Raw genomic sequence first — 57671 nt, 5'->3', positions numbered from 1 at the left:
TTTTTGCTTGGATTGATATTGTCTGTTTATTTTGTTTCTGGTAGCTGCAGTCATTTGTTTAACCAATTCGTCTGTGTCCAGACCGGACATTAAACCGCCGAAGCCTTTGTTAATTGTAGTACCATATATACTGTTTGATATTGATGCCATAATTTTCTCCTTTCCCGAAAGCGACATATAGTTACTTTCATTTGTATATTTTACTTATATTCGTTAGTATTAAAACCTGAGATTCTTCGCTTACGCTCAGAATGACAGAGAACTTATGGTATGTAAACTTACAATCTATTTAAATGCTTTATCAATATATCAGCAATATTATCTATTGATGCCTGAACCTGCACAGCGCCTATATTGTAAGCTACCATGGGCATACCGTATACTACGCAGGATTTTTCATCCTGACCGATGGTGTAAGCCCCTGTTTTTTTCATATTCATGAGACCCTGAGCTCCGTCCTTGCCCATTCCTGTAAGTATAATTCCTACGGAATTATTTCCTGCGATTTCTGCCACTGAATTAAAAAGAACGTCTACCGATGGACAATGACCGCTTACCTTTTCTCCGTGACTGCAGGATACGTAATAACCCTTACTGTCCCTTTTTAATTTCATATGCTTGTCCCCGGGTGCAATTAACGCAAGCCCGCTTTTTACCCTGTCTCCGTCAACAGCCTCTCTTACTTCTATTTTGCAGATTTTATTTAATCTGTCAGCGTACATTTTTGTAAATCCGGGAGGCATGTGCTGGGTTACCAATATTCCCGGAATTTCCTCAGGCAGCTCCCTAAGAATTTTGAGGGTTGCTTCCGTCCCACCTGTTGAAGCACCGATTGCAATTATTTTTTGTTTTGCAGATTTTAGCGGCACTTGTGTTTCTTTTTGTACGGCTGCCTTCGAAGCTTCATTGTTTGATTCTTCTTGTTTTGCCTTAGCATATGTTACTAACTTTGCTATTGAGGCAATTTTTATTTTAGTTTTTAATTCCCTGAAAAACATCTGCAAATCATTGCCCGAAGACATGTCCGGTTTCTTAACAAAATCAACAGCCCCTGAATGAAGTGCATCGAAAACGCTTATATTCATTGAGCTTACCAGCACAACCTTTATGGGACGTTCAACCATCAGCTTTTTAATAAATGTCAGACCATCCATCTTAGGCATCTCTACATCTAAAGTAAGTATATCCGGGTTAAGCTCTTTAATTTTATCCATGGCATCAACCGGATCAACAGCCGTGCCAACCACATCTATATGTTTATCCTGATTCAACTCATTTTTCAGCACATTTCTAAATAACAAGGAATCATCAATAATTAATACTTTAATATTTTTTTCTATCATATGTTATTCCTTTTTATAAATTGCCGGGCTAACATAAAGATATTCTGATTTGTTTCTTTGAATTGTCTCAGCATGCCCAATCATTAAATATCCTCCTGTCTTAGTTGCTTCATAAAATTTGTTTACAATGTTAATTTTAGTATCTGCATTAAAGTAAATCATTACGTTTCTGCAAAGTATAACATCATATTTGTTTCTGGCAACAATAGGGTCCATTAAATTAAATACTTTAAAGTCAACATACTTTTTAATTTCAGGCGAAACCTGATACTTCCCGTCATTTGTCTTTGTAAAATATCTTTTTTTGTACGATTCAGGAAGATTCTTTATGCTTTCTTCTGAGTATATACCTTCGCGTGCTTTTGAAAGAACATTTTCGGATATATCAGTAGCATGAATTTGTATCCTCCATTGACCTGCAGAATATTTAAAATAATCATCTACAACCATGGCTAATGTATACGGCTCTTCTCCGGATGAGCATCCGGCACTCCAAATATTTAAGGTTTTTATCTTATTATTTTTCTCTTCATTAGGCAGAACTGTTTCCCTTAAAAATTTAAAATGATTTTCTTCCCTGTAAAAATATGTGTAATTTGTTGTCAGCTTATTAATAAGCATCGTTATTTCTTCTTTATTGTTTCTTTTAATGCTGTCCAGGTACTGGCTGAAGCTGCTCATACCCTTACGTTCTATCATATTTGACAGGCGTCCTTCAATCAAAATTCTTTTTTTTGAAAGGTCAATTCCATAATTTTTATGCATATATTGAACGAATTCTAAAAATTCACTATCTGTTAATTTTACCATAATTACATACTTTCTATTATATTTCCTATGTCAAGGATTAAATTTATACTTCCGTCTCCCAATATTGAGCAACCGGAAATTCCTGTTTCTTTAAGATTATTTTTATTTAATATCGTTGGAAGAGGTTTAACTACTACCTGCTGCTCTCCTATTATACTATCAACAAACAAACAGATGCTGCCGTCTCCTGATTCAACAAGTATCAGGATACCGTCTTCAACATTTGTACTCTCGGTCTTAATCCCGAAATATTCATTAACCCTTACTATAGGATAGCATTTTTCCCTGATTAATATCATTTCTCTTCCATCAGTGTTATGAATGATTTCCGTTTCAGAGGTCTTAAAGGATTGTTGAATGTTTTTTATAGGGATAATAAATTCCGAGTCTCCCACTACTACCTGCATACCTGATACAATTGTAAGTGTAAGAGGTATTTTAAATGTAACTATTGTACCAAATCCTTCCTTACTGTCTAATACAACATTTCCTCCTACCTTTTCTACATTTGATTTTACAACATCCATACCCACGCCCCTGCCTGAGTATTCAGTCACTGCTTCATTTGTAGAAAAGCCCGGCTGCATTATAAACTGGAATATTTCTTTAGGTGTATATTCACCTTCCGGTTTAGTTAACATATCCTTTGCTTTGGCTTTAGCAAGAATTTTTTTATAATCAAATCCTTTACCATCATCTTCTACGGTAATATGGATTTCTCCTCCGGTATTTGAAGCTGATAACCTGATCATTCCTTTTCTGCTCTTACCTAGTTTTATTCTTTCATCTTCTGATTCAATGCCATGATCCATAGCATTTCTTACAAGGTGCATAATCGGATCGGATATGCCGTCAACTATAGTTTTATCTATCTCAGTATCCTCCCCTATAAGTACCAGCTCAACCTCTTTATTGAGCTCCTTACCCATATCCCTTACAATTCTTTTCATTTTCTGGAAAATGCCTGATACCGGAACCATCCTTAATGACATAACTATGTCCTGCAGCTCATCTGTAAGCTTACGCATTTGTCTTGTGGACTTTGTAAAGCTGTCTAAATTCAATTTCTTTATTTCATTATCAGATGAAACCATGGATTCTGCGATAACAAGTTCTCCAACTATATTCACAAGCTTATCAAGCTTAGTAAGATTTACTGTTATTAAGCTTTGCTTGCTGTGTTTAGACGTATCAACCTTTGTATTTTTTATTTCTTTATTAATTTCTGCCACAAAGCCGGAGTCAGTCTTCAACTCAGTATTTTCTTCTTTTGCATGCTCATCGGTATACTCAATAACTGTATAATTTTTTACATTTAATGCCTCTCTCACTACATGAACTGCTGCATTCAGGCTTTCCTTATCATTTACATATACGAAAAACCCGTCTTTTATAATATCATGAGAAGTTTCGGATATCCTTTCCACGTTTTCAGGTTTGTATGTAAAATCAATTCCTGTTTCTCTGAGCTGGTTTATTATAAGATATGCTCTTATATTCTCCATTCCGATATCATCATCAAATATTATTTTAATTGCGTATCTATTAGATACTTGCACTTCTTCAGATATTAATTCTTCATCATTTTCTTCAATAATTTCATCAATTAATAATGCTGTTGATTGTGTTAAAGCCGCTTCATCCTTGGATAAATTATTCTCGGGCACTTGTCCCGAAATAACATTTAAAAAACCTATTATTTCTTTTTCAAATGGTTCTAAATTTTCTTCAAGTTCTTGTCCGTCTTCTATTTTAGAAATTTCATCTTTTATAAAATCTGTAAATTTAAATACTAAGTTAACAAGCTGTTCATTGTATTTACTGTTAATACCTTTTTCTCTGATGTAATAGAATAAATCCTCCACCTTATGAGATATTGTCATTATACTGTTAAATTGCATCATGGCAGATGAGCCCTTAATTGTATGCATTATCCTGAATATTTCATCTATACACTCTTTATCAAAAGCTTGCTCATGCTCTGCCCTTAATAAAATATCATCCAATTGTTCCAACAATGAGTTTGCTTCAAAAAGATACATATCAAGTACTGAATCAAAATTATTATCCATATTATACCATTCTCCTTATTCGGCTGCTATCTTGACTTTTATATCGGCATTTTTTAAAAATTATTAAGCAATCGTACAGTTTTTTTTATTTTTTACCCTTTGACAGCTTATTTAAATCAATAACCTACCGATATATTTACATATACAGTTTAATTTTTTTAATAAATATAGTATAATCAATACTAAAGAATATTACGGGAGTCCCATATGTTAGACAATAATATAAGCATTAAAACGAACAATCCAATAAGCGATAACCATCTTAATAAACCAAAGATAAAATTAGAGGAAGTTCAACCTTTTAATGTTGTTGATCCGACTAAGGTTGTAAAACCTCAAAAACAAGATGCTAGTAATCAAACCGGACAAAATCTATATAACTATAATCCGGATTCTGTCTTTGAAAAATTTATTAAATCATTGCAAAATTCTCCTGTTTTTGCCGAAAGCGCAAGAAAGCTTATTTTAAACAGGCAGTTTATAAACAACAATATAAAAAACGACCCGATCCTCAGTGCATTATTCAAATCCTTCCTTGAAAGTATTGAAATGAACGATACTGAAATATTGGAATTTATTAAATTTCAGCATGGAACGTACACAAAGTTTAACGGTGAATTTTTCGAAACTTTAAGAAATTTGTTGTCTAGGACAAATCCTAACAATGATGATTTTAAAACTGCCCTGAAAAATTTCTTAAGGAGCTATGATTGCTTTGTTTCTTTAGAGGAAACCAACAAATCAATCAACTCTGCGCTTAAGAATATTGAGGAAAATCTGCCTCAGATGCTTAAAGGTTCTTTCAATGAAATGACAAGCAAGCTGTTATTAGATAATGCGCCCAGTATGGATATGAATTTAAACATATTGAAAAATGAAATTTTACCTTTCATGGGAAGGTATATTTCTAAAATGAATGATTTTGGCACAGTTAAGGATTATGTATCTCTGCTTATTCACAATATGGTAAGATTGGAAACCGCATCTAAAGAAAACTTCGCTGAAAGCATGGAAACATTATTTGAATATATAAAGTACAACTTTGATTTTAATGAAAAGGATATTGAAACTTTAAGATTATCGTTGCTTAATACTTATGAAGCATCATCTAATATTAAAAACGATTCAATCGACGCATTCTTTAAGCTGATCAAATCCGGTATCAAAGAAACTGAAAACCTGGTAAGCAAGGGGGTTATGGAAGAAATGACTGAGTCGTTATTATTCAGTCAAAATGTTCATCTTCCGTTGATGCATATGTTCATACCTCTGAACTACAACGGTATGTTTATGTTTTCAGAGCTTTGGATCGGAAAGACGTACGAAGAAAGCTCCGATAAGAAGAAAAAACAGGAATATGTGCAGACATACAAAGTATTTATTACCTTTGATATACAAAGCTTAGGTTATTTTGAAACAACCTTGGTATTGAAAGAATCAAAATTATCCTTGGATATTTATGTACCAAACAGTCTGTCAGGCAGTATTGACAAGATAAGAGACGATTTGATCAATATTTTAGACAAAAATAGTTTAAGCGTTACTAATATAAGTGTGCAGGAGAGCGTAAAAAAACGAAGATTTAATGAGGTGTTCTCTAATTTTATTGAAAGGAAAATCGGTGTAGATGTCACAATATAAAGATAACTCTAAAAAAGCTGTTGCTCTGAAGTATGATTCCAATAAAAATAATGCTCCTGTGATAATTGCCTCCGGCTCCGGTTATGTTGCGGATAAGGTGGTTGAAGTTGCAGAGGAAAATGGAATTCCTGTGTATAAGGATGATTCTTTGTCTGTCTTGCTGTCGCAGCTTGATGTGGGAAGTGAAATACCCGAAGAGCTTTTCGGCTCAATAGTAGACATTTATATCTATTTTCTCAATTTCAAGCTTTCAAAGGATGATGTTTAATATGAATAATTTAATATTTGCCTTAGATATAGGTACTCGTTCCGTTGTAGGAGTGGTTTGTGAAAATGCAAATGGAATTTTGAGCATAAAGGATATAAAAATCTGTTTCCATAAACAAAGGGCTATGGTTGACGGTCAGATAGAAGATATTGAAGAAGTCAGCAAAATTGTTGGAACGGTAAAAAATCAGCTGGAAAACAGCTTGAATATAAAGCTGGAAAAGGTGAGCATTGCCGCTGCCGGACGAGCCTTAAAAACAGAACGCATTTCACTTGAGAAAGATACTGATTTAAGGATTCCTATTACCCATGATTTCATTAAAGCAATGGAAACAGAAGCACTTCAATTGGCACAGGATTTATTTTCTAAAAATTCATCCAATGATTTATTCTATTGTGTAGGTTACAGTGTTCTCAGCTACAAGTTAGACGGAAAAACTATGTCTAAATTGGAGGGGCACAGAGGTAATAAGGTTGCAACAGAAATTATAGCAGCATTTCTTCCTCATACTGTTATCGAAGGATTATACTCCTGTATGGACAAAAACAATCTTGAGGTCTGTAATTTAACATTGGAGCCGATTGCCGCAATGGATTTGATTATACCGCCCGAGCTGAGACTATTAAATTTAGTACTTGTTGATATCGGTGCCGGCACCTCGGATATTGCCATTTCTAAGGATGGCAGCATTGTTGGTTATGATATGGCTACAATTGCCGGGGATGAAATTACCGAATGCCTGATGAAAAATTATTTGGTGGATTTCAATACTGCAGAAGAAATAAAATCATCGCTTACGGTCGATACAGATTATATATCTATTAAAAATGTATTGGGTTTTACACAAGATGTCAGCAAACAAGAAATCTTTGAATCAATTAAGACAGCAGTCTATGATTTGGGCTCAGACATTTCTGCTAAAATACATAAAATGAATAACAGTTCGCCTGCAGCGGTGTTTTTAGCAGGTGGAGGAAGCAAGACACCTTTTTTAAGGGAAGTCTTGTCAGAATTTCTGAATATTCCTCAGTCAAGAATTGCTTTAACCGACAAAAGCGGACTTCGAAATGTCGATTTGACAACATTGGATTATTACGGACCTGAGCTTATTACACCTTTGGGTATCGCTTATTCTGTAGTTCTTAACAAAAATTATGATTTTTTCAGTGTTAAAGTTAACGATAAAAAGGTACGTCTGTACGGCATAAGACAAATGAAGGTTATGGATGCCATTTTGATGTCGGGATTCGATACGAAAAAGTTGATTGGCATGTCCGGAAAAAGCTTGAGATTTACATTGAACGGGAAGCAGCGTTATTATGCAGGTGAATTTTCCACTCCATCTCAAATATACGTTAATTCTGTTGCTGCTAACATAGAAACAACAATAAAGCCCGGGGATACAATTGAAATTATTCCGGCCAAAAATGGAGGATCTCCTGTAATAAGAATATCTGACGTAGCGGAAACAAAAAATACAGGTCATGTTTATTTTAATGGTATCAAAACCGAGCTATCTACTAAATTCTATGCCAACGACATTGAAGTTAACGGGGATTATATAATTGAAAATTCTGACTCAATAAAGGTTGTACAAGCTAAGCTTATCAAAGATTTGTACAAGCTGTATGATGTAGATGAATCCATGTATAAAAGCTATGTAAAAGGCAAGATTGTAGATTCAGATTATGAATTATATGATGGTCTGATTATTGACATAGTAAAACTTGAAAAAGAAATAAATGCAGATGCTAAATCAGTTAAAGTTTCCACTGAAACGGAAATATCAGCAAATGTAGAAACACCGGCGCCTGAAGAACCGTCAATGAAAGTAACTGTAAACAATAAGCAAATTAATCTGCCAAAACGCGAAGATAACATGCCATATATTTTTGCAGACATGCTGGCTTATACTGACATTGACCCTTCAAAGCCACAAGGTAACATTGTACTCCTGCATAACGGCAAGGATGCTTCTTATTTGAATTTAGTGGCTGAGAATGATGAAATAATAATTAAGTGGGAATCTGAATAATAATCGGAGGCAATATGCAAAATTCAGAAAAATTCGTTAAGGTATTCGACGAAAAAAACAAGTTGCTATGCAACGGTCACCTTTTAGGTATCAGCAACAGAATTATTATGATAAAGGGACATTTTTTACCTGAATTAAAGACCAAGAAAAAGATTGTAGTAGAGATTTACGATTTTAACGGAATTTCACCTTATTTGTGTGAAGTAAGGCTCTCTTCTACCAATCAGCTGAATGCCTTAATTATAAGAAAAGATCCTATTACGGAAAGAAGAAATTCATTAAAAATAAAGACAGATTTATCCTTTAATATAGACAAGCTTTACAGAAAAGGTGAGGATGTTACTGAAGATTTTAAGGGTCTTAAAATTACTATGTTAAATTTAAGTGTAGGCGGAATGTTAATATCATCCAATTATGATTTATTGATTGGCGACCTCATTATGTTCAACTTTGAATGTGACGAAAATAAAATTATAATAAAAGCTAAAATAATCAGAATTGATAAAAAACACGATAGCAGAACAAGAGAACTATCTGCCATAAATTACGGCTGTGTATTTGAAAAAATGTCAAGCTTTAATGAATCTGTAATTACAAAATATTTATTTGACAGACAGCTGCAATTATATAGGAAAGAATAGGAGATTTTATGAAAAAGATAACGATAATTACTATAACATTAATAATTATATTCAGTATTTTCAATATAGGCTACGGAGCAATAACCAGAAATATAAAGGCCAACTTCACCGTATCGGATATATCCGGAACAAATTTTAAAGAAATTACAATAACACCTTACGATAACTATGACGATGAAGATGGGGATGAAAAAGAGTACACCATATACCTACCCACCGGTTATTACATTCAAGGGAAAAGTGCTTCCTTTGTAGCCGATAGAAACGGAAGATATCCTTTTACAGTTTATTATGGAACTACTAAAAAAACTTTTACTTATACTGTTAAGGGTGTTGAAAATACTGGTGAAGACAATGATGAAGATAATGATGTAGATAAAAAAGATATAAGCATCGACTATAGCTTGATGTATGACTACGAGAAAAAACAGACATTGTTCAACATAAAATTAGACAAACTCAGATCTGTAACAACACCTGGCGGTACATCAGAAACTAATGAAATTAATTATTATATCAAGGATTTAAAAAATAACATTCCTTTTGATCTGACAGTTACTATTGACGGTCATTCTTATGACTTCAAAATTATCAAATCAGGAGAATTTTATCTACTTATCTACATTTCTCCGGTTAATTACAATGATTACAGCACTGTCGTAGAATACAAGGGATACAACTTCACTAACAATGAAGTATATACAACAAACCCGTCAAAGGATATCTACGATGATAACGGCAACTACCAGGTATCGGTAAAATCCGGCAGCTCACAACATATTTTTAATTTTAACATTACAGGAATAGACTACCGAAGGCCTTTTGTCGATGCCGGTCTTTTTAACAGAGATAAATTTTATTTAGAAGCAGAGGATGATTTCGGTCTGGATTATATGATTACTTTTGATGGTAAGTATGTTCCGATTAAAAACACACCTGCAAAAGAGACTTTTACATATGATCACGATACTGAAATAAGATACAACGGAGAATATATCTTTGTGGTCGTTGATAAAAAAGGTAACAGAACAGTAGAAACTGTTAAAGTCAACTCATTGAGAAAACCACTCAAGAACCGTCAAATAGATTATGATGTTCATGATAATAATTATGCTGAAAAATTGTTTGAAAATATAGGCTTACAATATAAATCATCCAAAGATGAAGAAGAAAAGCTGTTCGATAATATTCTTCCTGCTTACATGAACGGTAAAAGTCCCGATAAATTCGGACCCGATTTGCCTATATCAAGAGCTGAAATGGTTACAATATTCTGCAGATTGAATAACTTGCCCTATGACAACAGCGCATACTTAAAAGCCAAGTTTACGGATATACAAGATCATTGGGCAAGAGATTATATTGCTATGGGCAGCAGCAAAAAATATGTCTCGGGTTATAAGGATAAAACCTTCAAGCCCGACAATAATGTTACGAGAGCTGAATTTTGTCAGATGCTTACAAAGATAAGCGCATATAAATCATATTTAAATGCCATCCCCGCATCTAACAACACCAGTTATACCGATATAAAGGGGCATTGGGCAGAAAAGGAAATAATTAAAATTGCCGGCAGAAACTTAATTGAAAGTGACAGTAATTTTTATCCGGACAAACCCATAACGAGAGGGGAAGTAGTTCATGCAATAAACATGCTGTATGGTTTCAGTCCTTCTTATATAGAATTAGGGTATACAAACACTTTGTACAATAAAAATTTTAATTTTCAGGATATTTACGGACACAAATATTACAACGATATTATTATCTCTGTGGTAGGTATGTACAGAGAGAAAATAAATTAATTAATCTTAGGGGGATTAAAATGGTTGTAAATTATATGGAGGAAATTGTAAGAAATTTTGTAAATCAAACATTAAAGAACGATCCGACATATGCAAGTATTTGCACATGCGACCAATGTACTGATGACATGATGGCTAAAGCTTTGAATAACATTAAGCCATACTACATCACAACAAAAAAAGGAGAGGTGTACGCCGAATACTCTTCATTAGCTACTCAAAACCATGCAGAGGTTATCTCAGAGGTAATTAAAGCCATTGAGTTTGTGTCAAAAAATACGAATCACGAGTAGACCAACCCGATTTGTCATCCTGAGCGATAGCGAAAGATTTCAGAACTTCAAAACCTGAGATTCCTCGCTGCCGCTCGGAATGACAAAAGCGGATCATTTACGTTTATTCATAGCAATGACGTGAAGCATAAAGTTTCAGTGTATTCATATCCTTGAAAAAGATTGTCTATATTACCTTCAAATCTTTACCGAAGGATTTAATTGTCAGGTTACCTGTTACGCTGTCAAAAGTGATTGTTCGTCCATAGTTTAGTCCGACATCCTCCGCGAAAAGCTTAATTTTTAATTTTTGTAATGTTTCCTTTGTAGCAGCTACATTTCTTTCACCTATATTTCCTATAGTTGAGCTTCCTTTTATATCGAACATTTTAGCCCCGCCGGCGATTTTAGCAATCATTCTTGATCTTAATCCTCCTAAGCGTTCCATTTGTCTGATCATTTCATCTATACCCGTGTCCGCATACTTAAAAACATTACTTTTGTCCGAGTTGTTGTTGTATGGAAGCATTATATGAGCCATCCCTGCAATTTTCGCTGCCTTATCTATAATACAAATACCTACACAAGAACCAAGGGCGTATGAAATCAACCCGTTTGGGACATTAACTATCTTCATGTCTGAAATACCTACGTTTACTGCTTGACTCATATATCTATTCCAAACCTCTTCAGTAAGATTCCCAGGGATGTCATGCTTGGCAATAGAAGCATGTGGCTGTATACTGTTTCGTCTTGGCAAAAATATTTTTCTTTAATAAATATAACTCTGTCGGCTGCTTCAGAAAACTCAGCGGTTACAGCATCTAACAGTGCACCTGACATATCAATATTCAGAGATGGAACTGTTATCTCAATTTTCATATTTGTCAATGAAGAAATGGAATTTACGTAGGATGATACCATTATATTTCCTATTTCAGACAATGCCGACATTTCCATTTCGGATATTTCTTCAAAGCTTTTAAGCTCTGTTCCAAGAAGTGAATTCAATATCAGATGTACGAATTCCTTTTTTAACAAAAATAATATTACTCCGTCAATATCTCCTTCAAAGCTCACCAGAATTCCTACTATAATATTTTCTGCTCCTCCTATGGATTCAATTACATCATTATAGTTTAATAAGCTTACTTCAGGCACATTCATATCAATTCTTTTAGAAAGCATTGCCGAAAGAGATGTTGCCGCATTACCGGCACCTATATTTCCTATTTCTTTTAATACATCTATATGTAGATCGTTTAATTCCAAATTATTGCTCCTTTCTTTTTTGTTACTGCTTAAAGTTCTACAAACTGTCATCCTATATTGATAATGGAACGATATTATCGTTCCATATAAAAACAGTCAATTTACATTTCAATATCTCCGGGATTTAAAGCTATTATTGTGATGTCATTTCCGTCATTATAGATTTTACTGTAGCTGATATCCTGTCTTACTCTGTATTTCATCCAGCCAATTGTTATTCTTGTATTCGAAAATACTGTTCCCTTACAAATTATCTTATGATTTTCGATATTATCTGAAGGCATGATTTCCGTCAATTGTCGCTGAAGATCACTTATATCGTTATTTAACTTTATTTTTTTTAACAACAACTGTCTTTTTACTGCATTTTTATTTTCATTATCAAGAGAAGAATTTTCTATTAAATCAATTTTTTCATCTACTTCATTCAATTCGTTTTTCTTTTCATTGATTTCTTTTTCTATTTTTATGTTTAATCGCTTTTTTGATTCAAATACTTTCAGTTCTTCCTGATATCTGTTTAAGTCAATGATAATATTGGTTTCCGGATTAGTCTTGCCGCCTATTGTTTTAACGGATATAATATTTTCCGCCTTGGTTGTACCGCCTATAATCGCTGCACTAGCTCCTCGAAGCATTACAGAGTCTTTTGCAATTACCTCACTGTTTATCAAAGCCTCGGCATAAACGGTGCTTTCTGTAAAAATTGTAGCATTTTCAATATACTTGCTTGTAATATTACCTTTTGCAACAATTGTACCTTTTCCCATGCCGTTCATTCCTTTGCTGATTACTACTTCACCGTCAGATTTTATGAAGGCACCCTCAACCATACCTCTTATTTTGATGTCACTCTTAGCAGTTACTGAAAAACCTTCTTTTACATCACCGTTTATTATTACACTTCCTATAAAATCAATATTCCCTGTGTTGTTATCAACATTGTTTACCTTAAGGACATTGTCAACATAGACCTTCCCGTTTTTATATTCGACACAACCGTCGGTGCTTGCTAAAAGCTTCAGTTCATCTTGAGATACATAAGTGTTTGCTCCATAATTAAAAGAAACGCTTTTGCCTTTTTTATAGCTTATTGGATTACCGTATATGTCAATTCCATCCTCTCCTTCTTGTGCAGGAATTATATGACACAGTACCGTATCCTTTGTAACATTAGTAACATTGTTAAGATTTCTGAAATCAATTTTTCCGGCATCATCTTCAATAAACTTATTTTCATTTAATATGTCAAAATCATAAATCAGCTCCGCATCCTTACCGTCTATCGGTTCTTTTCCGATAGCTGCAATCAGTTCTTTTGAATATTCTCTTTCCTTGCAGAAGCTCTTAATTTCTTCTTCTCTGATTCCATATACGATACCTTGCTCAGTTAGATAATCAAAAATTTCTTTACAATCAACTTCTGCTTCCTTATTTATTAATTCAATTCTTATGTAAACTTTTAATTTGTTAGCAGAAACAAGATCCTTAATTACATACTTAGGCTGCTCTTCTTGGGGCATTATGCTATTAATAACTTCTGCTGATTTGTTCTCATTTGTTAAAGACATATAATTATCCCCCTATATTTTTTAACCTCTCAAAGAGTTTATCGTCTGTTCAATTTCGTCTGCTGTTCTGATTATACTTGAATTAAGCTGAAAAGATTTTTGAATTTGTATTAATTTTACCATTTCTTCTGATATATCGACATTTGAACTTTCAAGGAAACCATTCATTACCTTTGGATTTTCGAGCATTTCGTATTCGGCATCTTCATTTGCAATTCCAAAGAGATTGTTGCCTGCCTGAACTAAATCCTGATTGTTGTTAAAAACAACTACTCCCACATCTATTATATCGTCGGTATTTTCTAAAATTATAGGTTCTTCTTCACTGTTTAGTACGTATCCACCCTGGTACATTAAATAGTTTTCATCATCTATATTAGTAATCTGAAAACTTCCGCCTCTTGTATACATATTTTCATCTTCAAACTGAACTGCAAAAAAACCTTCACCTGTAATTGCAAAATCCGTTGATCTTCCTGTATAATATGGAGCTCCTTGAGTGAATACCACGTCTGCTTTATTCAGTTTTGAGCCGCTTCCGGATTTTAATTCTGTATCGGTTCCTTCCGGTCCTCGAATGTTTGTATACATTAAATCGGAAAATTCTCCTTTTGATTTCTTAAATCCTTCTGTCTGGACATTGGCCATATTGTTTGATAAAACATCCAAATAATTCTGACTGCTTATTGCCCCGTTTGTTGCTGTATAATATGCTTTTATCATTTATTCTCCTCCTTGTAATGTCATCCTGAGAGCTTTAGCTCGAAGGATCTCAGAACTTCAAAACCTGAGATTCCTCACTGACGTTCGGAATGACAGCGTCGATAATTTGCGTTTATTCGTAGCAATGACGTATAACATTTGGTTTTAATTTATTCTATCTTGCCAATTTCGGTTACGGCTTTTTCATTAATCATATCGTAAATTTTGAATGCCTGTGATGCTGTCTGCAACGATCTTTGAGATGCTAATATTCCGGTAAATTCCTCTGTCATATTTACGTTTGATCTTTCGATTGTTTGATTTACTACTCTTGGATAATCGATTAATTCAGGATCTTCATCGGAAATGTACATTCCCGGTCCGTATTTATTCAAAGCATTGTAATCAGCAAAATCATACACTGCAATTCTGTCGACAACTTCATCTTCCACAACAATACTTCCGTCCTCTGCAAATTCAAATTTGTCCGTACCTAAGTATATTTCTCCGAATTCACCTTGTACTCTGCCACTGCCTTCTAATACCATGTATCCTTCATCATCAATATTGAAGCTGCCGTTTCTTGTATACAATATCTGATTATCAACATCTACTGAAAAGAATCCGGGACCCATAATCGCGAAATCCAGTGTACGTCCTGTTTCTTCCAAAGTTCCTTGTGAATGAAATGTGTTATTTTCCACGACTGTATGTATCAATGAAACATTATTTATAGGAGTTGCTTCATTATAAATTCCGTTTTGCTTATATTTGTTTATAAAAAGCTCTCCGAAGGTTGTGGTTACAGCTTGTTCTTTTTTATATCCGGGAGTGTTCATGTTGGCAATGTTGTTACTTGATATATCTATTTTTCTTTGCTGAGTCAGCATGCCTGATGCTAATGCATAAAATCCTCTTGACATTTAATCACCTCTTATCCTTTTCTATAATATCGTTTTGATAATCCATTATATTTTTTTCTAACTTCTGAAGTGCCGAAGTGTGTATTTGAGAAACCCTGGAATTGCTGATATTTAAGATGTCAGCTATTTCCTTAAGCTTTAAATCTTCTTTGTAATAGAGAGAGATTACTAATTTTTCTTTCTCACCAAGCTTATTTACGCTATCGATTAAGACCTTGTGCAATTCCTTTAATTCAATTTCTTCTTCCGGAAGGTCGTACCCGATACTCATCTCCGTTTCTGTCAGGTTAGCTTCACCAATCAGCTCTTCAAAGGATAATATGCTTGTCCCGAAAGCATTATTGACTATTTGATTGTAATCCTTCATATCCATCTTCAGATATTTCGCTACTTCATCATCCTTTGGTGTTCTTCCTAAACTGTTAGTGAGTTTATCCTCTGCATCTTTAATGTTTTTATAATCACTTTTTACTTTTCGTGGTATCCAGTCCTGTTTTCTTACATAATCAATTATTGATCCCTTTATTCGAATTGAAGCATATGTTTCAAATTTAGTATTTTTTGTAATATCGTATTTTTCAACAACATCCATTAAAGCTATTATGCCTTCATTCACAATATCATCTACATCACCGTATTGCTGATAAATTCCTCTTAGCTTCAAAGCTATTATTTTTACTAAATAACTGTACTTTTCAATTATTTGATTTCTTATTTGAATATCTCTGGTAGCATAATACTGCTCCCATAATTCAACTTCATCGATTTCTACATTATAATTATCAGTTAAAATCATATGCATCACTCTTTTCTTTAAATTGCTATATTGCCTAATGCTTGTATCTGAACTGAGTTGTCAATTTCGTTGAAGGATAACACAACCGCCTTAGGGTAAAATTGATCTAAAAGCTTTCTGAAATAACTTCTCACAAATGGTGAGGTAAGCACAATAGGTATATTCATTTCACTTTTTAATTTATTGATATAGTCAATCAATTGACTGACAATATTTTGCAATAATTCCGGCTCTATGGATAAATAAGAACCTTTTTCATTTTTACTTATTGCATTTAATATTAATTTTTCAATATCTGTACTTAAGGTTATAACTTTAATTTGTCCGCCTGTGGACCACTTGTGAGTAATTGTTCTCTTTAATGACTGTCTTACATACTCTGTTAACATCTCAGTGTCCTTTACCGATGCTCCGTAATCACTGATTGTTTCCAAGATAGTTTCCATGTCCTTTATAGGTATGCCTTCTTTTAATAAATTGCCAAGTATTTTTTGAAGGTTACCTTGTGATACAATTCCCGGAACTACTTCCTCAACCAATGATTCATTTAATTTTTTAACATTGCTTATTAATTGATTTAAATCCTGTCTTGATAAAAGCTCGTGGGCATGTACTCTTATAATCTCTGACAAATGAGTTACTAATACCGACAAAGGATCTATAACTGTATAACCGTAAATTTCTGCTATTTCTTTTTTATCCCTGGTAATCCATATGCTTGGTATACCGTAGGCCGGCTCTATGGTTTCGATTCCATCCACCTGTCCGGTTAAATTGCCGGGGTCAAGAGCTAAATAGTATTCGACTAATATTTCCCCTCTTGCAATTTCTTCACCCTTAAGCTTTATTACATACTCATTAGGGTTTAAATATCCGTTATCCCTTAATCTTACTGACGGAACAACCATACCCATTTCCTGAGCAAACTGTCGTCTGAACAATACCACCCTATCTATAAAATTTCCACCGCTGGCTTCGTCAACTAACGGTATTAAGCTATAACCAACTTCCATTTCGATGGGGTCAATTTGAATCAACTCATATATATTATCAATGTTTCTGTAATACTCCTCTTCCGTTGACGGCTCGCCATCTTGCGATTTTTCATATTGCTCACTTTCAGCTGCATCATCGGCAGCCTTTGTTTTTAATAGCCTTGTTCCTAAAAATATCAATATTGATGAAAGAACCAGTACCTGCGGCTTGGGAAATCCTGGTATAATCGCTATAGCTAAAAGCACTATACCTGATATGATTAAAACCAGCGGCTGTGACTTTATTTGTTTTGTCAGATCAACATTTAAGCTTGATTCTGAAGCTGCTCTTGTTACAATCATGCTTGTTGCAGTTGAAATCAATAATGCAGGTATCTGAGATACTAAGCCGTCTCCAACCGTAGCGATGGAATATGTCTGCAACACTTCGGTAAATGTAGCGCCACCCTGTACCATACCTATAATAACCCCGCCTATAAAGTTTATAGCAGTTATCACGATAGACATTATGGCATCGCCCTTTACAAACTTTGTTGCTCCATCCATTGCCCCGTAAAAATCTGCTTCTCTTTGAATGTTGCTTCGTCTGTGTCTTGCTTCGTTTTCAGTTATAATACCGGAGCTTAAATCTGCATCTATAGCCATCTGCTTACCCGGCATAGCATCAAGAGTAAATCTTGCGGTAACTTCCGCGATCCTTTCTGCACCCTTGGTTATAACGATGAATTGAACCAATACTATGATTAAAAATACGATAAATCCTACAACTGCATCTCCCTGAAGTACAAAGCTGCCGAAAGTAGCTATTACGGCACCTGCATTTCCGCTCTGTGTCAAAATTAACCTTGTTGAAGAAACGTTTAAGGATAATCTGAATAGCGTGGTAATTAAAAGGAGTGACGGAAATACAGAAAATTCCAGAGCTTCTTTTATATACATTGTTGTAAGTAATATAATGACTGATAATGATATGTTGATAATAAACATTAAATCCAGTAAAAACGGAGGTAATGGTATTATTATCATGAGTATTACTGCCATTATGAATAATGTTATAGAATTATTTAATATTCTTTTCATCGTGTGTGAGTTTCCTTTTTCTTAAGTCCATAAACCCAAGCCAATATTTCAGCTACCGGTTCATAGAATTCTAATGGTATTTCTCGATTTATTTCTGAATCAGCATATAAAGCTCTTGCCAATGGCACATTTTCAACTATATTGATTTTATATTCCTGTGCCTTATCTATAATTTTCAATGCTATAGTATCTTTGCCTTTTGCTAAAACTATAGGAGCATTGTCTTTTTCAATGTTATATTTTATTGCTACTGCATAATGAGTAGGGTTTCTTATAACTACATCCGCCTGCGGAACCTGCTGCATCATTCTTCTCATAGAAACTGCTCTTTGCTTTTCCTTAATCTTACCCTTAATCAGCGGATCTCCTTCTAACTGCTTGTACTCATCTTTTACTTCCTGCTTCGTCATCTTAATATTTTTTTCGTATTCCCACCATGAGTACAAAAAGTCAAAACCTGATATAACAACAAATGCTATAATAACACTTTTAACAATAGACATAATTGTTGAAGCTATAAATTCAATACCTGCTGCTATATCTACCGAAGCTAATTTAGGTACTTGAAGCAGTTCCTTTATTATGGTGTTATATATCAAGGCACCCAAAATTGTTATTTTAATAATGTTTTTTGCTACTTCCACTATGGAACGTAACGAAAACATCTTTTTAATTCCCGACAGCGGATTCAATTTGGAAAATTTAAATTTTATATTTTCCTTAGTTATAAGGAACTTAGTTTGTGCTCCTGAGCATACTACCGCCGTTACCATAACCGCAATCATCAACAGTCCCACAGAGCTAAAAATAGTATATGATATATCTTTAAACATCTGTCTTACAAATGTATCATTGATGCTGTTTGTTGTGCTCATAAGCGAAATATATTTATTAAACATATATGATGTGTTTCTGTATATGTACGGAGTCAAAAATTTCAATATATAAAATGAAACTGCAATAACTCCTACAGTAACTACATCCTTGCTTTGAAAAACATTTCCTTTTTTTCTTTCATCCCGCCTTTTCTTGGGGGAGGCCTTTTCGGTTTTATTTTCGCTTTGCATGGCAATCCTTTTTTCTTTTACGTTATTAATGCACTTAAGCTGTTTTCTATGGTGTCAAACATTAAGCTGACAGTATTATCTATAAATGTAGTGAAGGTTGGAACCAATAATATTATCATAAGCAGACCGATAATAATTTTGAGCTGAACATTAACTGAAAACACTTGTATTTGCGGTATAGCCTTCATCAATATACCGATGCCTGCTTCCAATATAATTTCCACCGCTATTATAGGCATTGACAGTTTTAAAGATAATACCAATATTTGCTGAAACAATTCGACCATGTTGTAAAATAGGTTTTGTGGTATCGCAAAGTTTCCTATTCCGATTAATTTGCAGGAGGTTATGAATATATGTATCAATGTAATATGTCCGTTTGCACTGAAAAATACTAACATCAATATCACATTTAAGTAGCTTCCAACCACACCCATCGAAACATTGCTGCTTGGGTCATAAATCTTTGACATTGACATACCTGTTTGCATTCCCAGTATCTCACCGCTTATAACAACCGTACTAAAGAACAAGCCTATTACATGACCGATTAGAAACCCAATAAATATTTCCTTTATAATCAGCAGACCATATTCTATTGTTGTTCCTATAACTATATCCCCTTCAGGAGGTAATATACCGTAGACTGTCACCGTTAAAAATAAGCTTATCATTGTTTTTAACAAAGCGGGAATGTTTCCTCTTCCGAATATCTGGTTAAAAAACACGCATCCGCTCATTCTTGCCAGTATTAATAAAAAATACGTGAAATCTCCCGAAAAAGTCATTGATAATCCTCTCTAGTAAAGTGTAAGCATTAAATCAAAAACGTAGTGCGTAAAATCCGCCATAACTTCCATCATCCATGAGCCCAAGGCTATCAGCACTGATGCCGTAACTAGAAGCTTTGGCACAAATGTCAGAGTTTGCTCATGTATCTGAGTAGCCGCCTGAAAAATTGCTATTATTAAACCAATTGTCAAGCTTAATAACAACAAAGGTAGCGCTATTTTTATTGCAGTTGCCGAAGCTGCCTGCATTACTTGCATAACCTGAGAAATACTCATACCATACTCCTAATTAAAAGTTAAATGTTGTTATCAATGTTTTGAATAACAGGGACCAACCATCCACAACTACAAACAATAATATTTTGAAAGGCATTGATATCATTATAGGAGGCAGCATCATCATTCCCATTGACATTAAAACACTCGACACTATTAAATCTATGATCAGAAACGGAATGTACAGTAAAAAGCCTATTATAAATGCTCTTTTTAATTCACTGGTTACAAATGACGGAATAATTACAGTCAAAGGCAGATCATTTACACTTTCTGCGTTGGATATTTCCTGATCATTGGACATATCAACAAACATTTGCAACTCATCGTTATTTGTCTGCTTCAGCATCCATACTTTAATAGGACCCGAAGCTCTTTCATAGAATTCCTGCTGAGTAATTTCCTCATTCTTATATGGTTGATAGGCTTCCGTATTTATTTCATTTATTACAGGTGACATAATAAACAATGTTAAAAATATTGCTATTCCTATCAAAACCTGATTGGGTGGTGTTTGTTGAAGACCCATTGCATTTTTTAAAAATGACAGTACAATCATTATTCTTGTAAAAGCCGTCATCATTATTAATATGGACGGAAGCAGAGTAAGTACTGTCAGCATTACAAGAATTTCAACAGTTTCAGCAGCATTGCCGTTAATATCCATGTTGATGACTCCGCCATATGCTGTCTGAGCATTCATAAGCACAAGTATCATCACAATATTATAAATTTTTATCAATTTTACTTTATTGATTGTTTTCGGTTCTTTCTTAGACATTCGAGCTTACCTTTTTAAGAATTTATTGAGTATGTTGTTAAACTCCAGGCTATTGTCCGGCTTTATGTCTGGAATCGACCGGAAATCATCTAGCTCTTTAACAATTGTAACATTTTTTTCGGTAATACTAAGGAGATAATACTTATTGCATATCTCTGCTATAGCCAGAAACTTGTTTTGTCCCAACATTATTTTATCTATAATATTTATATACCTGGACTTCATTGATGAACTTGTTCTTGTTGAAAGCCATTTAGTGGAGTAATATGTAAGAAACAACACCAATATTATTCCGATAATTGAAAATACAAGCGATAATACATCTTTGATATTAACCAGCTCCTAACCAAGTATACCTTGAACAGTTTTTAAAACCCTTTCTGCTTTAAACGGTTTAACTATAAAATCCTTAGCACCGCTTCTGATTGCTTCAACTACCATCGACTCTTGTCCCATAGCGGAACACATTACTATTTTAGCACTTGGATCCATTTCTTTTATTTCTTTTAAAGCCTCTAAACCATTTTTATTCGGCATTGTTATGTCCATTAAGGTCAAATCCGGTTTTTCGGTTTTATAGGACTGTACTGCTATTTCTCCATCTGCAGCTTCTATTATATTCTCATACCCGTTTTTTAACAAAGTATCCTTTATCATCATTCTCATAAATGCCGCATCATCAACTATCATAATTTTTTTATCCATTTTTTCCTCCGCTTAAATCATCTATAATGTTAACTTTATAATTTCTTCTTTTTTTATAATTTCTACTATTCTTACTCCAAAATTATCATTAACTACTACAACTTCACCCTTTGCAATCAACTGTCCGTTAACGATAATATCAACTAATGCGCCTGCCTGCTTATCAAGCTCTACGATTGTGCCTTGTCCGAACTGCAATATGTCCTTAATCGTTCTTGTGGATTTACCTATCTCGACACTGATTTCTAACGGAACTGACATTATCAGTTCTAAGTTTGACCTTTGCTCTTCGGTAAGTATATCTTCTTCATCATCAAATTCATCATATTCCATTCGTCTTACACTGACCGGGGCGTGTTGTTTCTTCTTTGTCTTAGCTTTTTTAGAGATATTCTTCTTTACGGGCTGTACATTTTCTATATACTCTTCTTCATCTTCGTCGTCAATCTCATCGTATTCTTCATCCTCTGTATCGTCATTCGGTGCGTCATTGGATGCCGGGATGCTTTCTTTCTCTTTACCTGATTCAGGATCTTCCGTCGTTTCAGTCCCTTTTAAGAAGCTTGATACAATTTCCCTTGCCAGTGCAACGGGTATTACGTTTATAAACTGACTTTCAACGCTTCCTTCAATGAACAATTCAAAGGCAACTGCCACTATAACGTCTTCATCTGTAAAATATTTGTTTTTAAATTCCGTTTTATCGTCAATTTCATATGCTATAGGTGTTGATATATTTATTGCCTTGCCAAGGAAGTCCGATAATGCCGTAGCCGCTGAACCCATCATTTGATTCATAACCTCGCATATGGCACTTGTGTTTATTTCATCCATAACAAATTCTTCGTCCGGTATGGATTGTCCCAATAATATTTCTATTATTGTCTTTGCGTCCATCCTTTTCCAAATCATCAAATTGACGCCGTTTAACCCTTCAACATAGTTTATTTCAACCCCTATGGCAGGCTCTAAATTTTCATAACTGAACTCACTGGCGTTTAATACATTTACCTTCGGTACAGTTATTTCGACTCTTTTACCTAATAGGGAGGAAAGTGAAGTAGCAGAAGAACCCAGACTTATATTCATTACTTCTCCTATTACATCCCGTTCCATATCTGAAAAAATATTTTCATTCAACATAGATTGCTCCTCATTAATGTGTAATTTTATTTATCTTAATAACACCTTTGTTTTTTCTTGTGCCCCACTTACCCTCAAACCATTTCTTGCCATCTACATGTATGTCGATATCTTTGTTAATATCTTTGTCAAGTAGTATGAGGTCTCCAACCTGCATGTGCAGAACATCGTCAAGTGTTGCCTGTGCTTTTCCAAGAACTCCTGTTATTGTAAGGTTAGATGATTTAATCGAGCTCATAATTGCTGCTTTTTGCTCTTCCCTGCTCTGGTCTGATCTCTTGCTGCTCTTTGAGTAATTGCTTGCTTTCTTTAATATTTCATCCAATATGCTGGATGGAATACATACGGTTATTTTCCCGGTAGATTGATTTAGTGAAACATTTAAAACAACTATCACTACGGTGTCATTGTAGTTAATTGATTGTATAAATCTTGAATTTGTTTCAATTTTCGTCAGCTCTGTATCAATTTCAAGAGTGCTTTCCCAATTAGAGCCCATATGCTTAACAAGCTGCTTCAGCATGTTTCCAAGAAGGAAAAGTTCTATATCAGTATAATCTCTGTCATGCTCATATTCCTCACCTGTACCTCCCAACAGCCTGTCTATTATAACGAAAGAAAGGGGTTTAGATACTTCCATGAGAATTTGACTGTCTGAAACTGTATTATCGGGATACTTAACATCAACCAGACCCATCAATACGTAATCATCCAATGCATTGTTGTATTCGTGAAATATACTTTCTTCCACCTGCTCTACAGTTACATCGCACATTAACCTCAGCATTGAAGTCAGCCGGGACGTAACCATCCTGCAGTAATTTTCATAAATACCCTTCAGCAGCTTTATGGTTTCTTTAGTAATCTTCTTAGGACTTCTGAAATCATATTCTTTTATTTTCTTATCATTTGCCTCAAGCTCTTGTAAATTTACATCTCCGCTGCTTAAATTATTAAGCAGCTCATCTATCTGGCTCTGAGATAATATTTCCGCCATATCTTTTGCCTCATTCCATCATTTTTGCTAATCAATAATCGTTGTTTGTTGATAATCTACATTTTCCGTCTTGATATCTTCTTTATTTATAGTATCCTGTATTATTTTTGTATAGCTCACCGGATACCCTTTTCTGCTGATATAAATTTCAACTCTACGGTTTTTCGCTCTTCCTTCAGGAGTGCTGTTATCTGCTATGGGACTGTACAGTCCATATCCAATAGCTAGGTATTTCGAAGGATGTATAACTTCTTTATTCTCCAGATACCTCAAAACAACATTTGCTCTGTCTGTTGAAAGCGACCTGTCTATATCTGTTTTGTCATATTCAACCTCCGCCGTATGACCTGCTATTATAACTTCTTCTATATACTCATCTACTAATGTCAATCCATCTGCCAAAACATCTAATATTGCCCTGCCGCTCATCTCTAAAATGTCACTGTATCCCCGGAAGGTTACCGAATCTGAGAATCTGATAAATACATATTCCTCACTTTTTTGCAATTCGACCTGATCGGTTAGGTTATTTTCATCAATGTATTGCCTTAGCATAACATATAATGGATCCAAATTCGCCTCATCATCATCTGCAACAGTTTCGGGAGGAGACTTGTCCTCTTCTGAGCCGGCTTCTGTCGATGTATCCTGTACATGGAAAGCAGCCGGATTCATCTGTTTGTTAAATGCTTCAATAATAGCGGCGTATTTCTGCGAATCTATTGTTGACATAGCATATAGCATTATGAAAAATGTCAGCAGCAGAGTTACCATATCGCTGTATGTTTCCAACCAGCTGGCACCGCCTGTATACCTTTTTTTCTTCCTCGCCATAATTTCCCCTACTTACTTTTAAATTTAAGCCTTTGATTTTTTCTTCCTTAATCCCCTTTTCGATTTCTTGTCTGTTGATTCTTCATAGCCTTCTGTCGGTGTTAATCCTCTATCCTTGTAAGTAATGTATGAGTTCAGCTTTTCTCTTATGTATTTAGGATTTTCACCTGACTGTATAGACAGGACACCTTCCATAATAAGCTCTTTTGCAACCATTTCTTCATCATGCTTCGCCTTCAATCTGTTAGATATAGGTGCGCATATCATGTTTGCTAAAAACGACCCGTAAAAAGTAGTTACCAATGCAACAGACATACCCCGTCCGAGAGCATCAGCACCCTCGGCAGGATTCATATTTGCAAGCATGTTTATAAGTCCTACAAGTGTTCCCAGCATACCGAATGCAGGTCCGAACGAACCAAGAGTATCAAAAACCTTCCATGCAGACGCATGTCTGGCTTCAATGCAGTCAATTTCATTTTCAATCTGTGCCCTTACCTTAGTCGGCTCAATTGCATCCACTATGAGCATTACACAATATTTTAAAAACTCATCCTGCAGATCTATATTGTTAACTTTTTCTTCTAAAATAAGCAACCCCTTTAATCTTGCTTCCTTTGCCAGTTCTTCAATCGCATCAATATATAAATTTAAATTGATTTTTTCTTTCTTCATAAGAACTTTCATGTTTTGCGGTATGTCTTTTAAATACTTAACAGGAACAGACATTATTGTGGCTGATATAGCCCCGCCAAATGTAATATACATACTCGGAATATTAATAAAGCTGTTTACAACTTGTGAAGGACCGTCGCCACTCTCAAATATTCCGTATATTACCAGACCGAATCCAGCCAAAATTCCTATTATAAAAGATAAATTCATTTTGCACCTCTTGATTATTCAGCAGTTACGCCTCTTAAAATTTTTTGATTGTAATTTATTATTTTATTAATTATTTCATCCTTTGAATCTTTTACTAAATAATATTTACCCGTAGTCAATGTAATTTTTGTTTCCGGAATAAATTCAATTTTTTCTATTAATGTTGCATTGATTAAAAATGTCCCTCCGTTGATACCAACTACTTCAACCATATACCCCTCCTATTTTTTAAAAACCTTAATCATAATCATAAATTTTCTGTTTATAATCATGATTAATGCTTCTATTGCAATGGATTGGCAATACCGTACGTTCCCTGTCTTTTTAATAATGAGATTCTTCACTACGTTCAGAATGACAAATTCGTCATCCTGAGCGTAGCGAAGGATTTATATTATCTATCTCTTAAGGTTAACCAATTCTTCAAGCATCTGATCAACTACGGAAATTATCTTTGTATTTGCCTGATAACCTCTTTGTGTTATGATCATGTCTGAAAACTCATTTGCCAAGTCTACGTTGGACATTTCAAGTCCGCCGGTAACTAACGCGCCTGTTCCAGAACCTTTTGAGCCGGGTATATTATATGTAATTTCACCGGTGTTCTTACTTTCCCTGTAATATGAATTCCCTTCATGTACCAATGCATCCTGATTTTGAATGCTTGCAACAGCTATAACTCCTAAATCAACAATTGTATCGTTCAGCGGATCAGAGTCGTCATCTTTGTTGTTGTATACAGCAGTAATTAGACCATCAGTATTTATGGTAATGTTTGTATATTCAACATCCGGATCCGTAGGTGCTATATTTATTGCTGCAAGATCAGCTTCATCAACTGTAATTACACCCTCGGCATTTATTGCAAAATCACCATCATTCCAACCATAAACTCTTGAGCCGTTTACATCAACGAGGTTTCCTGCCGAATCAAAGCCAAGTGCTCCCAGACGTGTATACAATCTTTGCCCTGTTGAAGTTTCCACTGTTAAGAATCCTTCACCGTTGATATAAATATCTGTAGATTTATTTGTAGGTGAATATCCGGATATTGTATGTATCGTATCAACAGAACCTATCTGAGCTCCATATCCCACTTGTGCAGCATTAGTTCCCCCTCTGTCGACACTTGCTCCGCCTGGATTTTTTAATTGCTGATAATATACGTCTCTGAATGTAGTTCTTTGTGATTTGTATCCGTATGTATTAACGTTAGCTATGTTGTTACCTATTACGTCCATTTTTGTCTGGTGACTTCTCATTCCTGATACACCAGAATAAAGTGCTTTCATCATAATAATTCATTCTCCTTTTTTTATTAGCTGTATAGTCCGTCAAAAGGTCGGGACTTTCGCCTCCTAAAAAGGACCGGCTATTTTATTACAGCTCCATCGATATTCGTAAATATATTTTCTTTTAAATCATTACTGTTTACTGCTGTTATTACCTTGTTATGCATAGTGCTGATTATGAAGGCTTGATTGTCAATCATTACAAGGACGTTTTTCAGACCCTTGTCCTTTGCCTGATCGGCAGCCTCGTTCAGCTTTTCTGTTACATCATCGCTTAATTCAATATTCCTTTCCCTAATTCTTTCGCTGGCATGCTTGGAAAAAACAATCTCGCTTTGAATTTTTTCGTTTAATATTTCCTTAAAAGCCGAGTTGTTAGCTTCCTGATTTCTGACAAAGGAATTGGGCTGAACATTATTGTTTAAGCTGCTTATTTTTTTAATGAAATTAATATCAGTCACAATATCACCTGCTTACTACTGATTTTCATCAATATTTCCACTATCATTTTCATCAGACTCCGCAGCATTCAGCTTGTTTATTCCTGATAATATACCTTTCAGTGTATCTAATACAGGGTCTTCTTCATCCTCTTTTGGCTCTGCCTGCTTAACTTCCATAACGTTTGAGTAAAAATACTCCTTGTCATTTACATAAAGGCTTGTCTGATTTCCGTAAATAGTAACTTTTTGAACAATTCCCTCATCTGTTACCAATCTTCCCATATCGTCGTAATCTGCAACAACAACATTTTTACCTATAAGAGATGTGGCCTGTCCTTCAATTGCCATTTTAGTTAAATCCGACATTGCCTGCAACGATGAAAATTGAGCCATCTGAGAAATAAATTCCGTATTGTCCATGGGATTCATAGCATCCTGATTTGTTATCTGAGCTACCAGCAAATTCAGAAAATCCTGCATTTGCAAGCCTTCATTTCCTGCCTGTATATTTAATTCTTTTTCATCGACCTGACTGCCATATCTAGCTGATTGAGTGCCATATCTAGCTGATTGTGTGCCATATCCGTTTATTTCCGGCATATTTCCCCTCCTTTACTGATTTATTATTGTGCCCCTTGAATTCATAAGCTCTGAAAATGTGTCATCATCGCTGTTTTTACTGTCCTCATCGTAAAAGTATTCATTTCTTCTCTTGTTGTCCTGGTCAAGGTTTTGATCATCCCGATTGTATTCATTATTTTGATTTTCTTTATCGTAATGGTTTGTCAGATGATGCTCCTGACCTGAATCGTTGGACTTAATAACAATATTAACGGTCTCTGCTGTCTTGTTTAAAGTTTTTAAAAGCTCATCCGCACTTGAAGCCAATATTTTTTGCGTTTCTTCGTTCAGTGCCTTTACCTCAACTGTCATTTTGTTATCAACCATTGTCATCTTTATGTCCACTTTTCCAAGCTCTCTTGGGTATAACTCCATGGTAACCTGCTTTGCCGTATTGCCATCTCCGGTATTTACCTCGGTCAACATTACGATGTTATCTCTTACCTGCTCCACTATCTGAGATTTTATCTGAGTTGATTCGTCACTTAATTGAATAATTTTGTTGTTCTCAGGTATTATCTCTTTATTTACTTTGAAATTCAGCATTTCAGCATTAGAGTTAATATCATTTTTCAGTTTATTCCTTCTGCTTTCAATTTCTGAAATTAATTTCTCTGCCTGAGGGCTTAACGCAGGCTTTTCATTATGTACCCCATTATGTCCCTGCTCTTCTGCACCGATATCGGATGACCCCATATTGGGATAGCTTGTATTGCCATTGTTGAGGAAGCTGTTTTCATATATGCCGTGATTTAAGCTTTGTAAATTATTTAACTCCGGCAGCATATATGCATCTGAATTCGAAGTCGTATTTTCAGTTATCCCCATAATCTGAGGAGCAATAAGGTTAAAATAGTTTTGCATCAGATATGAGCTTTCTAAAATATTTTCCGCATCTGGTTTTTCGGTTTTACCCTCATCAGATGTAAAAATATCCTTGTCAGCGATTACTTGATTTATATCTATATTATTCATATTTAATAAATTCAGGTAGTCTGTACCGCTTCCTGTCAAAAGCTCCATAAAGTCATTATTCATTTCCATATTGTCCATTGTAACGGGAGGTTGATTTAAGCTGTTATCTGTCATCATATTTGTCAGCATTGCCAAAAATGTATCCTTTCCCATAACAGGAGACTTGTTTGTGTGCAAATTATTTTGTACCTGATTCAAAATATTGTTTAAATCCATATTTACATTCATATTATCACCTCCTTTCGATTCTTTGATATTTTCAATGTTTCAAATATTACATTGCATATTTGTTTAAAATGCTTTTATTTGAAACAAATTCATCGATAAATATTTCTTCGCTTTTCATGAATGCTTTTTTATATTTTTCCAACTCATTTTCTTTAAGCTTCTCCAAGCTTGATATTTCCATGTTGGCGTTTATAATTTCATGTCTTTTTGCTTCTATCTTTTTTAAAATTATATTTTTTTCTTCTTCTTTTTTTCTGTTTGTTTTAAAACATTGTCCATATACATCTTATAATAGGTCATTTCGCCCACAGAAACAGAAACTGCACACTTTTCAACAAATTCATCGTTTAACTGCTTAAATTCTGTTTTAAGGTTCTTAATTTGCTGTTCAACAGTGTTAAGTTCACGGTTCAGGTTACCCATCTCAATTTTAAGGTTATCTAAAACCTGTTCTTTTATTTCTAATATTTTTTGAAGAGAAAAACTAAATTTTTTCATCTTTCACCCCTTTTTATCATTCTGAGGGTTTTAGCCCGAAGAATCTCAGGTTTTAAAGGGCTGAGATTCCTCACTAACGTTCGGAATGACATATTTTTAAATTATCATGAACAATAACGTTATACTTCTTCCATCAAATTCAGTATTTCATCGAAGGAATATTTTTCATCTACTCCTTGAATTAAGAAGCTGTTCACTTGATCTATTTTGCTTATTGCTTCATCTAATTTTAAGTTTGTGCCTTTTTTGTAAGCACCGATAGAAATTAAATCATAATTAGAGTAATAAACAGATAAAATTTCCCTTAATTTCTTGGCCTGAGCATTATGCTCGTCTGTTGCTATGTCAATCATCAATCTCGATATACTTGCATTAACATCAATTGCAGGATAATGGTTTGAGTTTGCCAATTTTCTTGTCAGCACTATGTGTCCGTCAAGTATACCTCTCACCGTATCAGAAATTGGTTCATTAGTATCATCGCCTTCAACCAATACGGTATATATCCCCGTAATCGAACCGGTATTAAAATTACCGCTTCTTTCTAAGAGCTTAGGCAGTTCCGCATATATTGAAGGTGTATACCCTCTTGATACAGGCGGCTCTCCGGTAGCAAGTCCGATTTCTCTCTGTGCCATGGCAAATCTTGTTAAGGAATCCATCATCAACAGCACATTCATGCCTTTATCTTTGAAGTATTCTGCTATGGTCGTTGCAACAAGCGAGCATTTAACCCTCAGCATAGCCGGCTGATCCGATGTTGCTACTACCAGTATTGACCTTTTTAACCCTTCTTCTCCTAAATCCTTATCGATGAACTCTCTTACTTCTCTTCCTCTTTCACCCACAAGAGCTATAACGTTTATATCTGCTTTTACATTTTTTGCAACCATACCCAACAGCGTGCTTTTTCCTACACCGCTGCCGGCAAATATGCCCATACGCTGACCTTTACCTATGGTTAACAGTCCGTCGATCGCTTTTACTCCGAAGCTCAGGCTTGAATCAATCCTTGGTCTTGACAGAGGGTTTATATACTCATTGTCAACATAGCAGTATTCATTGCATGTGAATTCTTCTCCGTCATCAATCGGCTGCCCGGTTGCATCAACTATCCTGCCTATCAGGAAATCTCCGACAGGTATTTTTAATTTGTGCTTTGTAGACTTGACGGTATTGCCAAGACCGATACCCTTTATATCCTCATAGGGCATAAGCAATACTTTTCCGTCATTAAACCCAACAACCTCGGCCCGTATTGTTTTTTCTGCATCATCAGTGGATATCTCACAAACCTCGCCTATCTTATACTTCTTTCCCGTTGCTTCTATCATCATGCCGGATATTTTTTTTACTTTTCCTATGTATGTACTGAAGTCATCCTTTGCAAGTGCTTCCTGAAAATCTTTTATCTTTTGGTTAAACTGCATTTTTATTTAATACCATTTCTTTAAGATTTTTAAGCTGTGTAGTAATGCTTGTATCCACTATACCGTCCGGCGTTTCGATTATAGCGCTTCCCTCTTCCAATTCTTCTGAAACTTCAATTACTACATCACTTGATATTTTATTCAAATCATTAATCAAATTCTTATCTGCCTGTATTGATATGGCATCATCTTTTGAAGAAATATATACCTTCACCCATTCAACATTTCTGTAATCCTTTATGACATTTTTTATTAAGGATGTAACAATATCTTTTTTATCGCTTATTTTTTGTTTAATTATTTTTTCAGCTATATCGAAGGCTAAAGAGGTTAGTTCCTCTTCATATCCGGAGAGGATTTCTTCTTTACTGCTTTCTATTAAGGATATCATGTCGGTTAATTCTTTTAATTTTGCTTCGTTTTGCTTGTTAAGCTCCTCTTGAACCTCAACATAAGCAATTTCATATCCTTCTTTATATCCATTGTTTTTGCCAATCTCTAAACCGGCATTATATCCTTCTTCATATGCTCTTTTTTTGCATTCGACCGAATCAAATTGTGCATTTCTCTTTGCCGTATTTATTATTTTTAATGCCTCATCCTTAGCTTCCTTTAAAATAACCTCTCTTTGGTTATATATTTCATACAAATCTTCTTTGGCACTGCTTAGCGTCTTAGCTTCATTATGTTCTTCAATATTATTGATACTATTTTTACGATTATCGAATACTACATATTCAGCCTTGATTATATTAGACAATAATATCATCCTTTCCGCCTTTTGCTATAATTAACTCACCTTCTTCTTCCAAGCGTCTGATTACAGATACAATTCTTTGTTGTGCTTCTTCAACATCTCTTAACCTCAAGTTGTGAGTGTATTCTAACTCAGATTTGATTGTATCTCCCATCTTAGTCGACATGTTGCTAAATAGCATATCGGCAACATCTTTATTTGACCCTTTAATAGCATATACCAAGTCTTTACTGTCAACTTCACGAAGAAATCTTTGAATGCTCATTTGATCCATTGTAACAATGTCTTCAAATACAAACATTCTCATTCTGATTTCATCAGCAAGCTTTGCATCCTTCTTGTTAAGCTCATCAAATATGTATTTCTCGTTGCCTCTGTCCATATTGTTCATTACATCGGCAACATAGTTTACTCCGCCTATTTCTGTAAAATCTACAGATATTATAGAATTGAATTTCTTTTCTAATTCCTGCTCAACGTATCTGACTATTTCCGGAGATGTTCGATCCATTTTTGCAATTCTTTCAACAACATCAATTCTTTTTTCCTTAGGAAGCTCCGAAATAACGGCAGATGCCTGATCCGCTCTGGCATATGACAATATTAGCGCAATTGTCTGCGGATGCTCATTTTGTATAATAGTCAATAAGTTTTTATAATCTGCTTTCCTGATAAACTCAAAGCTCTTGGTTCTCAATGTCTTAGTTACTCTTTCCAGTAAGCTTGCTGCAGTCTGAGAGCCAAATGCTTTTTCAAGAACATTTCTTGCGTATTCAAATCCGCCTTCTGTTATTACTTTTTGCGTGAGACACAATTCATAAAAATCCTTTAGGGTCTGCTCCACCGTATGGGGACTTAAATGCTGCAATCTTGATATTTCATATGTTAACTGTTCTATTTCGTCTTCTTTAAGGAATTTATATATTTTTGATGCATCATCGGCGCCAAGGGATATAATGATAGCTGCAGCTTTTTGTTTGCCTGTTAATTTAGTTTCTGCCATATTAATCATCATCCCCCTTTATCCATGTTCTGATAAGCTGTGCGGCTATTTCAGGATTTGCTGTTGTAAATTCCTTAAGCTGCTTTTTAATTACCTGCTCTTGTGTTTCCTGAACCTTTATTTCATCTTGAATATCCGACCATGAATAATCATTTGTTGCTGCCGCTTCAGCTGCTGCAGCAGCCAGCATTGCTTCTTTTTTCTTCTTCCTTCTTCTTAATATTATAGTCAATATAAGTGATAATACCGCTAAAACAGCTAATGCTATTCCTCCGTAAATCAGTATATCTCTTAACTGTAAGTCTCCTATAATACCGGGCTCAGGTGTAATAACAGGAATTGAAGGTTCTTCCGGATCATAGAATACCATGTTATGTAATGCAATATCTTCAGTTCTAATACCAACGGAAAATGCTATAAGTTCTTTAACTTCCTGTAATTCTTCATCCCTCATGCTGGCTCTGTTAACAACAGCAGCAACAGTCAGACTTTCTATTTTGCCGGGATTGTGCTCAATTTGCTCCTTGAGCTGACTTACTAAGTAATTAATCGAATTTGAATCTCTGAAATATATGTTGTTTCCTTCGATTATTACTCCGGGATATGTTGGAATTTCTGCATTCGTTTCAGCTCCCGGAATTCCGCCTACGGTTTCTCCCGGACCCGTTATTTCTCTTTCATTTTTAGAATCACCGGGGACTCCCATATTTGTTTCTTCGTCAGGTAAATATTGTAAAAGCTCACTTATCTTTTTATCAAAATTAATATTGCATTTTGCCGAGACCTTAACATTTTCGGGACCATATATTCTAGCCAAAAAGTCTGTAACCTCATTGATAGTTTCTTTTTCGAATTCTTTTTCAATTTGCAATTTCAGCTTTATTGTATCTGTTTGCTGCATTTCATCACTGACAATCAAGCTGTTGCCATCAGTATCTATAATAGCGACATTTTCTTCCTTTAAACCCTCGACACTTTTCACTATTAACTGCATTATGCCGTTTGTCTGAGATTTTGTTAAAGCATGTCCGTTGACAAGGTTAATTTTAACCGATGCCGAGGATTCTTCTTTATTTGTTTCCCAGGCGAAGCTCTTTTTTTCAGGAAGATTTATCGTTACTATTGCCTTTTGGACCACGTCTATGGTTTCTATAGATTGCTGCAATCTTTCCTGCAGCTGAAAAATCTCATATTTCCTTTTTTCATAATCCGTAGTCATAAAGTCTATATTTTGAGTAAACACATCGTAATTGGTGCCCGTCTTAGGGTAGCCGGATTGAGCTAATTGCATTCTTAATTTGCTTTCCTGTGTTTCCGGTATGAGTATGGAACCGTTCTTTTCATACCTGTAATCTACACCGCTTTCCTGAAGAAGCTGCATTACTTCCGAAGATTCTTCTTTGCTTATATTACTGAAAAGCACCACATACTCTTTTTTGTTTAATAAAAGAGTTATTATTATTGCGGTTAATAATAATGCAGCGAATCCTCCGACTATTAACTTCTTTTTCTTACTGCTCTGCTTACCCCAAAACTCTACTATACTTTTCCATATATTTTTAAATTGCTCTGCCATCTATAGCTCCTAAGATTATGCAAGTGAGTTTGCTTAAACCCCCATACGCATTATTTCATTGTAAGCATCCAACGCTTTATTTCTCAATTGTATAACCAAATCTAAAGACATTTCAGCTTTTTTAGTGTTAATCATCAAATTATGTAAATCATCGCTTTCTCCGACGGAAAGCTTGTAGATATCTTCATCAACCTGTGCTTCGGCTCCAACGTAGTTGTTAAGAGCCTCCTCAAAGATAGATTTAAATAGCATATCATTTTTTTCTTTAGGATTTGTAGATTTTTGCAAATCGTTTATTTCTCCGATTCCCTGAATCGGCTTAATTGGTTCTATAAACATTATTACCTCCCGATTTCCAGTGCTTTTACTGCCATCTGCTTCATGGTGTTAAGAGCAGTTATATTTGCCTGATATGCTCTGTAAGCTTCCATAATATCCACTGTTTCTTTCAGGGAATCCACATTCGGCATCCTGACGTATCCGTCTTCTCCGGCATCAGGATGGTCGGGATTATAAACGAGCTTAAATTCGCTTTGATCCTCTATAATTTCTGTAACCTCAACTCTGCCGGCTTCATATTCATTGATATTCTCTATAAACATATTTTGAAAATTATTAACAGCTGAAAGCACTACCATTTTTCTTCTGTAAGGCTCTCCGTTTTCTGTTCTTGTAGTGTCTTTGTTAGCGATATTTTCCGAAATTACATCCATTCTTAACCTTTGAGCCGTAAGTCCGGAACCGCTTATGTTTAATGATTGTAAAAAAGACATAATAGACCTCCTTAGCTATTTTTTTCCCTCGGAAATTACTGATTTTAATTTAGAAAAATATGAATTTATTTCTGATACTGTATATATATATTGAAATTGTGTTTTTGCAAGCTGGAGATTTTCTTTTTCTACGTCAACGTTGTTGCCGTCAAGGCGCAATGATAGATTGTCATTTTCATCAACGACAATTTTGCTGGATTTTATTTGATTGTTTATTTCAGATATGGTTTTATCGTAGCGATTTTCCATATGTGATTTTAAGAAGTTCTCAAAATCTACATATTTACTTTTATACCCCGGAGTTGAATAGTTTGCTATATTCTCCATAGTTACCTGTTGTCTCAGCCATAACCCGTCTAAACCCTTGCTTAATAAATTTAGATTAGTACTGTTATTAAATTGCATTTCATATCCCCTTTTTTAAAAATTTGCATAAAAAATATAATTTACGTTTTTGCCAGGCACCACAATAAATTATATATATGCATAACATTTATATAGATATCATTGGCAACTGGCTGCCTTAGAAATTCCCTTAGGCCCTATAGCTTTGTGACACTGCCTTTCGACAGCTTTACCTTTTCAATTCTTAAAATTTTCTTAAATCTAACAGCATTATAATGCAAATTGAGACAAATTGCAAGCTTTTTTGACAAAAAATATTGAAAAATCAACATTTTTTTATTCGAATAATTATACATTTTTCAAACTCAAAATTAGCAACTGAAAATCAGGCCTTTTTTTGTTTTTCCCTTTAAAAATCAACAAAAATAAAAATGAATACCATAAAAGATATTCATTGTTTGTTATATTTTTAACAAGTTTTATTCTATTTTTTACATAATTAACAAAATCGAGAATAATATGCAAGAAAATGTTTTAAAATTTATTTTTTATTTGCACTTTTTAGCTGACTTTTTAAATATTTTAAGCTGTTTTTGTCTATTTTTTCAGAAGCTGTTTTATTGAATTCAAATGTTTCTTTAAGTTCTTTCCTGATAACTTTTACTTCCTTCGGAGCATTTATTGCTACCTTCACTTTGTCCTGTGAAATTTCAGAAATTATTATTTCGATATCGTCTCCGATGAGTATTGATTCCGAAACCTTTCTTTTTATTACCAGCATTCTGCATCCCCCTCATCTACGATAAAATTGTATCTGAGTGGATAATCATTTTGTAGTATTACCTGCTTCGCTTCTCTTGTACCTGGGTTAATTGCAATCGGACTTTTTAGGTTGACTACTGATTCTTTGATATTTTCTTTGATAATAGCTATAACCAAGTATTTTAAATCAGCCTCGTTTTTTACCTTGAGTTCATTTAAATCCTCTTCATTTAAATAAGGGGTGTAATCCCGTATAATTGAATAAGGGTCAATTAGTACAAATGATAAATCTGTATCCGACAGAGATTGCAAAAACATCACGTCGTCTTCGGGGCTGTCTTTTAATATGACATATTCTTTGTATTGTTCAAATCCGTACATACCTGTGATGAATTTAATAACATCATTGTCGTTTACCGTGATTTCATCAAAATCTCTCGTTTTTATATTCCTGTTTTTATTATACAAATGTATCTAACTCCTTATAATTAGGATTCGCACTTGGCGGCACAAAAATTGGGGTACCTATATAATTAATTTCAATTCTCGGATATTCTTTAACTATGAATTCTATGCTTCCCGGTATAAAATTAATTTCCGGACCTCCTACATTCCAATCGAAACCAAGGTCATCCATTTTAAAATTCATAGAAATTCCCCCTATTTCCCACGAAATATCAGGTCCGACTTCCGGAACAAATCCAATATTAAAATCGACATCACTCATAAATTTTTTCATTGCAATTTCAGGTATTGGATTTTCCATGATATTGATGTCCAACATCATGTTACCTTCTTTGGCATATGTGGCGGTTGCCTGATAGCCTGCCTGGACACCTCTTTTTGCAAAATCCTGTACCGAACGCATAACACTTTTTATTCCTGCTGAATATCTCGCTTCTACAGTGTCGATGTTCAGCTTCGTGGGCTTCATTTGCATGTCAAATCCGCCCTTTGTTCTTTTCAGTTCAAATGTGGCATTGGTTGTCGCTATTTCATACTTGGCTTTATTGATTTTCATCTCAAATGACATAGGAATTGTTCTGATTTCTAAAAGTGGTTCCATATATTATACTCCTTTTTATTTCATAAAATCTATAAAACTATTCTGGAGGATTTTGTTGCCCATCGCCAATGCTGCATTGTAAGCATATTCCTGCATTTTGAAGTCTACTATAGCCTCAGCAGGATCTACCTTTTCTACCTCATATAATTTCGCATTCAAATTAAGTTGATTATCTTCGTTACGAAATTCTAAAAAATCCAAATAATTTGTCTTTGCACCTATATCCGTTACAGCTACCAGTACATTATTTTTTTGTTTCTCAAATCTTGCTAAGTAAGGTGAAATATCATCTGTTGAGAAATCTGAACGCCTTAGCTCATCTTTAATATTACCTATTAATGTGTATATGTTATCTGATATACCGTCTGTTTCTCCGTATCCCATGAAGCTAATACCTGACATTGACATGTTAAATGCGGTATCTTCATTTAAGTCATCGCCATTAAATGTCATTCCCAATCCAAGATCCACATATGCTTTTTCATTTGCTAATTTTTCTAAAATATCTGCACCTACAGGAAGTCCATCTTTGTCTAGCCCGGTATTAACATTAACACCTTTGTAAAACAATTGCTTTCCAATAGTTCCATCCGGTAATGTTACATCATGTAATGTAAACGGAAGTACATCTTTGCTGGTTCCGCCAAATACATACCTGTCCTCAAACTTGGCATTCAGTGAAGTCAATATGGATGACTGAAGATTTTCAAGCTCCTTCGCTATTGCTTCTCTTTCCTCCGCTCCCATGGTGCCCGTTATACCTCTTAAATATAGCTCATATGTGGATTTTAAACTTTCGCCTATTTCCATCATGTTTGTTTCCGCGGAGGTAAGAAAAGAATTTACATCCTTAATATTAGAATCATATGTTTCGGTTTTTCTGTATTCTCTTCTTAATTTATATGCTTTTATGGCAGATATGGGATCCTCCGAGCCTTTGAAAAACTTTCTGCCGGTTCCTACTCTTTCGTTCAAATAATTCATTTCATTAGCGGATTTATTTAAATTCCTGATGTATCTGCTGGACATCATGCTTGTCGTAATTCTCATAAGCTACCTCCTATACTCCCATTCTGTTAATCAACGTGTCTAACATCTCATCCAATGTAGTCATCAATCTTGCGGCGGCGTTGTATGATTTGCTGTACTGTAATAAATTCACGCCCTCTTCGTTAAAATCAACAGAGGATAGACTGCTTCTTTCATAATCAATCTGGTACTGCGATACTAAATAGCTTTCATGGGTTTTTTCAACATCATCCGTCTGAAGATTAAGCTTGGTTATCGTAAATGATACAAATTCCTGAAAGGTACCCTTAAATAATCCATTTCCCCCGCCGTTAAACTGAGTTGTAAAATCATTCTTTTCTTTAAAGGCATCTATCATTCTAAGTATATTATCCGTTGCACCAGTACTGTCATCTCCATCCGATTTTACAATTGTATTCGTTATATATGATTCTGTTGCTGCGGCCCAAGCATCCGATATTTTTATTGACTTGGCAGTAATTGGACCTGTTTCCCTTGACTCAAACAACCTCTTTGAAGTCCAACTGTCCACAGTCCCGTCGGCAGCAAAATTAGGTTCGCGATTTAAATTATTCATCGTCCTTGCAAATTTATTTGCCAATGTATCCAACATATTTTGATAATATTGTATGCCTTTGTTTTTTGCATCCACATCTCCTGTGGCAGCATATTCGCCCTTACCGTTTAAAAATTTTATGTACCCTCCAATTTGCCCGTTATTAATTCTATCAGTCAAATCAAGTGAACCAGTATAACCGGTATCAATATTATTCTTTAATCTAAACTCAACATCTGTTGCACCGGTAGGTACTCCTGATTCAAATTCTGCAAATTCATCATTGTCAATGATTTTTATTTTAATGCCGTCCGATAATTTCAAATTTATTGACAATTCGTCAACAAAATTGTCTCCGCCTATATTTATTTTATCTATTTTAACCTCAATATCAAGATATGAGGAAAGCTCATCTATGAGCAGATTTCTTTCGTCATTAAGCTCCAACGCAGGATTTCCCCCTATGTTGGCTTCTTTTATCTGTTGATTTAAAATCGATATATTTTTCAGCAACTGGTTAACATCAACCGTTGCTCCTTTTTCCATATATTCTAACTGCTGTTCCCTGACTGTTTCAAGTTGAGTTGCATAATTGTTAAGCATTTGTGTAAGCAGTTGAGCCGATGTTCTTACAACACCCTCTAAAACAGGATCAGAGGGACTTTTTGTAAGTTCATGCAGCTGGTCTAACAAATCAGAAAACTGGGAATCCATACCTTCCTTCATTATTTCATCAAGAATTGACTCTACGTCTATTAATGCTTCCAGTTGAGTTTCCTGATCCCCCGTCTTTGCAGCTGCGGTTCTGTATCTCAAATCAAGAAATGCATCTCTGTATTGACTTACTCCCAATGAGTTTACACCTTGTCCGATAACTACACCGCCTAAGCTGAATTTCAGATTTCTCGCAGTAAAGCCGAATGAGCTCGTATCGAGACGCTGTCTTGTATAGCCCTTCGTATTAACATTCGCCATATTTTGCCCTGTAACATCCATATAATTCTGATGAACCTTCAGCGCACTTGTGGCCGTTTTATATCCTAAAAATGTTGATCTAAGCATATCTTCACCCCTTTATACTTTCTTTGAAAGCATTACGCTCTTTCCGCTGTTGTTCTTATTTTCCGTAGTTGTGTTTGAATATGTTTTATCTTTTTCACCTAATTGAACCAACGCATCATCAATTTTGTGCATTCTTACTTCGATTAACGTCTTGCACAAGCTGTTGATTTTTTTAACCTCTTGTATTATTTCACTCAGCTCATTATATTTTTCGATAAGCTCACCATTGCTTTTTATTTTATCTGTATCGATTATTTCCTTCAGTGTCATTCCTTTGCAGCCCATAGCATCTACAAGCTTTTCTCTCTTTTGGTCGACACCTCTCATTTTCATATAATATACCTGTTCTTTAGATACAATATCATCCAATGTATTGATATCGTTTTTTATGACCGCATCATACTTTTCATATTCTAACTCAAGAAAGCTTTTGTACAAATCGGCACTTTCTTTTAATATATCTATCATATTTTTTACCCCTTATATTAACAGCTTTTTCACTATTTCTTCAGCATTGATATTGTACGTCTTACTCTCTATGCTTTCTTTTATCCGATTAATTTTTTCGGCGCTGGTTTCCTTGTTAATATGAGCAGAAACTTTCTTTTTAATTGAATTTAAATATTCTTCATCCCTATTCTTTGATGATCTACCGTTTAATTCAATTACATCGTATTTATTGTTTTTTACAAATTCCTGGTTCTTTATTGGCTTAGAACCACCTTTATAATTCATATAATTGTTTATGTTTTGAATTTTCATATAATAACCCCTCCTAAGCAGGGACATTTCTCCTATACATATAGACCATCCCTGACAAACCGAGATGTGTCCCCCTACCTCTAATTAATTATATAATCGACACAAAATTCAAAAAATTAAATGCCAAATATATTTTTATGCCATATTCATGATTTTTTCTTCATCAATAATCAAAAGTACATCTTCCGTTTTATTTCCTTTTGCAACACCTTTTACAAAACCGTCCCTACACATTTTTCTGATTTCTTCTGTTTCTTCAAATGATGTAATATTTTCAACAGACAAAACTTCATCTACGATTAATCCCACAAACGAATTGTCTTTTTCTAACACTACTACCATACCTTTATTTTCCTGAGCATCATTACCTGTTTCTACATTAAACAATTTCTTCATATCAATCAATGGAACAACATTTCCTCTTAAATGTATGAGCCCTATGATATATTCAGAAACCTTGGGTACATACGTTATTTCTTCCGGACAGATAACGATTGATGTTATCAGCTTGCTGTTTATTGTATACAAGCTTTCATCCAATTTAAATAATAACCACGGAAACTCTATTTCTTCTTCAAATATTTCTTCTGTATCGTAGCTCATAACATACTCCTTATACAGCCTCTTCGGCTAAATCAAATTGTTCGACTAATTCCTTTAATAAGCTTGATTGTCCGCTAAGCTCTTGGCTTGCAGCAGCACTTTCCTCCGCAGTAGCCGAGTTCGTCTGAACAACAGCGGATATTTGCTCAATTCCCAATGTTATCTGCATTATGGATTCAGCTTGTTCTTTTGATGCCTCTGAAATCTCATCAACTAATTTTACTGATTCTCTTATGGAACTTACCATTGAATTAATTGATTCCTTTGTTTCATCTGCAATAACTGTGCCTCTTTCCACGGATTTGATGGAATTTTCAATTAAATCTGCCGTGCTTTTAGCTGCTTCCGCACTCTTTGAGGCTAAGTTTCTTACCTCGTCGGCAACTACCGCGAATCCTTTGCCTGCCGCACCGGCTCTTGCTGCCTCAACCGCAGCATTTAATGCAAGAATATTTGTCTGGAAAGCTATGTCGTCTATTGCTTTTATAATTTTGGATATTTCATTTGTAGAATTCCTTATGTCATACATTGCCTCGGTCATAAGCTCAACCTTTTCACTGTTTTTCTCAACTTCTTGAGCCGATTCCTGGGTTATTTTGCTGACATTGTTGGAATTCTCCGCATTTTGCTTGATTTGTTCCGATATTTCATTTATAGTTGCAGATAATTCCTCAATAGAACTCGCCTGCTCAGTTGTTCCCTGAGACAATGCCTGTGCTCCTCCCGATACCTGGCTTGCGCCGCTGGACACTTGTTCTGCAGCTTCATCTATCTTACTTAATGTATCGTTAAAGGATGATAATATTCTTTCTACTGAAGTTTTTATAGGTGCAAATCCTCCTATAAATTCCATGCTGATTGAGGAAGTTAAATCGCCGTTTGACATTTCATTTAATACTCTGTCAATTTCCCCCACATAAAGCTTCAATGTCTTTATGGTATTGCTTATTGTTAATGTAGCAACGCCAAGCTCATCCTTGGATGTATGATTTACATCATAGTCTAAATCTCCCCTGCTGATGGCCTCGGCAGCCTCTGTTATTTCTTTAATCGGTCGCACCAAGCTTTTAATTATAGCCGCTCCCAACAAAGCGGAAACAACAATGCCTACTACGAGCATAGCGATTAAGGCTATCAATAAATATCTGTTTGTTTCATTAGAATTATTTACAAAATTTCGTGCTACTATATCCAAATTTTTACTGACTTCATCCATAGTTCTATAAATCGAACTTAATACAGGTGTTAGTTCATTGTTCATTATTTCTAATGCTTGTGAATTTTTACTGTCGTTTAAAAGCTCAACCAAATTATTGCTTATTTCTGTTACTGTTAACATATCATTATTCAGCTGTTGAACGACAGTTGGATAGTGGTCTAAATCCTGTAATAATAATCCAAGCGTTTCATTGGCTATTTGTATATTTTCTGTTATTTCAGCCGTATATTCCATCTTCTGCGCTCTGCCGGACGTTGTTGTGGATTTGTAAACTGCTTTTTCCACCTTGTTCAAAGCAAGCTTAGTTTCCCATGAACGCACTTCCACCTCGTAGCAGTCGTCATAAAAAAGGTTAACATCTTCTGAAACATGATTTATATTAAAAATTGAAACCACATTAGACACAGCAAACATTATTAATAAAATCCCAAAACCGATTATTAATCTTGGCGCTATTTTAATGTTTGACATTTTAAATAATGCTATTTTAATCTTCTTTTTATCACTTTTAGCTTTTCTGGTCTTTTTTTTATTTTTAGATTTTTTATTAAATATTTTCAATTCTGCCCCCTTACAACAATTAATTCACATTGGTAATAAGCTCAATCTCTTTTTCATCAAGTACTTTTTTCAAATCTATCAGCAAAACAATGCGATTGTTTAATTTAGCAATTCCGGTAATAAAGGTGTTTGTATAGTCAGAGCCCATTTTAGGAGGGTCTGATATGTTTTCGTTATCTATGTTGGTAACTTCGTTTACTTCATCTACTATAAAGCCTATGTAAGACTCGTTTATATTTGTTACTATAATGCATGTTCTTTCGTTGTATCCGATTTCTTCCTTTTTCAATCTTAATCGCACATCAATTATTGGTATAATTATCCCTCTTAAGTTGATCACACCCTTTGCGTATGATGGAAATTCGGGAACTGCTGTTATTTCTTGCATTCCTACTATTTGAACTACATCAGCTATAGAAATTCCAAGCAGTTGATTATCCGTGTAAAAAGTCAAATACTTGCCTTTAAGTGTATCCTCATCTAAATCGCTATTTAAAACATTTAAATTATCTTGCACGTAATCACCTCATTATAATATTCTTAATATAATATCGTCATGATTAACCAAAATTTTAGTAAAATTATAATTTTAATTTAATGCCTTGGGTTTTTCCTTACTTTAAGTACCGCTTTAATAACCTCTGTGGTAACTTCTCTGCCCATTTCATCATATTCATATATTTTTTCTTTAATATTATCTTTGTTTGCTACAATATATTTTGGCTTAAGATTGTTTAAAGCAATTGCTACAATATCCTCCTTGCATCGGTCGCATCTGCAGCAATTCATTTTTTTAAGGGTTGCTTCAAGCTTATCAAGAACAAGCTTTTCTGTCACGTTATATAATATAACCTCGTTTTTTTCATCTCTTATTAAATTTAATTCTTTATTTTGGAAAATCACTTCTGTGGAGTTGTCATTTTCGGTAACAATTGTTGCAGACTCATTTGCTTCATTTTGCTCAATTTCGTCCCTTTTCAAATTTGTCGGCATAATTTTATTGTACATTAATTCTCTATCAAAGGTTTTCTTAATTTTTGCCATATTATAATCCTCTTTCAATAAGCTCTTCTACTAAATCCATATAGTCCTTTGCAGCTCCATTTTTTGGTGAGTAATTATATATATCCAATTGATTGGTTTGTGCTTCCATAACAGCAACGCTCGATCTGATTGTCGTATTAAATATTTCAGTATTCAATCGTTCCGCTATCAATTCCGCCGTTCCTTTAATTTCTCTGCTTAAAACAGTCCTCATGTTAAATTTTGTAAGTACTATACCCTCTACCTTAACATTAGAATTACAATATTTTCTCACTCTGTCTATGGTTTCCGAAAGCTGTGCTATTCCCTGCAGGCTAAAAATATCAGCAAGCATGGGGATAATAATAAAATCAGATGCAGTGAACGCATTAACCGTTAAAATACTCAGTGCAGGAGGTGTGTCTAAAAAAATATAATCATATTTGTCCTTAACTGATGACAATGCTTCCTTTAATAAATATTCTCTTCCTGTCTGTGTAAATTCCAATTCAATTCCGCTTAGTAAAATATTGGATGATATTATATCAAAGGAATCCATTTTCTGTATTGAAAAGTATGTATTCGCCTCTCCTTTCAATATTTCATAAATAGTCGGGCACTCCTCAGTTTCCGCACCGGCACTGAAGCTTAAATTAGCCTGAGGATCTAAATCAACGCATAATACCTTGTAACCCTTCAATTTATAACCTGCAGCAACGGCACCTGTTGTAGTGGTCTTTCCCACTCCACCTTTTTGATTTGTTACAGAAATTATCTTAGCCATATACTCTCCTTAAAAACAATTTTCGACATAGTTTTTTAAATTGTAACAAAAAAATCATATTTTAACAATATGATTTTTAAACAATTACATATAAGCTACTTAGGATCCTTCGTTTACACTCAGGATGACAAATTGTTAGGTTGCTGTAATAGGATCAGCACCGCCTCTAAAACTGCTCCTCCTATTGCCCTAGCTTTATCAGATATGCTGTAGCAATACTTCTCATCACCTCTTGGATCTATGTCTCCGATTTTTTGTCCTTCGGCAACATAAACACCTTCACGAATTAACCCCCTGATTACGCCGTCTAATTTAGCAACTACACTTTTATCATTTACGCTACCGATTATATCGCCTTTTTTTACCAAGTTACCAATTTTATGATTAGTAATAAAATTTCCCTCATCAGGAGAATATAAGACCCTTTCGAATGTAAATCCGTCTATATTTCCCGGCTCCATGGTATTTTGTTCCGCAGATCCGCTGAAAATCAACCTGCCTAAATTATGCCCCCGGTTACTTTCTATAACTATATGAACATCCTTCCCTGCTTCAAAGCCGGATCCTACAGCAATAGTTACAGGCGCAGCATCCTTTTTCATTCCCGTATTCTTTTTAGCAATTATGGCATCTACGACTGCAATAGGATTAAGCTTATTAATATAAGCACCTTCCGGGTCTACAACCACAGGTATGCAATCATTTGACCATGCATCATATATTTCCTGAATACTTTTTGCATGCACGGATGTAATACTCTCTATTTTCATCTTACCGTCATACACTGCCTCTGAAAAACAAACAGTCCTTCTTATTGATGTTGGTTTTTCCGTTTCAAGCACCAACACTCTGAATCCTGTTCTATGCAGCTTCTGAATAATACCCGAAGCAATATCTCCCCCGCCTTTGACTACAATTACTTCTCCCTTCATAAAATCACCCCGATTTATTTGCTTTTTATAGTCCTCCATAGTATCTATATCTATATGTTCCTTATCTGTCCGTATATCAACTTTTACGATTTCCTCCGGATGCTTTTTTATTACGTCCTTTCCTCCCACATCACCGCTCAAACCAAGAAGCTCTTCCTTGAATCTGTGAGGAAATATGGACGGATTTCCCTTTACACCGTTATAGCTTGGTATTATTATTTTGTCCCTATTCTCATTAAAGGAATCGTATAATTTTTTAATTGTATCTTTTTTTATGAAGGGCTGGTCCGAAACAAAAAACATATAACCGTCCGCAGGTTTTAAATTTTCTATGCCCATTTTTATTGAAGTGCTTTGTCCTAAGTAAGAAATGTTGTTCTGCTTTGTCTTAAAACCTAATGATTCAGCATAATATAAAACCTCACTGTCCTTACCCACAACAATAATTTCACCAATAAACTCCTTGCATTCTTCAATTGTATTAAGTATATGTTTATATATTTCGATACCATCAAGCTTCATCAAAAGTTTATTTTGATTCATTCTTCTTGATAATCCTGCTGCTAAAACAATCGCACTAACATTCATAATATTCCTCTTTTTTCAAGGAGCCCCAGCATGTTTTAAAATTATGCTTATATTTTTCTAAATATGCGAAAAGCTCTCCGGAATTTTTAATATCTTCTTCTGTATCTGCCTGATTCAGAAATAAATATAAATTTCCCCTTGAATTCTTAAAAAGTCCATCTTTACGGATGCATATTTGACCTATAGCTTCAAAGTCAAGGTTATTACTGTAATCAGTCAATATATTAAATTCATCATGATTATGTACAAAATCTGTAGTTATATTTTTATTAATTGTATTTGCCGGAATTATGCCTATTGTCTTATTGGAAGCTTTCAATATTACAGGCTCATCCTCCTTCCATCCCTTTAATGGTAATCCCCTTGAACCGTCTGCCTCTATTAATATTATATCGAAGTATTTTATTAAAATGTCTAAGTCATCATCATTTATACCGATTAATTTATTGCTTTCGATATTTAGATCCTTTGCGATTACGGTTATTCCATTATCAAGTTTATTAAAACTATTTATATAACTATCAACAGTCGTATAAATTTTATATTTTTTGTCAGGCATATAAATTTTAGTACTTGTGGTGACAAGAACCTTGTATTTATCCTTTAATTCATTTGCCAGACGGTACATAAGCGTTGTTTTGCCGCCGCTTCCGGCAATGGATACTATATCACCTTTTTTTATATTAAAAATTGAAGATAAGCTGTTCATAACCCACCCGTTAACTAATTATTTTCTTTATTTTATCATTATGTAGCAGAAATGTCATCATTAACATGATGACATTCATATTTTGAGCATTTTGGGGACGGACCTTTCAGTGAAGCGAATCATTTCACTGAAAGGTCCGTCCCCAAAATGCCTTATTTTTTATAGAAAGTATTTTGTAAAGGTAATTTATATCTGAAAATGCCATCTTTTTTATAATAAGCATTTTGACATGCGGGAGCTCCCGGTATTACGACTATTTCTCCCAATCCTTTAGCACCGTAAGCTACTCCGTTAAGATTATTCTTTTCGATTAAATGTATTTCTACGTCCGGCATCTGGGTGGCTTTGAAAAGACCCAAAGTACCGAATTTAACCTGCGGAACTCCATCTTTTATCGGAAAGTCCTCCGTTAATCCATATCCTAACGACATGGCAATCCCACCTTCAATTTGACCCCTTGCTGCTTTGGGGTTAATTGCTCTGCCAACATCGTGGGCAGCTATAACCTTATGGAGCTTTCCTTCGCTGTCGATTACTACCAATTGAGTTGCGTAACCATAGGAAATATGGCTTACGGGGTTTGATTTGGGAGAACCTAGGGGATCTGTTTTAAAATCAAATTCTCCTATAAATTCAGTTCCTTCCAAGCTTTCCAATGAATTACCTTTTTCTATTTCCGCCTTTAATTGTAATGAAGCAATTCGTGCAGCCTCACCCGTAAAGGTCGTTTGTCTCGAAGCTGTAGTTGTACCTGCATCAGGTGCAAATTTTGTATCCGGATGTTCAACTACAACCTTATCACCGGTTAAAGCGGTGGTTTCACATATTATTTGCATCAGCACGGTTTGTATACCTTGGCCTATGGCCCCTGCTGAAGATCTTGCATAAACCTTACCATTGGATATAAACAAATTACATCTCCCGGGATCCGGAACCGAAACACCAAGTCCTGCATTTTTCATTGCACAAGCTATCCCCACATGATAATTCGGATCTTTTTCATATTTCTCAAAGTCATCCTTTACAGCTTCCAGCGTTTCTGCCATTCCCGTACCGTTATCGGCCATCTGACCGTTCGGAAGAGACTGACCCGTCCTGATAGCATTCTTATATCTTATTTCCCATCCTGACAGTCCTGACTTTTCAGCAAGTTCGTTTATTAAGCATTCAATGGCAAAGGCTGATTGAGTAACACCAAATCCTCTGAATGCTCCCGCAGGAGGATTGTTTGTATAATACGCATTTCCTTCAATATCCACATTTTGATAATTATACGGTCCCCCCGCGTGGGTACAAGCTCTTTGCAGTACCGGACCTCCAAGGGAACCATAAGCACCTGTATCAGAAACAATCCTTGCTTTCATACCCCTGAATATTCCATTTTCATCGCAGCCGATTTTAAAGTGCATTTTCATTGCGTGACGTTTAGGATGATAATTGATGCTTTCCTGTCTGCTGAAGGATACTTTTACAGGTCTTTTTATTAAATATGCACAAAGTGCTGCCTGGTGCTGGACGCTCATATCTTCCTTGCCGCCGAATCCGCCTCCCACAACGGCACTTTGAATTCTTACCTTTTCCCTTGGTATACCTAAGTATTCGCTTATTTCATTGTATTCGTCATATATGCCCTGACCTCCGGTAATAACCGTTATGCCGTCATTGTCAGGTATTCCTATTGCAGTTTCCGGCTCTAAAAATGCGTGCTCTGTAGCAGGTACTTCAAATGTCCCTTCCGCCACATATTTTGAATCAGCTAAAGCTGTTTCAGCATCTCCTCTTTTCATTTCCTGATGCGAATAAAGGTTGTTTTCGGGAACAATAAATTTACCGAACATTGTATAACCTTCACTATGAACTTGGTGAGCGCCGGGAGTCATTGCCTCCTCAACGGTAGTAACAGGTTGTAACACTTCATATTCTACCTTTACCGCTTTTACTGCTTCCTCTGCCTGCTCCCTGCTTTCTGCCACAACCATTGCAATTGTATCTCCTATACACTTCGTTTGCTCTCCCACATCTATCATTCCCGGCCAATCATGAGCCAAATGTCCGATATATCTGTTTCCCGGTATATCCTTGGCCGTAAAAACCGCTGCTACTCCGGGCATAATCAATGCGTCACTTATATCCACAGACAAAACTTTTGCTCTTGCATATCCGGAAAATACATTTTTACCATACAGGATATCGTCATAATGATAATCATCGGCATATTTTGCTTTACCTAAGGTTTTGTCCTTTGAGTCTACTCTGAAAATATCCATGCCTATCTTAACAGTGTAATCAACTTCAGGTAAATCCTGATTATTTCTTAGGATTTCTGCCGCCAATAATATTGCTTCCTCGATTTTTACGTAACCGGTACATCTGCAAATATTATTTTTTATTGCTTTTTTTACATCATCCTTGGTTGGATTATCGTTTTTATCGATTAGACACTTAGCACTGATAACCATACCCGGTATACAAAATCCGCATTGAACGGCTCCTGCCTTTCCGAATGCATAGCTGTAAACATCCTTTTCTCTTTCGGTTAAGCCTTCAACCGTAATTATTTCTTTTCCCGCAAATTTAGAAACCTTCATGACACAGGATTTAACAACCTTACCGTCAACAAGTATTGAACAAGCACCGCAAGCACCTTCATTACAGCCGTTTTTAACAGATGTCAGGTGCAAATCATCTCTTAAATAATCCATCAGCTTTTTGTCTTGTTCAATTTCATAGGTATTTCCGTTTATATTTAATAAATACATAATAATTATCCTTTCATTGATTTTCTTTTCATAAATTGGCCGTCACCCATTTCGGCGTCCAATTTATTATCCTGAATTATTATGTCGCCTCTTAGAATTGTTGTTTCCACTATATAATTAATTTTAAATCCTTCATATGGTGTATAGTCTGCCCTGCTGTGGCGATTTTCCTGCTTTATAGTTTCATTCTTTTCAGATATTATAATTATGTCCGCATCTGAGCCAACTTGTATAGCTCCCTTTCTAGGATACAAACTAAATATTTCTGCCGGTCTGGTCGATAGTTTATCAATAATCTTATTAATGGATATTCCTCTCTTAATACCTTCCGTCAGAACGATTTCCATTCTTTCTTCAACCCCCGGTACTCCGCCGGGTGCAATCGTAAAATCGTACTTTGCTTTTAATTTTTGCTCTAAGAAAAACGGACAATGATCCGTTGCAATAACATCAACATCATCATTGATTACACCTTCCCATAGCGCCTCTACATCTCCTGTCCTTCTCAGGGGAGGCGCCATTATATATTTTAAACCTTCACAATTTTCTTTGTTATAATAATCTTCCGTCAATGTTAAATATTGTGTACAAGTTTCACAATATATGTTTTTGACTCCTCTTCTTCTTGCCGTTATAATTTCATCAAGTCCCTTTTTAGTAGAAACATGTACAAAATACAAATGAGGAAATTCAGCAATTTCACTTAAATATATCATTCTGTTAATCGCTTCCGCTTCGGTGGAATCAGGTCTTGATAAAGCATGATATATCGGCTTTGAGCTATTTAAGCTTTTATAGTAATTTCTTAAATACTGTATGGCTCCGTCGTTTTCAGCATGCACCGCAATAACGGCATTTATCTTTTTTGCTTGTATTAATACTTTCAGTATTTCTTCATCACTCAACATATTGTCATATGTCATGTATACTTTAAAACTTGTTATACCTTCATTAACCATCTCATTCATTTCATGTAAAATCTGTTCATCCACATGCTGTATAACTCCATGGAAGCTGTAATCAATAACAGCCTTTTCCTTAGCTAATTTATGATATTCATCGATTTGATGGCTAAGAGAGCATCCCTTGGGTCCAAAGGCTATGTGATCAACAATTGTGGTAGTACCTCCAAATGCGGCTGCCACGGTTCCTGTATAAAAATCATCTACAGCTTTATATTTCCCTAGGTCTAAGTCCATATGTGTATGAACATCCACACCGCCCGGAAGTATCAGTTTGTTGTCTGCATCAATTGTTTTATAATTTTTTTGTTCTGTATTTGTTCCTATTTGCTTTATTATGCCGTTTTCTATTAATATGTCAGCTTTATAGCTTTTTTCGTTATCATTGATTAATCCGTTTTTTATAATTAAGTTCAATGTAACCTCCTTCTGACGGGGACATTCCTTTAAGGCTTATCTCCAGCTATTTTCCATCCATAAAGGTGTGTCCCCCTTCATCTTGCATGAGATTCTCAGTCTTTTACTTTTTATCCATCGCAGCTCTTTCAGCCTGTTCCTGTGATAATGATTTTTTAGGTAACAAAATATTTAATACGAATACAACTACAGTAGCTAAAACTACAGGTGAGCTTGCAAATACCATATTAAACCAATCAGGAAGATATTGTAATCCCTCTTTAGGTATTTGTGTAATTCCCATTCCTAACGCTATACCAAGACCTACTATCGTTGTATTTCTGACAGACATTTCATCCTGTACTATCAATCTCATACCTGTCATAGTTATTTGTGCAAAAACAGAAATCGTAGCACCTCCTATAACCGCTTGAGGAATTGACGTCATTACCGCACCAAATTTAGGTATGAGTCCTGCTACCAATATCATTAAGGCTGTTAATCTGAATACCTTTAAACTAACAACCTTAGTCATTACCACTATACCAACATTTTGACTGTATGTTGCGGTCGGCAATGCACCTATAAATGATCCGATTATACTTACTATACCATTGGCCTTAATACCGCCTGAAAGCTCCTTGTCCGTTGCTTCTCTGTCCATACCGCCCACAGTTGTTCCCGATAAATCACCAACTGCCTGAACAGAGTTGACAACGTACATTACGGCCATACTTACTGCAGCTGCAATTGGAAATTCAAGCTTATACGGAAGTATGCTCGGTAAACTGAACCAAGCAGCTGAAGTAATTGACTCAAACGTTACTATGTTTGCTATCAAGCTCGCAATGTAACCTACAACAATTCCTATCAATATTGCGGCAAGCTTTATATATCCTTTGCCGAACATATTGCACAACAACACAACTACAAGTGTTAAAATTGAAATTCCCCAATATATTAAACCGCCGTATCTTGGGTCGGTAGGTTGGAATCCTCCTGCCATGTAGTTAACTGCAACTCTATATAGTGATAATCCTATTGTAAAAACAACGGTCCCCGCTACCATTGGCGGAAAAAATTTTCTGATTTTTTCTATGAATATACCTACTATAAATGCGGTAACACCACCTACAACCTGTGCACCTAATACAGCACCTATACCATATTGTCCCCCGATTGCTAAAATAGTCGGTATGTATGCAAAGCTTACACCCATAATTACAGGCAGCCTTGCACCGACGCCAAAGATAGGTGTGGATTGTAAAAATGTTCCGACAGCTGCTATAAACATACTTGCCTGAACCAGTAAAATACGCTGTTCCGGGTTTAGCCCTATTGCGCCCGATAATACTAAAGCCGGTAATACGTTTCCTACTATCATCGCCAATAGATGTTGTAAAGACATCGGCGTTACCGTGCTTAAGCTTGGATTGCCATTTAAACTGAACAGTGAATTGTTATTATTGTTAGTATTATTTTTCATGATTGATCCTCCAAAATTTGATATTTACATGAACTTCCATACTTCTTTAACTCTTTCACGAGACTTACTCATAATTTCTTTTACATCAGCTGTCAATATTTCTCTGTCTTTCATTACAAATTTTCCGTTTATAATTGTATCGTTTACTATTCTTCCGGTCATACCAAACAAAGCGTGACCAAACCAATTATCCTTTGACATCGGGGTTAAAGGATCATAATTAAGTGTTATTATATCCGCATAACCACCCTTTTTTAATATTCCGATATCCCTATTAAAATATTTGCTTAAAATTTTAGGATTGTTTTCAAACTGCATTTGTTTAGTTTCATTGAAGCCGACAGTCGGATCACACAATTGATGGCTTTGTAAAATATTTGCAACCTTCATTGACTCAAACATGTCGTTGGTATATGCATCCGTACCCAGTCCGACTCTTAATCCATGTTTAAGCATTGAAGCAACAGGAGGGCATCCTACAGCATTGTTCATGTTTGATTCGGGGTTGTGAACTACGCTTGTATCCGTATGTTTTAATATTTCAATTTCTCTTTGATTTATATGAACACCGTGAACAGCAATCGTTCTCTTGCCTAAGATTCCAAAATCATGCAATCTTTCAACAACTCTTCTGCCATATTTTTTTAAGGAATCATATTGGTCCTCTATTCCTTCTGCAACGTGTATATGATAACCGTCATAAACTCCTTCCATGGCTTCTTTTACCTTGTAAAGGGTTTCATCAGACAATGTAAATGATGCATGGAGCCCAAATAAGCCCTTAATCATGTCGCCATTATTTTTCTTATACTCTTTAATAAAGTCTATATTTTCTTTTATTTCTTTTTGTGTGATATCCTTTCCGTCTCTGTCGGACACTTCATAGCATATAGAAGTTCTCATGCCAAGCTGTCTTGCAGCATCTGCAATTGCAAACAAGCTGCCGGTCACCGAATTTGGTCCGGAATGATGGTCAATCAATGTCGTAACACCGTTTTGAATTGATTCTATATAGGTAGTTAAGGCATTTAACCTGACATCCTCCAATGTCAGCTTTCTGTCCAGGCTCCACCACAAATTTTCAAGAACCGTAAAAAAATCGGTGGTCGGCTTACTGATTGACATTCCTCTCGCATATGCGCTGTATATATGGCTGTGTGCACATATCATACCCGGCATTATTACTTTGTCCTTGACATCAATAAATTCTTCATTGCCGTATTTGTTTTTTAATTCATCTGAATTTCCGATATCTTCAATTACATTGTTTTTAATATATATTGCTCCGTTATCGTAAAAATTGCCGGATGAATCATTAGTAATAATTTTACCGTTTCCTATTATCATCAGATACCTCTATTCTTTTTATGAATGAATCCAAGTACCGGTCTTTCCTGCCAGGCCGTCAGCCGCTTTTTCCAATGAAGTGATTAAAGCCTTTCTGCCTTGCTTGGATGCCGCAAAGGCAATAGCGGCTCTTACCTTAGGAAGCATTGAGCCTTCTGCAAATTCTTTATTTGCAATATGCGTTTCGGCTGTTGGTATATCCAATTCCGACAACCACTCCTGATCAGGTTTGCCAAATCTTATGGCTACCTTTTCAACCGCAGTAAGCACCACAAAACTGTCGGCATCTATTTTTTCGGCTAAAAGTGAGCTTGCAAAATCCTTGTCAATTACTGCTCCAACACCTCTTAAATGACTGCCTTCCTTAACAACGGGTATCCCGCCGCCGCCGCATGCTATTACTAACTGACCTGCCTGCATAAGATCCTTAATAGTATCTATTTCAACTATATCCTGTGGCTTTGGAGATGCAACAACTCTTCTGTAGCCTCGACCCGAATCTTCCACAATTATCATACCGTTGGCTCTGCCTGCTTCTGCCTCCTGTTCTGTCATAAAAGGTCCTATTGGTTTTGTAGGTCTTGCAAATGCAGGATCTTTTTCGTCAACAACAACCTGAGTTATTATTGAGGTCACCGGTTTTTTTATTCCTCTGTTCAGCAGCTCTTCCCGCAATGCATTTTGTAAATCGTATCCTATGTACGCCTGACTCATTGCAACACACATTGAAAGGGGCATAAAAGGAAATTTCGGGTCAACCTTTCCATATTCCGCAAAAGCGTTATTTATCATGCCCACCTGAGGTCCGTTTCCGTGGGCGATAACAACGTCATAATTAGCTTCTACCAGATCAGCTATTGCTTTTGCCGTGTACTTTACCGCATCCATTTGTTCTGATAATGTACTTCCTAATGCATTTCCGCCTAATGCTATAACTACTTTCTTATTCATAATTCCTCCATAGATAAGGATATTCTTTTATCATTGTTTCAAGAATTTTTTCAATTCCTTTTTTTACATTATTATTTATATCGTATTCATAAACCGTTTTGTCTTCATCTCTTAATAAGAACTTCGAATCTCCTAATTTTAAGATACCCGAATTGTCAGAGTTGTTAAATTCTTCTTCATCTGCAAATAAGGTTATCTTTTTAAAATACGGAAATCCTCCTCTTGTGCAGAATGTATGACAGTCATCACACTCATTACATCTGTTTTCTATATGGACTATCTGATAGCTTGCATCAAATCTGTCATCATAAACTCTCATATTTGCTCTGTTTGGACAAACGTCTACACAGATTCCGCAATTCTTCTTAAAACAATCATATATAGGTAATGTATCCTCTAAATATCTTCCATCACCTTTATTTTTGTAATTTGAATCGTTCTTTGCTTTTTCAGACAATTCCGTTACCGAGGATGTATCAACTTTTTCGAAACTAAATTGTTCATGAGATATTTTATCGGCCAAGATTTTCATGTTTTTATATCCGCCGGGCTTTAATAAAAGTGTGGATACGGTTACGGGCGCAATCCCGGTTTTTAAAACATCAACTACGTTATTTTTATCAATTCCGCCTGAGAATGACATGGCAATATCACCGTTAAAACTCTCCGCAAACATCCTTGCAACACCCAAAGCTATTGGATAAAGCGGCTTGCCTGACAGATACATCGCTTCGCCCGGCAATATTTTTCTTGAATTGTAGACAGGAAGCGTATTTGTAAGCTTTATACCCACAAAAAGATTGTTTTCACTGCCTAATTTTTTTAATTGCTTGACAATATCTACCGCATGATCAAATTTAAGGTCATGTTCAAAATCTTCTTCTTTAAGTTCTATATTTTCATATCCCAGATTATCTAATATAGTTCTCACATTATCGAAGCCTAATAACGTCGCATTGCATTTTATAAATGTATTAATTTTTTTGTTCACTATTAAATGCTTAGCTATATCTGATATTTCTTCCGCCTTTGCACCGTGCATTGTTGATAATGTTACCGTATTGGTGATATTAGAAGTAATCTTATCTATATCCTCAATTTTGAACCTTTTGAATTTACTGATGTTATTTTTCAGTACATTGATACACTCTTTAAATATTGTTGTATTTTTTGCATCCTTGAGATTATCTATGAAATCAGATATTTTTTTAGATTGAATTCCTTCAAGGTTGTATCCGACGCTTATAACGAACACAAAATCCTTGATATCGGATATTCCAAGTTCAATAGCCATAGACTGCAGCAATACGGAGCCCTTGATATATTCATCGGCCGCTTCTTCCACCGTCAGTTCTGTTGACCATTCAACGTTGTATCCCACATTTTTAACGTCTATACATGGTTTTTCAATCATTGACCGCATTTCTTTACCATCTATAATCTGAACCGTCTTAAGCTCAAAAAATCTTCCGCCGGTTAAATAGCCCGACAGTAAATTCTGAGCTAATTGTGTATGAGGTCCTGCAGCAGGTCCTATGGGTAAACGCAAATATTCCTTGTCAAAGTTCATCCTTGCATTATCATTTATATCTGCAAAAAAATCCTTCTTATCAGTTTCAAATATTTTACCCTTCGTATAGTAATCCTGCAAACAGACATCTATGAGATATTCAAATGATAAAGTCTTCATTACATCGCTCATATTTAATTCCTTTCCTCACAAACGCATCCTTTTTTCTATAAACGAACATAGGACGGTATATTAGTCCCGTCCTTGTTGTTTTTTATTTATTTATTAACGTAAATTATAGGAAGCGCAGCATAAACAGCAGCACACTTAACCAAATCCTCTTTCCAGGTTTTTTCATTAGGTGCATGGGCCTGTGCTTCTGCTCCTGGTCCAAATCCTATTACAGGTATGCCGTTACGTCCCATTATTGAAACTCCGTTTGTTGAGAAGGTCCATTTATCGGTTAAAGGACGTGCTTTTCTCATAGCGTCGGTTTCCGGCGAACCGCTTCTGCCGGTACCATACAGTCCTTTGTATGCTTCTTCCATTGATTTTGTTACTTCATGATCTTCCGGAATAACCCATGTAGGGAAATAGCACTCTATCGGATATACCAATCCGGTGTAACTTGGTCTGTCATATTGATACATGCTGACTTTAGCGTTATATTTCTTAACTGCAGGAAGCGCACGAATTTCATCTAAGCAGCTTTCCCATGTTTCACCTGCTGTCATACGACGATCCAGTGAAACTGAGCATGAATCTGCAACTGCACAACGGCTTGGAGATGTAAAGAATATTTCTGATGTGGTTACTGTACCTCTGCCTAGGAAGTTTGCTTCTTTCCATTCAGGATTATACTTTTGATCCAGCATCTTAACAAGACCTTTGATTTCTTTATCATCGGCTGCGTCATTTTCGTTGAGGTCACGTATATTTAATAATATTTCTGCCATTT

General features: G+C 35.2%; 62 protein-coding genes and 1 riboswitch (2 of these 63 cut by a window edge). Of the genes, 6 read left to right on the top strand and 56 right to left on the bottom strand.

The window, feature by feature from the left end:
* The 4 genes from fliD to HZF24_RS00550 form a co-directional block, all read right to left on the bottom strand.
* A protein-coding gene (gene fliD / locus HZF24_RS00565) for a flagellar filament capping protein FliD (RefSeq protein WP_179236314.1) crosses the window boundary here: on the bottom strand, positions 1 to 150 show its 5' portion. Its footprint begins 2055 nt before the window's first position; 150 of the gene's 2205 nt are visible here — the first part of the coding sequence; its start codon is at positions 148 to 150; its stop codon lies beyond the left edge, outside the window.
* 128 nt (positions 151 to 278) lie between these two features.
* The gene (locus tag HZF24_RS00560; RefSeq protein WP_179236313.1) at positions 279 to 1343 is read right to left on the bottom strand and encodes a protein-glutamate methylesterase/protein-glutamine glutaminase; all 1065 of its coding nucleotides are present in this window, start codon (positions 1341 to 1343) and stop codon (positions 279 to 281) included.
* A 3-nt stretch (positions 1344 to 1346) separates the two neighbouring features.
* Entirely contained in the window at positions 1347 to 2153 is an 807-nt protein-coding gene (locus HZF24_RS00555; protein WP_179236312.1) for a CheR family methyltransferase, read from the bottom strand.
* A 2-nt stretch (positions 2154 to 2155) separates the two neighbouring features.
* The gene (locus tag HZF24_RS00550; protein ID WP_179236311.1) at positions 2156 to 4225 is read right to left on the bottom strand and encodes a chemotaxis protein CheA; all 2070 of its coding nucleotides are present in this window, start codon (positions 4223 to 4225) and stop codon (positions 2156 to 2158) included.
* Positions 4226 to 4432: 207 nt separating this feature from the next.
* Between HZF24_RS00550 and HZF24_RS00545 the strand changes: the two genes are divergently transcribed.
* Genes HZF24_RS00545 through HZF24_RS00520 form a run of 6 tightly spaced genes read left to right on the top strand, consistent with a single transcriptional unit; the run spans position 4433 to position 10908 of the window.
* Positions 4433 to 5866, top strand: a complete 1434-nt coding sequence (locus HZF24_RS00545) for a hypothetical protein (RefSeq protein WP_179236310.1) — start codon at positions 4433 to 4435, stop codon at positions 5864 to 5866.
* The gene (locus tag HZF24_RS00540; protein ID WP_179236309.1) at positions 5853 to 6134 is read left to right on the top strand and encodes an EscU/YscU/HrcU family type III secretion system export apparatus switch protein; all 282 of its coding nucleotides are present in this window, start codon (positions 5853 to 5855) and stop codon (positions 6132 to 6134) included. Before HZF24_RS00545 ends, HZF24_RS00540 begins: the two co-directional genes overlap by 14 nt.
* Before the next feature lies 1 nt (position 6135).
* Complete coding sequence (locus HZF24_RS00535; RefSeq protein WP_179236308.1) at positions 6136 to 8169, top strand: cell division protein FtsA; 2034 nt, start codon at positions 6136 to 6138, stop codon at positions 8167 to 8169.
* A 14-nt stretch (positions 8170 to 8183) separates the two neighbouring features.
* The gene (locus tag HZF24_RS00530) at positions 8184 to 8810 is read left to right on the top strand and encodes a PilZ domain-containing protein (RefSeq protein WP_179236307.1); all 627 of its coding nucleotides are present in this window, start codon (positions 8184 to 8186) and stop codon (positions 8808 to 8810) included.
* Positions 8811 to 8818: 8 nt separating this feature from the next.
* The gene (locus HZF24_RS00525) at positions 8819 to 10615 is read left to right on the top strand and encodes an S-layer homology domain-containing protein (RefSeq protein ID WP_179236306.1); all 1797 of its coding nucleotides are present in this window, start codon (positions 8819 to 8821) and stop codon (positions 10613 to 10615) included.
* Positions 10616 to 10635: 20 nt separating this feature from the next.
* Complete coding sequence (locus HZF24_RS00520; protein WP_179236305.1) at positions 10636 to 10908, top strand: late competence development ComFB family protein; 273 nt, start codon at positions 10636 to 10638, stop codon at positions 10906 to 10908.
* A 166-nt stretch (positions 10909 to 11074) separates the two neighbouring features.
* On the opposite strand, the gene HZF24_RS00515 is transcribed toward HZF24_RS00520, so the two are convergent.
* The 52 genes from HZF24_RS00515 to HZF24_RS00265 all read right to left on the bottom strand — a co-directional run.
* The gene (locus HZF24_RS00515; protein WP_179236304.1) at positions 11075 to 11557 is read right to left on the bottom strand and encodes a chemotaxis protein CheD; all 483 of its coding nucleotides are present in this window, start codon (positions 11555 to 11557) and stop codon (positions 11075 to 11077) included.
* Positions 11554 to 12159: a chemotaxis protein CheC gene (locus HZF24_RS00510; protein ID WP_179236303.1), complete on the bottom strand. Its 606-nt coding sequence runs from the start codon at positions 12157 to 12159 to the stop codon at positions 11554 to 11556. The genes HZF24_RS00515 and HZF24_RS00510 overlap by 4 nt, the downstream gene beginning before the upstream one ends.
* A 101-nt stretch (positions 12160 to 12260) precedes the next feature.
* Positions 12261 to 13730 (bottom strand): DUF342 domain-containing protein, encoded by a 1470-nt coding sequence (locus tag HZF24_RS00505; protein WP_179236302.1) that lies wholly within the window; start codon positions 13728 to 13730, stop codon positions 12261 to 12263.
* A gap of 21 nt (positions 13731 to 13751) precedes the next feature.
* Positions 13752 to 14453: a flagellar hook-basal body protein gene (locus tag HZF24_RS00500; RefSeq protein ID WP_179236301.1), complete on the bottom strand. Its 702-nt coding sequence runs from the start codon at positions 14451 to 14453 to the stop codon at positions 13752 to 13754.
* A 149-nt stretch (positions 14454 to 14602) separates the two neighbouring features.
* The gene (locus HZF24_RS00495; RefSeq protein WP_179236300.1) at positions 14603 to 15355 is read right to left on the bottom strand and encodes a flagellar hook-basal body protein; all 753 of its coding nucleotides are present in this window, start codon (positions 15353 to 15355) and stop codon (positions 14603 to 14605) included.
* Between the two features lie 4 nt (positions 15356 to 15359).
* Positions 15360 to 16151: a sigma-70 family RNA polymerase sigma factor gene (locus HZF24_RS00490; protein WP_179236299.1), complete on the bottom strand. Its 792-nt coding sequence runs from the start codon at positions 16149 to 16151 to the stop codon at positions 15360 to 15362.
* A gap of 17 nt (positions 16152 to 16168) precedes the next feature.
* A complete protein-coding gene (gene flhA, locus HZF24_RS00485) occupies positions 16169 to 18226 on the bottom strand; it encodes a flagellar biosynthesis protein FlhA (RefSeq protein WP_179236298.1) in 2058 nt (685 codons plus the stop codon).
* Positions 18223 to 19293 (bottom strand): flagellar biosynthesis protein FlhB, encoded by a 1071-nt coding sequence (gene flhB / locus HZF24_RS00480; protein ID WP_179236297.1) that lies wholly within the window; start codon positions 19291 to 19293, stop codon positions 18223 to 18225. Before flhB ends, flhA begins: the two co-directional genes overlap by 4 nt.
* A gap of 17 nt (positions 19294 to 19310) precedes the next feature.
* The gene (gene fliR, locus HZF24_RS00475) at positions 19311 to 20081 is read right to left on the bottom strand and encodes a flagellar biosynthetic protein FliR (RefSeq protein ID WP_179236296.1); all 771 of its coding nucleotides are present in this window, start codon (positions 20079 to 20081) and stop codon (positions 19311 to 19313) included.
* 12 nt (positions 20082 to 20093) lie between these two features.
* Complete coding sequence (locus HZF24_RS00470; protein ID WP_179236295.1) at positions 20094 to 20360, bottom strand: flagellar biosynthetic protein FliQ; 267 nt, start codon at positions 20358 to 20360, stop codon at positions 20094 to 20096.
* Positions 20361 to 20373: 13 nt separating this feature from the next.
* Positions 20374 to 21141 (bottom strand): flagellar type III secretion system pore protein FliP, encoded by a 768-nt coding sequence (gene fliP, locus HZF24_RS00465; protein ID WP_407695740.1) that lies wholly within the window; start codon positions 21139 to 21141, stop codon positions 20374 to 20376.
* A 6-nt stretch (positions 21142 to 21147) separates the two neighbouring features.
* A complete protein-coding gene (locus HZF24_RS19405; RefSeq protein WP_407695739.1) occupies positions 21148 to 21423 on the bottom strand; it encodes a flagellar biosynthetic protein FliO in 276 nt (91 codons plus the stop codon).
* A 60-nt stretch (positions 21424 to 21483) separates the two neighbouring features.
* A complete protein-coding gene (locus HZF24_RS00455; RefSeq protein WP_179236293.1) occupies positions 21484 to 21846 on the bottom strand; it encodes a response regulator in 363 nt (120 codons plus the stop codon).
* A gap of 21 nt (positions 21847 to 21867) precedes the next feature.
* The gene (fliY, locus tag HZF24_RS00450) at positions 21868 to 22989 is read right to left on the bottom strand and encodes a flagellar motor switch phosphatase FliY (protein WP_179236292.1); all 1122 of its coding nucleotides are present in this window, start codon (positions 22987 to 22989) and stop codon (positions 21868 to 21870) included.
* 13 nt (positions 22990 to 23002) lie between these two features.
* A complete protein-coding gene (fliM, locus tag HZF24_RS00445; protein ID WP_179236291.1) occupies positions 23003 to 23986 on the bottom strand; it encodes a flagellar motor switch protein FliM in 984 nt (327 codons plus the stop codon).
* Positions 23987 to 24013: 27 nt separating this feature from the next.
* Complete coding sequence (locus HZF24_RS00440; protein ID WP_179236290.1) at positions 24014 to 24820, bottom strand: OmpA/MotB family protein; 807 nt, start codon at positions 24818 to 24820, stop codon at positions 24014 to 24016.
* Positions 24821 to 24844: 24 nt separating this feature from the next.
* Entirely contained in the window at positions 24845 to 25705 is an 861-nt protein-coding gene (locus tag HZF24_RS00435; protein ID WP_179236289.1) for a motility protein A, read from the bottom strand.
* Between the two features lie 14 nt (positions 25706 to 25719).
* The gene (locus HZF24_RS00430) at positions 25720 to 25917 is read right to left on the bottom strand and encodes a flagellar FlbD family protein (protein WP_179236288.1); all 198 of its coding nucleotides are present in this window, start codon (positions 25915 to 25917) and stop codon (positions 25720 to 25722) included.
* Positions 25918 to 26103: 186 nt separating this feature from the next.
* The gene (locus HZF24_RS00425; protein WP_179236287.1) at positions 26104 to 27000 is read right to left on the bottom strand and encodes a flagellar hook-basal body complex protein; all 897 of its coding nucleotides are present in this window, start codon (positions 26998 to 27000) and stop codon (positions 26104 to 26106) included.
* A gap of 77 nt (positions 27001 to 27077) precedes the next feature.
* Positions 27078 to 27458 (bottom strand): TIGR02530 family flagellar biosynthesis protein, encoded by a 381-nt coding sequence (locus HZF24_RS19150; protein WP_179236286.1) that lies wholly within the window; start codon positions 27456 to 27458, stop codon positions 27078 to 27080.
* A 15-nt stretch (positions 27459 to 27473) separates the two neighbouring features.
* The gene (locus tag HZF24_RS00415; protein ID WP_179236285.1) at positions 27474 to 28040 is read right to left on the bottom strand and encodes a flagellar hook capping FlgD N-terminal domain-containing protein; all 567 of its coding nucleotides are present in this window, start codon (positions 28038 to 28040) and stop codon (positions 27474 to 27476) included.
* A gap of 12 nt (positions 28041 to 28052) precedes the next feature.
* The gene (locus tag HZF24_RS00410; RefSeq protein ID WP_179236284.1) at positions 28053 to 29264 is read right to left on the bottom strand and encodes a flagellar hook-length control protein FliK; all 1212 of its coding nucleotides are present in this window, start codon (positions 29262 to 29264) and stop codon (positions 28053 to 28055) included.
* Between the two features lie 46 nt (positions 29265 to 29310).
* Positions 29311 to 29445 (bottom strand): hypothetical protein, encoded by a 135-nt coding sequence (locus HZF24_RS19145; protein ID WP_281372229.1) that lies wholly within the window; start codon positions 29443 to 29445, stop codon positions 29311 to 29313.
* Between the two features lie 47 nt (positions 29446 to 29492).
* Positions 29493 to 29762 (bottom strand): flagellar export protein FliJ, encoded by a 270-nt coding sequence (locus HZF24_RS00405; protein WP_179236283.1) that lies wholly within the window; start codon positions 29760 to 29762, stop codon positions 29493 to 29495.
* 119 nt (positions 29763 to 29881) lie between these two features.
* Positions 29882 to 31192 (bottom strand): flagellar protein export ATPase FliI, encoded by a 1311-nt coding sequence (gene fliI / locus HZF24_RS00400; RefSeq protein ID WP_179236282.1) that lies wholly within the window; start codon positions 31190 to 31192, stop codon positions 29882 to 29884.
* Positions 31182 to 31952, bottom strand: coding sequence for a FliH/SctL family protein (locus HZF24_RS00395; RefSeq protein ID WP_179236281.1), 771 nt, complete (start codon positions 31950 to 31952; stop codon positions 31182 to 31184). Before HZF24_RS00395 ends, fliI begins: the two co-directional genes overlap by 11 nt.
* On the bottom strand, positions 31945 to 32952 hold the full coding sequence (gene fliG, locus HZF24_RS00390) for a flagellar motor switch protein FliG (RefSeq protein WP_179236280.1): 1008 nt from the start codon (positions 32950 to 32952) through the stop codon (positions 31945 to 31947). The genes HZF24_RS00395 and fliG overlap by 8 nt, the downstream gene beginning before the upstream one ends.
* A gap of 1 nt (position 32953) precedes the next feature.
* Positions 32954 to 34528, bottom strand: a complete 1575-nt coding sequence (gene fliF, locus HZF24_RS00385; RefSeq protein WP_179236279.1) for a flagellar basal-body MS-ring/collar protein FliF — start codon at positions 34526 to 34528, stop codon at positions 32954 to 32956.
* Positions 34529 to 34561: 33 nt separating this feature from the next.
* The gene (gene fliE, locus HZF24_RS00380) at positions 34562 to 34867 is read right to left on the bottom strand and encodes a flagellar hook-basal body complex protein FliE (RefSeq protein ID WP_179236278.1); all 306 of its coding nucleotides are present in this window, start codon (positions 34865 to 34867) and stop codon (positions 34562 to 34564) included.
* Positions 34868 to 34869: 2 nt separating this feature from the next.
* Positions 34870 to 35301 (bottom strand): flagellar basal body rod protein FlgC, encoded by a 432-nt coding sequence (gene flgC / locus HZF24_RS00375; protein WP_179236277.1) that lies wholly within the window; start codon positions 35299 to 35301, stop codon positions 34870 to 34872.
* Between the two features lie 15 nt (positions 35302 to 35316).
* Positions 35317 to 35706, bottom strand: a complete 390-nt coding sequence (gene flgB, locus HZF24_RS00370; protein ID WP_179236276.1) for a flagellar basal body rod protein FlgB — start codon at positions 35704 to 35706, stop codon at positions 35317 to 35319.
* A 101-nt stretch (positions 35707 to 35807) separates the two neighbouring features.
* Positions 35808 to 35890: riboswitch (cyclic di-GMP riboswitch) on the bottom strand.
* A gap of 297 nt (positions 35891 to 36187) precedes the next feature.
* Positions 36188 to 36427: a carbon storage regulator gene (locus HZF24_RS00365; protein WP_179236275.1), complete on the bottom strand. Its 240-nt coding sequence runs from the start codon at positions 36425 to 36427 to the stop codon at positions 36188 to 36190.
* Positions 36418 to 36876, bottom strand: coding sequence for a flagellar assembly protein FliW (fliW, locus tag HZF24_RS00360; protein WP_179236274.1), 459 nt, complete (start codon positions 36874 to 36876; stop codon positions 36418 to 36420). The genes HZF24_RS00365 and fliW overlap by 10 nt, the downstream gene beginning before the upstream one ends.
* Positions 36869 to 37474, bottom strand: a complete 606-nt coding sequence (locus HZF24_RS00355; protein ID WP_179236273.1) for a DUF6470 family protein — start codon at positions 37472 to 37474, stop codon at positions 36869 to 36871. The genes fliW and HZF24_RS00355 overlap by 8 nt, the downstream gene beginning before the upstream one ends.
* A gap of 15 nt (positions 37475 to 37489) precedes the next feature.
* A complete protein-coding gene (locus HZF24_RS00350) occupies positions 37490 to 38524 on the bottom strand; it encodes a flagellin N-terminal helical domain-containing protein (RefSeq protein ID WP_179236272.1) in 1035 nt (344 codons plus the stop codon).
* A gap of 10 nt (positions 38525 to 38534) precedes the next feature.
* On the bottom strand, positions 38535 to 40121 hold the full coding sequence (gene flgK, locus HZF24_RS00345; RefSeq protein WP_179236271.1) for a flagellar hook-associated protein FlgK: 1587 nt from the start codon (positions 40119 to 40121) through the stop codon (positions 38535 to 38537).
* A 12-nt stretch (positions 40122 to 40133) separates the two neighbouring features.
* Positions 40134 to 40589: a flagellar protein FlgN gene (locus HZF24_RS00340; protein ID WP_179236270.1), complete on the bottom strand. Its 456-nt coding sequence runs from the start codon at positions 40587 to 40589 to the stop codon at positions 40134 to 40136.
* Positions 40590 to 40601: 12 nt separating this feature from the next.
* A complete protein-coding gene (locus HZF24_RS00335; RefSeq protein WP_179236269.1) occupies positions 40602 to 40883 on the bottom strand; it encodes a flagellar biosynthesis anti-sigma factor FlgM in 282 nt (93 codons plus the stop codon).
* A 135-nt stretch (positions 40884 to 41018) separates the two neighbouring features.
* Positions 41019 to 41486 (bottom strand): chemotaxis protein CheW, encoded by a 468-nt coding sequence (locus HZF24_RS00330; protein ID WP_179236268.1) that lies wholly within the window; start codon positions 41484 to 41486, stop codon positions 41019 to 41021.
* Positions 41487 to 41496: 10 nt separating this feature from the next.
* A complete protein-coding gene (locus HZF24_RS00325; protein ID WP_179236267.1) occupies positions 41497 to 43266 on the bottom strand; it encodes a methyl-accepting chemotaxis protein in 1770 nt (589 codons plus the stop codon).
* Between the two features lie 19 nt (positions 43267 to 43285).
* Complete coding sequence (locus tag HZF24_RS00320; RefSeq protein WP_179236266.1) at positions 43286 to 43783, bottom strand: chemotaxis protein CheW; 498 nt, start codon at positions 43781 to 43783, stop codon at positions 43286 to 43288.
* 77 nt (positions 43784 to 43860) lie between these two features.
* Positions 43861 to 44310 (bottom strand): late competence development ComFB family protein, encoded by a 450-nt coding sequence (locus tag HZF24_RS00315; RefSeq protein WP_179236265.1) that lies wholly within the window; start codon positions 44308 to 44310, stop codon positions 43861 to 43863.
* A 1-nt stretch (position 44311) separates the two neighbouring features.
* A complete protein-coding gene (locus HZF24_RS00310; RefSeq protein ID WP_179236264.1) occupies positions 44312 to 45073 on the bottom strand; it encodes a ParA family protein in 762 nt (253 codons plus the stop codon).
* A 119-nt stretch (positions 45074 to 45192) separates the two neighbouring features.
* Positions 45193 to 46593: a selenium-dependent molybdenum cofactor biosynthesis protein YqeB gene (gene yqeB / locus HZF24_RS19315; RefSeq protein WP_179236263.1), complete on the bottom strand. Its 1401-nt coding sequence runs from the start codon at positions 46591 to 46593 to the stop codon at positions 45193 to 45195.
* Entirely contained in the window at positions 46583 to 47302 is a 720-nt protein-coding gene (yqeC, locus tag HZF24_RS00300) for a selenium cofactor biosynthesis protein YqeC (protein WP_179236262.1), read from the bottom strand. The genes yqeB and yqeC overlap by 11 nt, the downstream gene beginning before the upstream one ends.
* A gap of 152 nt (positions 47303 to 47454) precedes the next feature.
* Positions 47455 to 50061, bottom strand: coding sequence for a selenium-dependent xanthine dehydrogenase (gene xdh, locus HZF24_RS00295; RefSeq protein WP_179236261.1), 2607 nt, complete (start codon positions 50059 to 50061; stop codon positions 47455 to 47457).
* A gap of 5 nt (positions 50062 to 50066) precedes the next feature.
* Entirely contained in the window at positions 50067 to 51440 is a 1374-nt protein-coding gene (hydA, locus tag HZF24_RS00290; RefSeq protein ID WP_179236260.1) for a dihydropyrimidinase, read from the bottom strand.
* A gap of 103 nt (positions 51441 to 51543) precedes the next feature.
* Complete coding sequence (locus HZF24_RS00285; RefSeq protein WP_179236259.1) at positions 51544 to 52905, bottom strand: uracil-xanthine permease family protein; 1362 nt, start codon at positions 52903 to 52905, stop codon at positions 51544 to 51546.
* A gap of 24 nt (positions 52906 to 52929) precedes the next feature.
* A complete protein-coding gene (gene ssnA, locus HZF24_RS00280) occupies positions 52930 to 54252 on the bottom strand; it encodes a putative aminohydrolase SsnA (protein ID WP_179236258.1) in 1323 nt (440 codons plus the stop codon).
* Between the two features lie 18 nt (positions 54253 to 54270).
* Complete coding sequence (arcC, locus tag HZF24_RS00275; RefSeq protein WP_179236257.1) at positions 54271 to 55203, bottom strand: carbamate kinase; 933 nt, start codon at positions 55201 to 55203, stop codon at positions 54271 to 54273.
* On the bottom strand, positions 55196 to 56905 hold the full coding sequence (locus tag HZF24_RS00270; protein ID WP_179236256.1) for a hypothetical protein: 1710 nt from the start codon (positions 56903 to 56905) through the stop codon (positions 55196 to 55198). The genes arcC and HZF24_RS00270 overlap by 8 nt, the downstream gene beginning before the upstream one ends.
* Positions 56906 to 56991: 86 nt before the next feature.
* Positions 56992 to 57671: the 3' portion of a YgeY family selenium metabolism-linked hydrolase gene (locus tag HZF24_RS00265; protein ID WP_179236255.1), read on the bottom strand. Its footprint extends 640 nt past the window's final position; the window shows 680 of its 1320 coding nt (coding positions 641–1320); the start codon falls outside the window, past its right edge; it ends in the stop codon at positions 56992 to 56994.

This window comes from Sedimentibacter hydroxybenzoicus DSM 7310 (genome assembly GCF_013403245.1).
Lineage (GTDB): Bacteria > Bacillota > Clostridia > Tissierellales > Sedimentibacteraceae > Sedimentibacter > Sedimentibacter hydroxybenzoicus.
Note: the sequence above shows the minus strand (reverse complement) of the source record. Positions and strands in the feature narration are given on the sequence as shown.

Excerpts from the sequence above, each read along its gene's own strand:
- HZF24_RS00560 (WP_179236313.1), bottom strand. The coding sequence starts at position 1,343 with ATGATAGAAAAAAATATTAAAGTATTAATTATTGATGATTCCTTGTTA.
- HZF24_RS00555 (WP_179236312.1), bottom strand. The coding sequence starts at position 2,153 with ATGGTAAAATTAACAGATAGTGAATTTTTAGAATTCGTTCAATATATG.
- HZF24_RS00550 (WP_179236311.1), bottom strand. The coding sequence starts at position 4,225 with ATGGATAATAATTTTGATTCAGTACTTGATATGTATCTTTTTGAAGCA.
- HZF24_RS00545 (WP_179236310.1), top strand. The coding sequence starts at position 4,433 with ATGTTAGACAATAATATAAGCATTAAAACGAACAATCCAATAAGCGAT.
- HZF24_RS00540 (WP_179236309.1), top strand. The coding sequence starts at position 5,853 with ATGTCACAATATAAAGATAACTCTAAAAAAGCTGTTGCTCTGAAGTAT.
- HZF24_RS00535 (WP_179236308.1), top strand. The coding sequence starts at position 6,136 with ATGAATAATTTAATATTTGCCTTAGATATAGGTACTCGTTCCGTTGTA.
- HZF24_RS00530 (WP_179236307.1), top strand. The coding sequence starts at position 8,184 with ATGCAAAATTCAGAAAAATTCGTTAAGGTATTCGACGAAAAAAACAAG.
- HZF24_RS00525 (WP_179236306.1), top strand. The coding sequence starts at position 8,819 with ATGAAAAAGATAACGATAATTACTATAACATTAATAATTATATTCAGT.
- HZF24_RS00520 (WP_179236305.1), top strand. The coding sequence starts at position 10,636 with ATGGTTGTAAATTATATGGAGGAAATTGTAAGAAATTTTGTAAATCAA.
- HZF24_RS00515 (WP_179236304.1), bottom strand. The coding sequence starts at position 11,557 with ATGAGTCAAGCAGTAAACGTAGGTATTTCAGACATGAAGATAGTTAAT.
- HZF24_RS00505 (WP_179236302.1), bottom strand. The coding sequence starts at position 13,730 with ATGTCTTTAACAAATGAGAACAAATCAGCAGAAGTTATTAATAGCATA.
- HZF24_RS00500 (WP_179236301.1), bottom strand. The coding sequence starts at position 14,453 with ATGATAAAAGCATATTATACAGCAACAAACGGGGCAATAAGCAGTCAG.
- HZF24_RS00495 (WP_179236300.1), bottom strand. The coding sequence starts at position 15,355 with ATGTCAAGAGGATTTTATGCATTAGCATCAGGCATGCTGACTCAGCAA.
- HZF24_RS00490 (WP_179236299.1), bottom strand. The coding sequence starts at position 16,151 with ATGATTTTAACTGATAATTATAATGTAGAAATCGATGAAGTTGAATTA.
- flhA (WP_179236298.1), bottom strand. The coding sequence starts at position 18,226 with ATGAAAAGAATATTAAATAATTCTATAACATTATTCATAATGGCAGTA.
- flhB (WP_179236297.1), bottom strand. The coding sequence starts at position 19,293 with ATGCAAAGCGAAAATAAAACCGAAAAGGCCTCCCCCAAGAAAAGGCGG.
- fliR (WP_179236296.1), bottom strand. The coding sequence starts at position 20,081 with ATGACTTTTTCGGGAGATTTCACGTATTTTTTATTAATACTGGCAAGA.
- HZF24_RS00470 (WP_179236295.1), bottom strand. The coding sequence starts at position 20,360 with ATGAGTATTTCTCAGGTTATGCAAGTAATGCAGGCAGCTTCGGCAACT.
- fliP (WP_407695740.1), bottom strand. The coding sequence starts at position 21,141 with ATGTCTAAGAAAGAACCGAAAACAATCAATAAAGTAAAATTGATAAAA.
- HZF24_RS00455 (WP_179236293.1), bottom strand. The coding sequence starts at position 21,846 with ATGGATAAAAAAATTATGATAGTTGATGATGCGGCATTTATGAGAATG.
- fliY (WP_179236292.1), bottom strand. The coding sequence starts at position 22,989 with ATGTTGAATGAAAATATTTTTTCAGATATGGAACGGGATGTAATAGGA.
- fliM (WP_179236291.1), bottom strand. The coding sequence starts at position 23,986 with ATGGCGGAAATATTATCTCAGAGCCAGATAGATGAGCTGCTTAATAAT.
- HZF24_RS00440 (WP_179236290.1), bottom strand. The coding sequence starts at position 24,820 with ATGGCGAGGAAGAAAAAAAGGTATACAGGCGGTGCCAGCTGGTTGGAA.
- HZF24_RS00435 (WP_179236289.1), bottom strand. The coding sequence starts at position 25,705 with ATGAATTTATCTTTTATAATAGGAATTTTGGCTGGATTCGGTCTGGTA.
- HZF24_RS00430 (WP_179236288.1), bottom strand. The coding sequence starts at position 25,917 with ATGGTTGAAGTAGTTGGTATCAACGGAGGGACATTTTTAATCAATGCA.
- HZF24_RS00425 (WP_179236287.1), bottom strand. The coding sequence starts at position 27,000 with ATGATGAAAGCACTTTATTCTGGTGTATCAGGAATGAGAAGTCACCAG.
- HZF24_RS00415 (WP_179236285.1), bottom strand. The coding sequence starts at position 28,040 with ATGCCGGAAATAAACGGATATGGCACACAATCAGCTAGATATGGCACT.
- HZF24_RS00410 (WP_179236284.1), bottom strand. The coding sequence starts at position 29,264 with ATGAATGTAAATATGGATTTAAACAATATTTTGAATCAGGTACAAAAT.
- HZF24_RS19145 (WP_281372229.1), bottom strand. The coding sequence starts at position 29,445 with ATGGAAATATCAAGCTTGGAGAAGCTTAAAGAAAATGAGTTGGAAAAA.
- HZF24_RS00405 (WP_179236283.1), bottom strand. The coding sequence starts at position 29,762 with ATGAAAAAATTTAGTTTTTCTCTTCAAAAAATATTAGAAATAAAAGAA.
- fliI (WP_179236282.1), bottom strand. The coding sequence starts at position 31,192 with ATGCAGTTTAACCAAAAGATAAAAGATTTTCAGGAAGCACTTGCAAAG.
- fliG (WP_179236280.1), bottom strand. The coding sequence starts at position 32,952 with ATGGCAGAAACTAAATTAACAGGCAAACAAAAAGCTGCAGCTATCATT.
- fliF (WP_179236279.1), bottom strand. The coding sequence starts at position 34,528 with ATGGCAGAGCAATTTAAAAATATATGGAAAAGTATAGTAGAGTTTTGG.
- fliE (WP_179236278.1), bottom strand. The coding sequence starts at position 34,867 with ATGTTTATAGAACCAATTAAGCCGATTCAGGGAATCGGAGAAATAAAC.
- flgC (WP_179236277.1), bottom strand. The coding sequence starts at position 35,301 with ATGTCTTTTTTACAATCATTAAACATAAGCGGTTCCGGACTTACGGCT.
- flgB (WP_179236276.1), bottom strand. The coding sequence starts at position 35,706 with ATGCAATTTAATAACAGTACTAATCTAAATTTATTAAGCAAGGGTTTA.
- HZF24_RS00365 (WP_179236275.1), bottom strand. The coding sequence starts at position 36,427 with ATGCTGGTAATAAAAAGAAAGGTTTCGGAATCAATACTCATCGGAGAC.
- HZF24_RS00355 (WP_179236273.1), bottom strand. The coding sequence starts at position 37,474 with ATGGAACCACTTTTAGAAATCAGAACAATTCCTATGTCATTTGAGATG.
- HZF24_RS00350 (WP_179236272.1), bottom strand. The coding sequence starts at position 38,524 with ATGAGAATTACGACAAGCATGATGTCCAGCAGATACATCAGGAATTTA.
- flgK (WP_179236271.1), bottom strand. The coding sequence starts at position 40,121 with ATGCTTAGATCAACATTTTTAGGATATAAAACGGCCACAAGTGCGCTG.
- HZF24_RS00340 (WP_179236270.1), bottom strand. The coding sequence starts at position 40,589 with ATGATAGATATATTAAAAGAAAGTGCCGATTTGTACAAAAGCTTTCTT.
- HZF24_RS00335 (WP_179236269.1), bottom strand. The coding sequence starts at position 40,883 with ATGAAAATTCAAAACATAAACAATTATATGAATTATAAAGGTGGTTCT.
- HZF24_RS00330 (WP_179236268.1), bottom strand. The coding sequence starts at position 41,486 with ATGAGCTACGATACAGAAGAAATATTTGAAGAAGAAATAGAGTTTCCG.
- HZF24_RS00315 (WP_179236265.1), bottom strand. The coding sequence starts at position 44,310 with ATGGCAAAAATTAAGAAAACCTTTGATAGAGAATTAATGTACAATAAA.
- HZF24_RS00310 (WP_179236264.1), bottom strand. The coding sequence starts at position 45,073 with ATGGCTAAGATAATTTCTGTAACAAATCAAAAAGGTGGAGTGGGAAAG.
- yqeB (WP_179236263.1), bottom strand. The coding sequence starts at position 46,593 with ATGAATGTTAGTGCGATTGTTTTAGCAGCAGGATTATCAAGAAGAATG.
- yqeC (WP_179236262.1), bottom strand. The coding sequence starts at position 47,302 with ATGAACAGCTTATCTTCAATTTTTAATATAAAAAAAGGTGATATAGTA.
- xdh (WP_179236261.1), bottom strand. The coding sequence starts at position 50,061 with ATGTATTTATTAAATATAAACGGAAATACCTATGAAATTGAACAAGAC.
- HZF24_RS00285 (WP_179236259.1), bottom strand. The coding sequence starts at position 52,905 with ATGAAAAATAATACTAACAATAATAACAATTCACTGTTCAGTTTAAAT.
- ssnA (WP_179236258.1), bottom strand. The coding sequence starts at position 54,252 with ATGATAATAGGAAACGGTAAAATTATTACTAATGATTCATCCGGCAAT.
- arcC (WP_179236257.1), bottom strand. The coding sequence starts at position 55,203 with ATGAATAAGAAAGTAGTTATAGCATTAGGCGGAAATGCATTAGGAAGT.
- HZF24_RS00270 (WP_179236256.1), bottom strand. The coding sequence starts at position 56,905 with ATGAGCGATGTAATGAAGACTTTATCATTTGAATATCTCATAGATGTC.